Source organism: Streptomyces sp. NPDC085937, assembly GCF_044540535.1.
Classification (GTDB): domain Bacteria; phylum Actinomycetota; class Actinomycetes; order Streptomycetales; family Streptomycetaceae; genus Streptomyces.
The window spans coordinates 224998-282668 of record NZ_JBITSH010000009.1 but is presented as its reverse complement, the minus strand read 5'-3'; the positions used below and the strand labels follow the sequence as shown (position 1 = coordinate 282668).

The following is a 57671-nucleotide window of genomic DNA, read 5'->3' as shown; positions in this document are numbered from 1 at the left end:
CCCCAACGGGGGGTGTGGGGACGCACCTCCGGTCTTGGCGCCCGGCTTCAGGGGCCGGCGTCCGGATCAGGAAGCGGCACTTGCACCGAGCGTGTCGTTCCGTCGCCGAGATGCAGCAAGCCCCTGCCTGGCTGAGGCACTTGGCCCACGACGCCACGGGTGAGCTTTACGCCTATGACCTCGCCGTCGCTCAGCCCCTGTGGTGACAGGAGCATCCCCGTACGGTTGCGCTTCACCTGCCCCATCCAGCCGGCCAGGCTCAGCGACAGCGACTCGGCGTTGCCGGCTGCCATAACGCCCCAGCCGTCGCCTGCGTTACCACGCGCGAGCAACGCGAGGTCCGGATCGATCTCGGCGCCCATGAACAGCTCGGCGTCGTCCACCACGATGACACCGTTCGGCTGCGACACATCGTTCAGAGCTTGACGGAAGGCGTTCACCGAGACTTCTGGATCGGTGAACACAGCAACGACTCCGGGGCGATTCTCCAGGTCCCGCAGCGGAGAGCGACGTGGGGCGAGAACGATCAGTCCAGTGCCGGAGGCCAGGAGCGAGTGCGCCGCAGTGAGCAACGCGGTGCTGCGTCCGGTGCGTGGTGGACCGGCGATGACGAAAGTCGGCACGTCCGAAAGGTCGGGGCCGAGTGAGGTGAGGACGTCCCCGCCAACCGCCACCAAGGGGCGCATGGGACCGCCGGAGGTGTGCAGATTCATGGCATCCGTGTAGGACAGGCGCTCGGGGAGCACATCGAGACGCAGCGCGCGCCGTCCCTCCGGTACCTCGGACTCACGCTCGGTCAACTCCCGGCCGAGGTGCTCGAGGGCCTGCGCCTGAGCCGTACCCGAGAGATCCTGATCCAGAACAGCGATCTGCAGTTCGCAGAGATCCTGGGTCCGCAGTGCCCGGCCCGCCGGCGGGTCCGTCGGCGCGGACTTCGTGGGGATACCGACGGTCGAGTAGTCCTGGCGGTCATTCATGCGGAGCACGACCTTGTCCTCCGTCGTGCCCGAGAACCTGCTGTTCCCGAGGACCCGGTCGCCGGCCAACACGACGTGGATGCCTGCCCCCGGTCCGTCGCGGAGCAGACGCAGCATCCGTTCCATGTAACTGCCGTTGTCGAAGGAGGTGAACTCACGCTCGAAAACCTCAAGCCGGTCGACCATCAGCACGATGTGCGGGGACCTCTCGCCAGGAGGTTGTGACATACGAAGTTCTGCGAGATCCGCAGTACCACGGACGCCCAGCAAGGTCTGCCGCGCGCTGAGTTCGGCGTTGAGCCGGTCCAGCAGGCGCCCCAGACGCTCGGTCTGGTTGCGGTCGACCACCGCACCACAGTGCGGGAGCGAGGTCAGTGCGTTGAGCGCGCCGTTGCCGCAATCGATACCGTACAGGTGTACGTCGTCGGCGCCGTGGGCCTGGGCCAGTGCCGCGGCGAGAGTACGCAGTGCCTGAGACCGACCGCTGCGAGGCGACCCGATGACGTGTAGGTGGCCCGATCTGTCGAGGTCGAAGAACAGCGGCGAACGAGTCTGCGCGGCCGGCAAATCGACCAGTCCGAAGGCGACGGGAGGCAGGGCTGCGTCACGCTCGGCCGCCGGTTTCGGTGCGGCGGGTGGCGTCCAGGGGAGCTTTGTGGGCAGAGGAGGCAGCCACGGACTGGCCTGGAGCGGAATCTCCGCCTGCTTCGCCGCTTGCGCGAGCGTGTTGACAAGGACAGCCAGGTCGGTGACGACTTCCGACTGTGCCGGGGAAGAAGCAGTATCCCGCGAACCGGGTTTCGGCAGTGGGCCGCCGAGAGCGGACCAAGGGATGATCTCGGCCCTGATGGGCGCCTTGCTCCCCTCGTCAGCCTGGCCCGCCGGACGGCGACCGCCGACCCGGCCGGCCTGGAAGGGCAGCAGGGCGGACGGCCCGAGTCTGGCGTAGGCCCGCCCCGGGTTGGACGGCGAGATGTCGCCCGAGTCTGGCGCGTCGATCACATCTCGGCTCTCGCCGCCGTCGGTTGTCCGCAGCGCGATGCGAAGGTTGGTGTTGGCGCGTATGTCAGGGGTGACGGCACCGCCGGGGCGCTGCGTCGCGAGAACGAGGTGGATGCCGAGCGACCGGCCGCGCTGCGCGATGTTGACGAGGCCTGAGATGAAGTCGGGCAGTTCACGTGCCATGGACGCGAATTCGTCGATGACCAGGAGCAGCCGAGGCAGAGGCGGCAGAACGTTGCCCCCACGGGACCGCTTGTCGAGATAGTCCTCGATGTCCTTGGCGGACGCCTGTGCCAACTGTGTCTCGCGACGGCGAAGCTCAGCTCCGAGGGACACCAGCGCCCGTTCGACGAGCTGTGTGTCGAGGTCTGTGACCAGACCGACGGTGTGCGGCAGGTCGGCGCACTCGGCAAACGCGCTGCCGCCCTTGTAGTCGACGAGCACGAACGTCATCTCGTCGGGCCGGTTCACCACAGCCAGCGTTGCGACGAGTGTCTGGAGAAGCTCCGACTTGCCGGCGCCGGTGGTACCCGCGATCAGGGCGTGTGGTCCATCCCGCACGAGATCGATGGCGAACTCTCCGTCGTATCCGACCCCGAGCACGGCGCGGGTGCTGCGGCCGTTCAGTGACCAGCCGGCCACCACCGCGTCGGCGGACGGCGGCTCCAGACCCAGAAGGTCCAGCAGGCGTACGGAGCCGGGCAGAGCGCTCTCGTCGGAGTTGCCCACACCACGCAGCGGAGCGAGAGCACGACCGAAGTGCTCGTACCAATCAGGTTCTGGCGAGTCGGTGCGTACGTCCTTCACGGCCGCAGCGGTGCCGCTGCGGACCTGGGAAGTGGGGGCGTCCGGCTGTGTCAGGACGACTGCGCCGCATTCCTCCGGAAGCAGCCGCTCTTCCCGGTCTATGCAGATGATGTGGACCCCCACCGACGGTCCGTCGCGGAGCAGACCGATCACTCCAGGGAGCGATCGCGCACGGCGAGCCTGCTCCAGGACCACGAGGATGTCGGGGTAGCCGTTCACGCCGCCACGGACCAGATCCGATCCGGCGGCGACGCGGGCGGCGACAATCTGTCCGAGTTCGCCGATGCGCCGCGCCAGGGAGTCGGCGGTACTGCCGACCAGGACGTGTGCGTCCTCCCCCTGGGCCTGGGTGTGCGGCAGCCAACGGGTCCAAGACCAGTTACTTTGGCCCTCTGGACCAGCCAGCACGACCAGGCGCAGGTCGGACGGGCTGTGCAGGGCGGCGGACTGGGCCGCGAGCCACGCGGCCAGTCGGGACGCGCCGGGACCGGCGATCCCCGCCACACCGGCCTTGCGCAGCTCAATGGCGACGGGGACCTGATTCAGCAGTGGCACCGAAGTACGTCGGTGCTCTTCCTCGGACGGGTCCTCGACACTCGACGATGAAGGCAGGTCGGTGGTACCGACTCGGACGGACAGGAAGTCGGGATCCTCCCATCGACGCTCCCACAGCCTCTCCATGGGCTGCGAAGCCATCTGCAGGAGCGTGGCCGGGTCCGGCAGCGCCAGTCGCAGCTTGTGCTGCTCCTCGAGCACAGCGGTGTCGATGTCCTCCGCAATGCGTGCCAAGGCGCGCTCGTGTTCCTCCTTCTGCTCCAGGTACTTGAGCATCGCTTGCTTGCGCCCACCGAACTGGGTGAGCAGCGCCGCGATCGGTGACAGGAGAGCGATGAACACGAAGGTCCAGCGCTGGGTGACAAAGATGGCCACGGCCGCGCTGCCGGCGGGCAGCAACAGGATCGGCAGGAGCGGAATGGGCCGCTTCTCCGGTTTGACCGGGGCGTTGGGCAGCCGAAACCTCGTTCCGGAAGGGGATGGCAGGAACCGCGGGGGGCGGTTGAACTCCAGTCCCAACCCGTCCTCGGCCGGAGTCAGTGGGGCTTTCGCCACCTGACGCGAGGACAGCTCCAGAAGGATGTCGCCAACGGCCAGCTGACTGCCTTCACGCCAGGGGGCCGGCGGCTGAGCCTTCTTGCCGTCGAGCAGCGCCATGTCAGCCGTCAGGAGTTCGGCACTCGCGTCCACCCGGACGCGGACGCGGGCCGCAACGGACGGAGATCCGTCGGCGAGGCGGATACGACACGACGGAGCGCTGCCGATGTCGTAGTCACCCGGAACGAGTCGAAAGACTGTCCCGGCGCCAGGGCCGGATACGACACGAATCTCGGTACGGCCGTCGGGCTCGGGGGTCTCGGGTACCGGGGTCCCCAGGCCGATGTCCATGCCGTCCCGTATTCCGGCCGCTTGCAGGGTTGCCTGAGGGTCGACGGGGCGTGCACCCACATAGAGAGTCAGGCCCAGTGCCTCGGCGTCACTCGAGGTGTTTCCTACGGCGCGTTGAAGCTCCGCCGCAAACGGGCCCGCCAGAGCCGTCGGCTCCGTTTCGACGACAACGGTGGTCTGCACCCCCTCGACCTCTGGGTCATGAACGCTGACGGTCAATCGCACTGTTCATCGTCCTTCTGCTCTGGAGGTAGGGGTGACACTGGTCGCCGAAACGGCGGCGGGCCGGGCGGCGAATCAGCCGAGATTGGCGCCGAGCTGGTTGTCGGTCTGGTCGAAGGCCTCACCCACGGCCCGGACGTACTGGCTGATCCCCTGAAGGCCCTGGTTCACCTGCTCGAACCCCCTTGCGAACTCGTCGAAGAAGGGGGAGAACTTCTGCTGGGCAGCGGGAGTGCTGTATCCGTTGGCGAGCAGCGTTGTGATCTTGCCCCGGACCTCGTTCAGCTTGTCCTGGAGCTGGGAGAAGTCGGCGAGCAGAGCCTGGGAGGTGCTTGCCGTTTCGTCCGAGTTTACGTTGAACGTAGGCATGGTGATTGTCCTTGGTGAGAGTTGTTTGTTGATCCGTCCACCCGACCTTGGGTGGAAGCCTGTGAGGGAGCCGCGACGGGCTCATCCGGGGTTGTTGAGTTCGCCCTTCCGCGGAATGGGAGGAAGGGGGGTCGCCGCATCCCGCGTGCCGGTCAACGTCCACTGCGACGCATTCCCGGAAGCCTGATGCCCGTCCCCCGGAGGGGCATCGTCGGCAAGTGCAGCCCGCAGCTCCGCGCTCGACACGTCCATGGACAAGGAACTGCCGTGGTTGATCCGCACCTCTGTGTCCTCGGACAACAGGGCGTCGAGCAGATCTGTCAGCGCGATGGGCAACAGTCGTGGCGCGCTCGGTGGCCCGTAACCCGGGTCGGTGAGCACGACGACGAACGTCTTGCCGCTGTCGTCCCGGTACGCCGTGGGGAGTCCTTCCGAACCCGAAGGAAGATAGACGGTCGCCTCCCGCAGTGCGTCAACGAGCGCAGTGGGCGATCCCTGACCGGTCACTGCACCGAGCATGGCGGTGCTCACCAGGTCCGACGGTGCGACGACGCCCGGTTCGGCGTCGTGAGACGCAGTGGGGGGCGGCCGGTGTCCGGGGTTGGACACGAACTGTCCCAGGGCGCCCTCCCGGCCTACTGGCCATGCACCGATCACCGCATGTGCCGGCACGGGGCCGTACTGGTCGTAGCCCGGGTCCAGCGCATAGCGCCAGCCCTCGTTCTCCGCAGGCTGTTGCGGCGCTGGCCCTTCGACGTGACCGTTACGGGGAGCATCAGCGGGTCCGTCGGTCTGGGGGACGTCGTCACTCATGTCGACTTTCATGTGCTCGGTACGACTATCTGGGCGGTGGTGGCGGTGGCAGCGGGGCACCGGGTTCGGGTCCGGCAGGCGGTGGGGCGAAGGTCCGGAACGGCCGACGCGTTGGTGCCGGCGGTGGTGGCAGGGGGGCCCCGGGTTCGGGTGCCGGGGGCGGTGGCACGTGAGTGCGGACGGGCCTGCCTGACGGCCGCGGGGGAGCATCGGAAACGGGCGCGGAGGACGATGACGCGTCCCCAGGGGCGGCCGGCGCCGGGACGGCGGCCGTGGTCGGAGCGTCAGGGCCGGGACGGAAGTTGGGGTTGGGTATGAAATCCCCGACGGTCACCGGCGAGAAGGGCAGCAGGCCGGCCGTCACTGGTTGAGCGCCCTCGATGAACCGGGGATTGATCCCTCCGGGGAAGGCCACCTCCGCCTGGAACGGGAGAGGGGACGCGTCTCCCAGAGTCTCGTTGACATCGACGCCTCCAGGAGCGCGAATGCGGAAACGGAAGACCACACCGCCCTGGTTTCCGAGGAAGTTCAGTTCCTCTCTCCGGGTGGTCGACACGAAGGCGGAGGGAGTGTTCGTCTCGACGAAGTCGAGTAGGTCGGTGTTGGCGGGGTTCCTCGGCACGAAACCCGTCTGGAAGATGATGCGGGGGTCTCGAGTGTCGTCTCGGAACAAGGGATTGCTGTCGCTGCGGAATTGTGGAACGCCATCCGGGTTCGTGCGGGTGGCCGGAATGCCGGTGATCGTGAGTGGGTTCACGGACGGCGCCAACGACACCGGGGGAGTGCCGGTAGGCAGTACTGGTGGGTTGGGCGACGTTCTGGGTTCCTCGAACCGCGGGACTCCCCGGCGGGGCGGAGTGGGTAGAGGACGGGAGGCGCCCGGTCCGGTGGACGGATTCGGCAGGCTACGGGAGATTCCTGGTCCGTTGGTCTGCGCCGGTCCCGGTCCCCGGGACGCACCGCCCCTGACTGCCCCGCGCCGGGGGATACCTGCGGCAGCGCCGCCCACGACCGCACCGCCGACTCCAGCCAGTGCGATGAGCCCGAGGTCCAACTCCTCACCGTCAAGCACCGAGCTCGCCACTTGGCTGCCGGCGCCCTCGACGAACTGCGCCGCGGCCTCGGTGCCGATCCTGCCCCCAGTGGTAGTGAAGACAGCGCCGACAGTCCTGCTGCTCCTGATCGTTGCCGCGACGCCGGTCACGCTCTCGTCCACCGCTCTGACCACGCCCGGTGCCAGCTTGCCGATCGCTCCGGCGCCGGTGCTCACCGCCACGCCTCCCGCTCTCAGCAGGGACCCGCCAGGGATCACTCCCAGGAGGCCGGTAACGAACTCCCCCAGGCTGAAGTTGCCGCTGGCGATGGCGGACACCTGTGTGATGGTGAACAGAGCCCCGCCCAGAAGGGCGCCGACCACGGGGAAGAACACGGCTACAGCCGCGATCAACAGACCGAGAACGATTTGAACGAACGGGAAGTCCTTGAAGAAGTCCGTGATCTTCTGGAAGATGTTCCGTTCCGGAATGGCCTCGCTTGCTGCCTGGTCCAACACATCGGCGCATGCGCGCTGGGCGGACTCCCGCATGCTCTTGGCTTGTTCGGCCAGGCTCTTCGCGGCGTTCAGTCCGGCAGTGCCCTCCTCGATGGCGCTCTGGGTTCTCCGTGCCTCTCCCAGTTCTTCGTCCGTCGGGTTCTCACCCAGGCGACTGGGCGTGAGAGCGGCCTGTGGCGCCGCATCGCGTGCCCGGTCCACCGCACGATCGAAGGTCTCCTGCGCCTCTTGCAGACGCGGTACGTACTCCTTGTATGCCCGTGCCGCGTCCTGGTAGGAGTCCCGTGTCTTCGCCAGCTTGTCAGGCAAAGTGTCGCCGATCATCTCCTTCAGCTTGTCCATCGCGGACCCGCGCCCCTGGGAGACCGCGCCGTCCCTCCTCAGCACGTTCAGTGCCCGTTCCGCCGCGTCCCCGACCTCCTGGTACCGCTGAGCGACGCTGAGTATCTGGTCAGGGTCACCGGGCGTCGGATCCGAGTCCATCCCGACGATCTGGAAGTCATCACGACTCGAGTGCCGACGTGCCATGCCGATCCCCCCGGTGCAGTGCTGATCATGTGCGGACGACTGGTACACGGGGTGGCACGGCGCAAAGGTTCAACTCGGTCGAACGCTTTCGCCCGGCAGTTCCGTGTAGACGGTGAGCACGCGGACGAGAGGACGCCAGAGCCGTGGACCTGGCTGTAGCACCGACCGCGTCGAGCGACGGGCCGAGCGCAGGAGACTTGAGTGGTTGGTGTGAAGAGGGATACGGATCCCGGGCTTGAACACAGACGAACAGCAAGGCCGGCGCCACCTGGTGCCCTGAGCGTGCTGCGCGTACTGGCGGTCCTGCTGCTGGCGTGCTTCGCGATGCTTGGCACGGATTCCGTCGGACACGCGGCGGAAGGTGATCTCGTCAAGGTTTTCGTAGTACCTGATCCTGGGCTGGTCTCCGGGCAGACCGTTACGTTGAGCACGATCGCCGCACGCACGCTGGGTGACGCATCGAGAGCCGCGGATATCTTCGATCTGAACCGTGGACTGAGGCAGCCGGACGGGGCGTCTCTCAACGGTCCGGAGGACCGGTTGCTTCCGGGCTGGATCCTGCGTCTGCCGCCCGACGCCTCGGGACCCGATGTACGCCAGGCTCGTGACACGGGTCAGGCGGGCAGTGAACCGGATCCATCGGCTGGGGGGACGACGCACAGCATCCCCCTCGCCACAGCCGTCGCCGCGAGCGTAGCCATCCTGCTCGCACTGACCACTGCCGCAATCGTTGGCAGGCGGAAGGTGCGCGCCGTGTCCTTCGCGGTGGGGAGATGGATGTGGGGACTGGGGGCTCCGGCCAGGCGAAGGCGCCGTCTGAAGTTGCGGCGAGGAGTCGGGCGGCACTTCGCCGAGGACGCTGACACCCCTCGTCGTGCGTACGACACCGTGGGCCAACTGGCCGGTGACGGAAAGGAGAGAGCCGTACACGCGCTTCGGATCGACCGCAAGAACGTGACGGTGTGGTTGGAAGACTCCGAGTCTCCCGGATCTCCTTGGTCGAAGGCAGAGGGCTCCCGATGGCGGCGTCCCGCGGACACTCGTGTGCCCTCCGGGTGGCGCCCTGACGACACCACTGCGGACGTCGCATCTGGTGCTGCCTGCCTGGTTCGCGCGGGTACGGATGAGGATGGTGAGCCTGTCTTCGTGGACCTCAGCCGCCTGGACGGAATCCTCAGCCTGACCGGAGATGCCGACGTAGCGCGTGACACGGTTCAGAACCTGCTGGCGGAGGTGGCCCGCACACGTCCGAACACTCCTGTGACAGTTCTCTCCAGTGAGGCGAGCAGAACGGCCCGACTCACGGTGCCTGCCGGACTGATGCAGTTGCCCAGCGCTGAACTGCGGGTGACCAACACGCGCACTGTGAGTCAGGGAACGTTGCGAGCCGCGGCATTGCGACGCCCCGTGCAGGGGCTGGTAGTGGCGACCGGCGCCCCGACCGATCGGCAGTTGGCCGAACTGGCCGCTCTGTGCGGACCGGGCGGGGCAGGCTGGACCGGCCTTGTGTGTGGAGATGTAGCGGGCGCCCACTGGCGCTGGCACGCTCATGCAGACGGACGAGTCGACCTGCCGGTGCTGGACATCAGCCTTACCGTGCCGGCGTGATGCGAGTCAATTGACGTCGGCAGCGGAGCGTGTTCCGGAGACCGAGCGAAGGGCGTTGAGTGCGTAGTGGCGGCGCGACTTGACGGTGCCTACGGGTATGCCGAGAAGTCGAGCCGTCTCTTGCACGGTTCTGCCGCACAGGTAGGTGTGTACGAGCACCTCTCGGTGTTCATGTGAGAGCCGACGCAGCAGCGAAATCGTCTCTATGGAAGACAGCACAGCATCGGAATGGTCGGGAAGCGTCACGTCCCAGTCGTCTGCACCGACTGTCTCGTGCCGTATGACCGCGCTGCGCATCCGATCAACGATGAGGTTCCTGGTGACGGTGAGAAGCCATCCCCGCACTGACCCGTTGGTGCCGTAGAGCCTCTCGGCGTGCGGCCATGCGCGGATGAGGGTCTCTTGCACGATGTCCTCCGCGGTGTGCCGGTCATGGAGGAGCTTCTCCGCATAAGACACCAGCGCGTTCGCGTGATCGCGCATCAGGGTGTGGAGATGAGTGAGCTGTACGGGCGTCGGGACGCCCGAAGCGATGGTCGTGTTCATGATCCGTTCCGAAAGGGTCCATCTGAGCGCGTCGTGCCCGTCTGATGAGAGGGGCTTTCGCCGAACGGGCCGGGACCATCAGCCTTGAAAACGACGTGGCTGTGCCGAGGCGACGGACCTGAGTGTCCGGCCGCTGCACGATCCCCCCGGGACGACGTGACGCGTAGCGAGCGTAGGCAGACGTCTCTGCCGAAATGCTGACGATGCGCTGACGAGCGACGATGGGGAGCGCAAGCGGGAGCTGCCCCGCCATGACAGTCGGCAGCATGCAGACCCGCGCCCGGTCTGCGTACCCCGTTGTCTTTTTCGCGGTCCTGCAAGAGGGCCGCTGGCCTCCGGGCCCGGCATGACTGTTGCCCCCTGTCGATGGGATGACCTGGGGGGTGTCACCGGTCCAAGGGGTGCCGTCGGAGACGCTGATCAGAGGTCCGACCGCCCAGGCGGGCGCAATGCCCGGCCGTGTCCGGGCGGCAGGTCTGCATAACGTGGATGCGCGCGAACGGCTCCCGACCTTGGGGCCGGCACGCATCGACGCATGGGGGCACGATGGTCGATATCGACGGGGTGGGCGTCTTCCTGGGCCTGGACGTCGGCAAGCAGACGCATCACGGCCACGGCCTGACTCCGGCCGGGAAGAAAGTCTTCGACAAGCAGCTGCCGAACAGCGAACCGAAGCTGCGGGCGGTCCTCGACAAGCTCACGGCGACAAGCTCACGGCCAAGTTCGGCACGGTTCTGCTGGTCGTGGACCAGCCCGCCTCCATCGGCGCCCTCCCGCTGACCGTCGCCCGGGACGCCGGCTGCCAGGTCGCCTACCTGCCCGGACTGGCGATGCGGCGGATCGCCGATCTCTATCCCGGCGAGGCCAAGACCGACGCGAAGGACGCCGTGGTCGTCGCGGACGCCGCCCGCACCATGCCCCACACCCTGCGCACCCTCGACCTGACCGACGAGGTCACCGCGGAGCTGACCATGCTGGTCGGCTTCGACCAGGACCTCGCCGGCGAGACTGCCCCGACGACCCGCCAGTCCGGCACCTCGATCCACAGCGAACACGCCCCCAGAAGCGGCAACCGGCAGCTGAAACGGGCGATGTTCCTCTCGGCGTTCGCGGCCCTCCACGCCCCCGCCTCCTGCTGCTACTACGACCGCTGCAGAGCCCGCGGCAAAACCCACACCCAGGCCCTCGTCCGCCTCGCCCGCCACCGCATCAGCGTCCTGTTCGCCATGCTCCGCGACGGAACCTTCCACCAGCCGAGAAGCCCCCGGCCTGCTTGACGAAAGACTTAGAGGCACCCTGCACCTCGGAGGCTCCCGAATGGGCGAGCGAACGCCAATGCTGCTGTCGGTCGGCGCCGCTTCGTCGACTGCTCCGATCGAGGTCCAGTTCCACCGTCAGCTGCGCTGCCTACTTGGAGTGTGCTTGCTGTTGACTTCCCGCGCCCTGGGCGAGCGTCGAGAGCAGGGCAGATCGATTGGTGTTCAGCCACTCCGCAGCCGACGCTTGATCAGCGAACCGCGCGACGGTCACACCCGGCGCCGGCGCGTGCACCTGTACGTCGTGACGGGGTCCGAGCGTTGTGTTCGCCGCGTGCGCGCTGAACAAATAGTGATCGAGCAGCCTCTGTCTGGCGGACTGCGTTTCGTCGTTGTCCTGTTCCTGGTTGAGCTCGGTACCGTAGCTGCGCAGCAGTTCGTGGCAACTGAACTGTCCGGGAACGGCTTCCACGACCAAGTGAGCCTGCGCCAACTCCGACAGTGAGTTGCGAGCATGCGCGATGTCCTCACCCGCAAGGCTTGCTGCGGCCTCGATCGAACAGTGGGGTCCAGGATGCAGGGCCAGCAGGCGGAACATGCGCAAGGCCCCGCTGCTGAGGGCTTCCAGGGACCAGGAGAAGGCGCTTCGCGCGTCGGCCAGGGGTGGGTCCACGGCGAATCCGTCGAGACTGCCCTGGACGCTCCGCAATTCTGACGCGATTGATGCGAGTGAGTGCGTTGGGTGCAACATGGCACGGGCGCTCACGATGGCTAGCGCCAACGGAAGGCGCCCGCATGCTCGGACGATCTCGGTTGCCGCTCGCTGCGCACCCGCGACCCGGTCTGTCCCCAGGCGTCGAGCGAGGAACTGGAGCGCGTCTTGCTCACTGAGCGGTTCAAGAGTCAGTACGAGGGCGCCCTCGCTGGCCACCAGTCCGTAAAGCTGCATGCGGCTGGTGACGATGACGAGGCTCCCTGGACCCCCCGGCAGCAGACGAACGATCTGCTCGGCGTCACGGGCATTGTCAAGGATGATCAGAACTCGCTTCCCGGCGAGCAGACTCCGGTACAAGGCCGCTTGGCTGTCGATGTCGGCCGGAACGCTGCGGGCAGGCACCCCGAGGCCCTCCAACAGGAAGGACATGGCCTCGGACGCGCTCATCGGGCGGCCCGCGGAATGGAAGCCTCGCAGATCGACGAAGAGCTGCCCGTCGGGGAACCGATGTGCCACCTGGTGGGCCCAGTGCACGGCCAGCGTCGTCTTCCCGATGCCTGCCATGCCGCCGAACACTGTGACCACCGGCGGTGACGCGTGCTTGTCTGCCATGTGAAGAACAGAGTGAAGGTGACTGAGCTCCTCGACACGGCCGGCGAAAGCGCATACATCAGGAGGCAGTTGAGCCGGACGCACCGGCATCGCGTACCGGCTGGGCAGGCTGTTTGGGCGAGTCTGTTCGCCCCTCGGAACCCGGGCAGGGGCGCCCATGCGGCCAGGGCGAACGTAGCTGCGGTCCAGCACGGCCATGTGAGCGGCCCGGAGTTCAGGGCCCGGGTCCACACCTAGTTCATCGGCGAGCCGTGAACGGACGGTCCTGTACAGCGTGAGAGCACCTGCTTGTTGCCCTGTCGCCGCCAGCAATTCGATCATGGCTGCGTGGAGCCCTTCATCAAGCGGATGGAGCGCAGCCGTTCGACGTAGTGGGTCGAGGACCCGCGCTTGCACCTCCGCGTTCAGGCCCAATGCGTAATGCGCCGTCTCCTTGACTGCAGCCAGATGTTCCTGGTCTGCAGCTGCGAACAGCGGATGGGTCCGTATGTCCGACGCGATACCTGCTGCGGCCGGCCCGCGCCAGATGGCGAGGGCCTCGAGCATCGCCTCTGTGGCCTCCAGTCGTTCACCACGGTCAGCCAACTGCCGGGCGTGATGGCGCTGCCTCCGGAATCGGAGTAGGTCCAGTGACTCGGGTTCCACCTCCAGGCGGTAGCCGCCCGAGCTGCGCAGGAGGCGACGCGAGTCACTTCCCGCGCGTAGGTCGGGCTCAAGGAGCCGACGTAGTGAACCAACGTGGCGTTGCACCACGTTCACGGCACTGTGAGGCGGTGCCTGACTCCACAAGGCATCCACGATGTCTTGCATGGCCAACGGATTGCCGGCATGCAGCAGGAGCAGAGCCAGCAGGCCACGCTGCTTCGGAGGGCCGAGCTCCAGTTCAATACCCTCCCGACAGGCCCGTAGCGGACCCAGAACCGAGAAATGTGTTTGCAACGGAACCCCCGGCATCGGCGAGTACGAGGTGACTACTTCACTTGGCGGGCCCGGTAGGTGAGAGCTCCCGGGATAGTGCCGATGGCTGGAACTCTGTCAGCTCCGCCAGGAAGCCTCGGAGCACGAAGTGAGATGTAGGCTGTGAACAGACGGTCGGGACCGGGACTGCTTCTTGCATGACGACCGTGAGCGCCCGGCTGACTCACCTTTCAACAGCCCGCGCAGCCAGGGACAGTAGTGCGTCGTCCGAGACCAGGGACCCGTCCCAAAGGGCAGTCAATCGGCTGATCCTCTGCAAGGAGTCCAGTTCCAGCCCCACTATTCCGCGTGGAACCGGCCCGTCGGCGGCCATGAACTCGTACCCACCGCCGACGTCGTTACCGAGCACATGGCGCACCGCTGTTCGCGCCCCCGCATAGGGCAGAAGTCCCGAAGCGGCCTTCAGGTACTTCTCGATGCTCGCGCGGCCCGTGATGGAGATGTGTGACGGAACGTCTTCAAAGACGGCGTCAGGCGCGAACAGTTTCGCAGCGGCAGCACCGTCAGCCTGGCGCAGGGCGCCGGCGAGGTGGCGTACCACGCGACGCATGACGGCAGACGCGGATCCGCCGACTGTGGACTCGCGGAAGTCATGCGGGAACTGGTCGGCCGGCAGCTGCAGGCTTGCCAGATTGTCCAAACCGAAGTGGCGACCGTCCCAGTAGTCGACCTGACGAGTAATCAACCCCCGCTCGAAGTCGACAGCTCCGGCCAGACGCAGTTCGGACGGTCCGAAAAGTCCTGCTGTATCAGTGAAAAATACCAAGGCGCTACGTGTGTCTCCGAGTATCCGCACAGGGTAAGACGCGCTGTCTTCGGGCCAGGTCGGCATATACGTGGCGAAGAAGTCGTACAGCTCGTCCCACGAGGCCAATTGCCAGCCCAACGTCGCGTCGATGTACGTGGATGACCGCTGCGCAAAGAAGGCCATGGTGCCCTCCAGATCTCGCGCGCTCTTGCGCCGGAAGTACCGGACCAGTTGTTTGGCGACGGCAGGCGTGGCATGAGAGGTGTCGACGGTGGGCTGCATGACAGGGTCTTGTTTCGAGGACTGCGCGATCCCTGGTTCGCTTTCTGTGGCGGCTGAGGTGACGCCGGCGGGGAGTATCGCCCATAGAGCCAAGGTGCTCCCGCCGAGAGCTGCATCACGCAGCAGTCGCCGCCGGGTGGCAGTGCCACGCATTGATGTGTCGTTCTTCATGAGAACTCCGAAATCGGGTTCGTCTTATACCGTGCAGAGGCGTTCGGGTAAACCGGAGGCACGCTCGTCCCTCGCAAGGTACGGGAGCAGGACCGGCCGCGTCGCTGTCCCCTCACGGAGGAGGTTGGGTGCAGGACTCCGGACGGGTTCGTCTGGATGTCGCTGATCACCGTAACCCAAGAATTGAGGCGTCGACGCGCCTGAGTCAGGCACTGCGTGCCCGTCCCGGATGAGCCCTTGATGACGCATCCGGATCGACTACGGCCGATTCATCGGCTGAGACCGAACTGCGATCTCGTCGACCGGCTTTCCCGGACACCGCCTGAGGTTGGATGATCACTCAAGAGCTTCGGACGAATAAACAAGGACGGTCTGCCCGTGGCATCCGTAAACTGATTCAGTGACCGACCGCGGAACAGCCCAAAGGCCCTTTACTATGTCCAGCAAAGGCGGTTTGGTCATGTGACTGGCAGCTTTGTCATCGATGATGTGGGCAGGGGGAAGCATCAGTTGTGCGTGGATCGTGCCGGTCGAACTGTGATCGTCCGTCCGTCGTTGCCCGAGCCGCCACCCAATCAAGTCGCGGGACGGCCGCGGGTGTCTGACCGGCAGGCCACCGAGGGTCCCCACGCACGCAGTCTGCTTCCGCCCGCCACGAGGACTCTTCCTCGGCCCACATCGGCCAACGGATGGGAGCGGGCCGTGGCGAGATACCCTGCCAGAGTCGTTGAACGTGTCCAACTCTTCGGCTGGAGAGGTGGCGCGGTACCGCCCCCGGCCCGTGCATCCGGCGCTGCCCGCAGTCACCGACGAGCACCGCGAACAGCGTTCTCGATGCACGGCCCGGTCGTGGTACGCGTCACCCTGACGGCGGAAGTCGTCAGCGCACCGCCGACTTCCGGGCGCGCGGCTCCGGCCGGTGGCGCACGCCGGTCACCAGCAGCGCGGCGGTCAGGACAAGGGCGGCCGACAGGATGGCCAACTCCCCGGCAGCGGACGGACGATACTGCACGGGCTGCCGCTCCGGACACCTGTCTGCGTGAGCGCGAGTAGCGCCGCCGGGTGTCCCGTCAGTCCTTCACACCCAGCGCGCCCGGCAGCATCGGCAGCGAGGCGTGCAGTTCGCGTTCCCAGTAGCGCCAGGTGTGGGTGCCGGGGCCGTGGAAGTTCGTGGTCAGGTGCTTGGCGCCGACCCGCTTGAACTCGGCTTCCAGGGCGTGGTTCTGGCGGTTGAAGTCCGCTTCGAGGGCGCTGGAGGCACCCTGCGCGTCCAGCGGGCCCGCGGTGCCGTCACCTCAGGACAGGTAGACGGGTAGGGACTTGAGCCACTTCGCGAGCTTGTGTCGAGGCATCAGCGCTTGCGGGGAAGAAGCAGCAGGGCGTCCCCCACCGGTCGTTCGCCCGCCGCGTCGGACGGGACGTTGACGACCTGGCCCTTCGCCACCATCGTCGTCGATCCGCCACCGTCGAGGTTGACGGCGTCCCGCAGGCCCAGGGAGCGGGCCACCTGCGCGCTCTCGGTGATGCTCAGCCCGAGCGAGTCCGTGCTGCGGCCGTCGGCGGTGACCAGGACCGTGCGGCCGGACGCGTCGGTGCCGGCGAGGGTGCGCGGATTGCGCTTGTGGACCCAGCCGTAGTACCAGCTGGGGTCGCCCGGGTGCACCATCCCGTCGGTTGCCGGGGTGACGTGGAGGCGTCCGTCGCGGACCAGTTCGGGGCCCGCGTTGACGATGTCCGTGCCCGGCGACGGCGTCACAGGGCGGCCTCGGTCGTCGCGGAGGATCGTCTCGACGCGCAGGCGCTCGCCGGGGCGGGCCAAGGCCGTCAGCGTGGCCACGTGCCGGCCGGTCGCCTGGATGGAGCTGCCGCCGGGCGGGAGGGAGCCGCCGCGGACGGGGCGCAGCTCCAGCACACGGCCCCGGCTGTCCAGTACGGCTTCCACGCCCTCACCCTGCGGGGTGCTCGCGCCGTACTCCGGTGTGAACGCCACCAGTTGGTCGGGGTTGGTGCATGTCACGTCGTGCAGGGGCAGCGCGGTCGGGCTGTCGCCCTCGCCGCCGCCGCAGTTGCGGATCAGGCCGGGGACCCGGTTGATGCCGTTGAGGCTCAGGGAGGTGCCGCGCGCCGAGGCTTTCCCCTCCCAGGTGAGACGGGTGATCCGCGTACGCCGGCCGTTGTCCTGGACGACGAATCCGGGCCGTCCGCTCACCGGTTCGCTCAGCAGACGCCCGTCGTACACGCCGACGCCCGCCGGGTCCCCCGGTGCGCCCGATCGGGGGTCGAGGACGAAGAAGCCCGCGTTGACCGCCGCCACGGCGCCGGCGTCGTCCGCCAGGGCGCTGACGGTCTCGCGGTTCTCGATGTCGGGGCCGTGGGTGGCGTCGAGGGTGCCCCGGAACGTGCGCGGGTTGATGGTGAGGACGTCCAGGCGCCACGGGCCGCGGTCCGTGGCCGCGCCGTCCCAGCCCGTGTAGGTGACCGAACCCGTGTAGCCGGCCCGGATCATCCGGGTGCGTTCCGCTGTCGCCGCGGACTGGGAGGGGAAGCTGCCGATGCGGACGCGCCAGCCGAGCGTGCCGCCCGCGTAGTCGGTCGTGCTCGGCGTCGTCACCTGCTCGGACCGCGCGTCGAAGCCGTCGCCGCGCAGGTCGGCGGCGAGCTCGTCGGCGCTGGCCCGGTCCTTGAGGGTGGTCGGCGGGGCGTCCGGGTCGGGCGAGGTGTCGCCGCCGGGGATCGTCGCCTCGACGGTCCAGTGGTGCGCCGGGTCCACGGCGCCGCGCACGATGCGGGTGAGGGTCAGGCCGGGCTGCAAGGTCCGCGTGGTGCGGGTCTCGGTGAGGTCGGACGAGCCCAGTGGCAGGGTGGCGCGGGTGCCGCCGGGGCGGGTGTCGGCGGACGCCTGGCCGGGCAGCCCGGTCATGGCCAGGGTGATGCCGAGGGCGGCGGCCGCCCCGCACAGTCTTCTCTTCATCCTTGACCGACCTCTCGCGCGTCGAGCCTGCCCGCGTCGCTCGTCGAGTGACGCCCCGGTGGGAACATGCGTCACTTTCTCGCCTTGTGCTGACGGCGTCACGAACAGTCACTTAACGCACGCTGGACAAGTATCGACCTGTGGGAACGCACGTCAAGAAGGCGTGTCGGACGAGCAGTTGGTCGGACACTCGGCCGATCGGCCTACGCCGGGAAGGGCGGCCTCGGGTGGTTCCTCCCACTTGTCCACAGCCCCGGGCCGTTGTCAGTGACCGCCGATAGATTTCTTCGCGTCCCGCCGATCGGGCGAGGACATCCCCTTTCGCATGCATGGGAGATGGTGCGTTGTCGCTCCGGGAGAGGTCGAGCACAGTGCGGGTGGTGCCGTCCGCACGGCCGCGGAAGCTGGCCAAGGTGCCGTTCGTCGAGCTGGCGGACGAGCGGTTGCAGGGGGTGGTGTCCAGCGGCTCCGACATCGGACGGGTGTACGTGTCGTCGGTGGAGGCGGGGACGTACGCGTTCTCGTGCAGCACCAACAACAACCGGCCCTGTGGCGGCGCGCGCGGAGCGTTCTGCAACCACATACGGGCGCTGATCGGCGAGGCCGTGCTGCAGTACGGCGCGGAGCGCGTCGCCCGGTACCTGAAGGTGGAGGTCTCCGGTGAGGAGGCCGAGGCGCACACCCTCACCGTCGCCATGACGTCCACGCGTCCCGCCCAGGGCGACAAGTCGGCCGCGGCTCAGGTGTTCAGCCGCTTCCTGCGCCATCTGGCGTATCTGGAGTTCACGCCGACGACCGCCCCCTTGCCCGAGATGCACTGGTTCCCGACGACCGGGGCGGTGGCGTGATGCGGGTGGACCTGCTGACCGACGTGGTCGACGGGCTGGACGAGGCCCTGGCCGCCGTGGACGGATTCGACCGGGTGCTCGTCGGCGGGCTGCTCCGTCCGCAGCCGGCCCAGGCCGCCGGCCTGGCCGGACTCGCGGACGCAGTCGCCGGGTCTCCGCTGGCCGGGCGGGTCGCCGAGGCGGCCGAGAAGTCCGCTGCGGGCGCCGCGGACGAGGACCACTTCATGGTGCTCGCCGCCGCCCGCACCGCGCTGCTGGGCTCCGTGCACGACGCGCTCGTCGAGCGGGTCGAGGAGGCGGTCGGGCGTGCGCGCGCCGAAGAGGCCTCCGCCCCGGCCGCGGGCGCGGAGCAGCCGGTGAACCTGTTGACGGCGGCGCGCGGCTGGCTGTGCGACCTGGCGCGGGCCGGCTGGCAGGGCATCGAGCACGAACTGGTCGGTGGTGCCGCTCCGGTCGTGACCGCGATGCTGCCCGAGCCGGCGCTGCGGCGGCTCGCCACGCTGCTCGACGGCTTCGCCGCGGAACTCGCGGCCTCCTGCCCCGGCGCCACTCTGGAGCGGGTGCCGGTGCGTCGGTGGGCCGACCTGTGGTCGCGGGCGATGCTGCTGACGCTGCCGGGTGCGGACCGGGCGACCGCCGTCACGGAGGTCACCGGTCGCCTGCTGCCGCTCGGTGTCGACCTGCACGAACACGCCACCGCCGTGCAGGCGCAGGTGCACGCGGTGTTCGAGCCGGCGGACGGCACGGCACCGACGCTGGTGCGGGCCGGCGTGTCAGCGCCCAAGCCGGACACCGTCGTCGGGGCCGGCCTGTGGCAGCTGCTGCGGCCGCACATGTCCCTGCTGGCCGCCGTGAGCGAGGGACGGGCCATGGAGCTGGACGCCATGCCCGTCACCGCGGAGGGCGACCTGATCTGGGACGACGCCCGCGCCACCCCGGGCGAGCCCGCCGACGTCTTCGCCACCGCGCGGGTGGCGCTGCCCACCGCGACCGCCGCCCCCGTGACGCCGGTGGACCGGCATCCGGCGCGGATCGCCGTGCCCGTGCTGCTCGAGGGGTACGCCGTCGAGCAGGAGGACGGCGGGGTCGTCTTCCGGGTCGCCGGGGAGCGACTCACCGTCGACGCCGGACGGGTGCCTGCCGCCGGTCCGCTGACCCCGGAGGCCGTGGCCGCCTCCGGGGCGTGCCTCGGCCTGCTGCGCTGGGACGCCGGGGAGTTCCAGCTCCAGCCGCTGGCCGTGGAGCGGACGGTGCGCAGGAAGCCCGTCGCCGTGCACGCGGGGGCCTGGGCCGGAGGTACGGCCGACAAGGCGGGCGTACGGGCCGAGAAGGCGGCCACCGACGCCGTGAACGTGCTGCGCGAGCGCGCGGGAAGGCTGCTGCGGAAATGAGCGAGGTGACCATCGACGGCGACGGGACCGAGGCAGCCCCGGGCCACGGCCCCGACCCCGCTCCCGCCCCCGACCCGGACGAGAACCGGCGGCAGGTCCTGTACTGGCGGCTGCTGGCCCGCCTCTTCGACCCGGAGGAGCAGGCGTCCCTGGAGTCGGCGAGTGTCGCGGTGGTGGAGGACGTCGGTCTGCCGACGGCGCTGCTCGACCCGGCCGCGTCCGTCGACTCGGTCGTGCAGCGGCACCCGGATCTGGCCGCCGAGTTCGACGGGCTGATGACGCCCGAGCCGGACGCGGACGGTGCCGGTGACCGGGCCGCCGAGGTGCGGCGGGCGGCGCTGGCGTCGAAGGTGCTGCTCAACGTCTTCGCGACCGGCAGCGGCACGGTCACCGCCGAACAGCTGGCCCGCTGGCAGTCCGACGCCGGCTGGCTGGAGCGGGCGCTGGGCTGCCGGCCCGGTGACCTGCGTGGTGGCGGCCGGGGCAACGGCGGGGGCGTCAGCCCGACGGGCACCGGTGCCGGCATGCCCGCGCCCGACCTGAGCAGGCTGATCCCGGAGATCGGTCCGGAGCTGGGCTCGATCGAGGCCGGACTCGTGCGGCGGATGCATCTGCGGGAGGTGCTGGCCGACCCCGCGCTCGCCTCACGGCTGACGCCGAGCATGTCGCTCATCGAGCAGCTGCTGCGGGACAAGAACAGCCTCTCCGGGGTCGCCCTCGCCAACGCCAAGGCGCTGATCAAGCGCTACGTGGACGAGGTCACCGAGGTGCTGCGCACGCAGGTGGAGAAGGCCACGGTCGGTGAGCTGGACCGGTCCGTGCCGCCCAAGCGGGTCTTCCGCAACCTCGACATGGACCGAACCATCTGGAAGAACCTCACCAACTGGGACCCGGAGGAGCAGCGGCTCTACGTCGACCGCCTCTACTACCGGCACACCAGCCGAAAGACGACCCCGCAGCGGCTCATCGTCGTGGTGGACCAGTCGGGGTCCATGGTCGACTCGATGGTCAACTGCACCATCCTGGCGTCGATCTTCGCCGGCCTGCCGAAGGTCGACGTGCACCTGATCGCGTACGACACGCAGGCGCTGGACCTGACGCCCTGGGCGCACGACCCGTTCGAGACGCTGCTGCGGACCCAGCTCGGCGGCGGCACCGACGGCACCGTCGCCATGACGCTCGCCCAGCCGAAGATCGCCGAGCCGCGCAACACCGTGGTGGTGTGGATCTCCGACTTCTACGAATGGCGCACGGAGGAGCTGTTCGAGAGCATGGCCGCCATCCACCGTTCCGGGGCGAAGTTCATCCCGGTGGGGTCGGTGACCAGCTCCGGCCGCGGCAGCGTCAACCCCTGGTTCCGGGAGAAGTTCAAGGACCTCGGTACGCCGGTGATATCCGGGCACATCAAGAAGCTCGTGCACGAGCTGCAGACGTTCCTCACCTGACCGTCGACCTCTCGGCGTCGCAACTTCTCGACTTCTCACCGTCTCGACTTCTCGACTCCCCCTCACCCCTCGAAAGGCTCATTCCTCATGTCCGAACTGCTGCGCGCCCCCGCCGAGATCAAGTACGCCGAGGAGCTCGACTGGCTGGAGTCGATCGACGACAACCCCAAGCCGTTCTCGTGGCGTCTGTCGCCGAAGATGGTGCGGCTTTTCATCCTCGGCTCCGAGCGGGCCGACGGGCTGGACCGCGAGATCTCGCAGAAGTGGTTCGGCGACCGCAGTTTCGTGGAGCGGTCGATCGTCACCCTCGCCTCCGACCGCGGCCTGCTGCTCATCGGCGACCCCGGCACCGGCAAGAGCTGGCTCGCCGAGCTGCTGTCCGCGGCGATCTGCCGCAACTCCACGCTGGTGGTGCAGGGCACGGCGGGGACGACCGAGGACCACATCAAGTACTCGTGGAACGTGTCGATGGTGATCGCCAAGGGGCAGTCGCGTCAGTCGATGATTCCCTCCCCGATCATGACCGCGATGGAGGCCGGCGCGATCGGCCGCTTCGAGGAGCTGACCCGGTCCACCAGTGACGTGCAGGACGCGCTGATCTCGATCCTCTCCGAGAAGTACATCTCCGTTCCCGAGCTGGAGAGCGGTGGCGGCGACGACAACATCGTGTTCGCCAAGCCCGGCTTCTCGATCATCGCCACCGCCAACAGCCGCGACCGGGGCGTCAACGACCTGTCGTCCGCGCTGAAGCGCCGTTTCAACTTCGTCCGCATCCCGGTGGTGACGAACAAGAAGAGCGAGGCGGAGATCGTCCGCTTCCGCACCGAGGAACTGCTGCGCCGCCATTCGATCGACCTGGACGTGCCGCCGACGCTGCTCGACGTGCTGCTGCAGAGCTTCGCCGACCTGCGGGCCTCCGCCGCGTCGGCCGGCAGTGACGACGAGAAGCTGGAGTCCGCGCTGTCCACGGCCGAGCAGATCGGTGTGCTGGAGGACGCGGTGCTGCACAGCAACTTCTTCGGCGAGCGCGCCCTCACCGCCCGCACCCTGGCATCCTCGCTGGTCGGGTCGCTGACCCGGCGCGAGCCGGAGGACCTGGCCATACTCAACAAGTACCTGCACGGGGTCGTCGAGCCCCGCAGCAAGGACGAGGGCGGGGCCTGGCCCGAGTTCCTCGAGGGTGGCCGCGACGCGATCGCCACCCTGTCGTGAGCGGGCCCCAGGAGAGCGGCGTGTTCACCGCGCTGCGTACGCAACTGCAGGAGGCGGCGACCGAGTTCGCGGGTGGGCCCGACGCCCTGGAGGGCATCCTCCTGGGTCTGGTGGACGACGTCGACCGGGCGGTGCGTGAGCCGCTGGAGATCTTCCCGGTCTGCCACCACTCCCCCGCCTCCGCCCTCGCCATGGCCCGCCGGCTGCGGGAGAAGCAGCCCAAGGTCGTGTATCTGGAGCTGTGCGAGGACATGGCTCCGCTGCTGTCCGAACTGCGCAACTGCCGGCTGCCGGTGGCGGTCCAGGCGTTCGCGGGCGAGATCGACGGCTTCCCCCCGGAGTGGGCCCCGCTGTCGGTCGTCGCGCCGATCACCGAGGCGTCCGCCGAGTACCAGGCCATCGCCTACGCCCTGGACACCCCGGGCGTGGAACTGGTCCTGGTCGACCGTTCCTCCGACCACGTCTTCCAGTGGGACCGCGCCGACACCGCCGGCACCGGGGACGCTTCGGCGGAGGAGGACACGCCCAAGGCCGAAGAGGCCGCGCTGCACGGTGAGGCGGTCGGCGTCGAGATCGGCGACCTGCGCCCGCGCTTCGCGGAGCTGGAGGAGCACTTGCTCCGCCACGGCAAGGTGCGGCACTGGTCGGAGTGGTGGCACCAGTACGTCGAGGTGCCGCTCGGGGACAGCGACCACCACACCTACCGGCAGGTGATGTTCCTCATCGGCAGCCTGTTCCGGCGGCTCGCGCCGGGCGACGGCGACCGGGTCCGGGTGGACGAGGACCGCGAGCGGTACATGTGGACGCGGATGCGCGAGCACCTGGCGGCGACGGGCGCGGACCCGGAGGACTGCCTGTACGTGTGCGGAGCGTTCCATGCGGCCAGCCGGGTGGAGGAGTTCGGCGTGCACGGACTCTCGGGCGCGTTCACGATCTCCCCGCGCACGGCGACCACCTGGCAGTACGGCCTGATCCCGTCGAGTCACGCGGCGATCGAGGCGCAGTTCGGCCTGGCGGCCGGCTCGGTGTCGATAGCGGCGACGCAGTGGCAGAAGAGCCTCACGCGGACGAAGGTGCGGCCGTACCGGCTGGAGGGCCAGGCGGGGGCACGGAAGTCCCGCGCGAAGAAGGCGCTGCCCGCCGCCACGTCCGTCGCCGAGGCGCCGGCCACGGACCGGCTGTCCGGATTCCTTCACCAGCCCCCTGTCCTGGACGGCCTGGACGAGGCGGAGCTGCTCGGCTGGTCCGTGGACATCGTGCGGGCGGCCCGGCGCAACGGGTACCTCGCGTCCACCGCCGACGCCATCGCCGTCTTCGAGACGTCGATCCTGCTCGCGGGGATGCGGGACCGGGCGAAGCCGACGCCGTACGACTTCCAGGACGCGGCGGTCACCTGCATCGAGAAGGACAGGGTGCCCGGGCGGCGGGACGTGCGCCGGCTCGTCGAGATCATGATGGGCGGCGACCGGATCGGGCAGGTGGGCTACGAGGCGCTGCCGCCGCTCGCCCGGGACGTGTACGACCGGCTGGAGCCGCTGGGGCTGAAGTTGCAACAACGCGGAGTGCAGAGGGCTTTGCTGGACATCGCGGGCCGGCCGGAGCTCGAGGCGTGTTCCGACGTGCTGTGGATGCTGCGGCGGCTGATGCCGCAGGGCGCGGCGCGGCCGATCATGGGTGAGCGGCGGCTCGGTGAGCGGCCGATCCAGGAGTCCTGGGACCTGGCCCTCGGTACCCATCAGCGGGCGCTCATCGAACTCGGCTACGAGGGCGTCAGCCTCGAACAGGTGCTGGAGCAGCGGCTGCGGCGCGAGGCGTACGGGCCGCGGGCGACGACGGCGGGGGTGCTGGCGGCCGTCGAGGACACACTGCTGTACCTGCGCAGCGGGCGCCTGGCGGACGAGCTGGGCACGCACGCGTTGAAAGTGCTGGCGGCGGAGCGCAGTGTCGACGGGGCGCCGGAGGTGCTGCGCCGGGCGCGGGCGCTGCTGGCGTACTACCGGACGAGCAGGCCGGCACTGCCTGCCTGGATCGAGTCGTTCGTCAAGACGGGCTACGCGCACTACTGCACGCTGCTGCCGACCGCGTTCCGGGACGAGGACGCGACGGTGGGGCAGGTCGCGGCGATGCTGGGCTTCCTGTTCAGCATGGAGAGCCTCGCGCTGTCGCTGGGCTGCGACCGTACGCAACTGGAGCTGGCGGTCGCCCAGTCGCACCCGGACGACCCGTCGAAGACGGCACTGCTGTGGGCGGCGCAGGTGCAGCTCGGCACCCTGTCGCGTACCGAACTGCGGTCCCGTTCCGACGCGTTGCTGGACAACCCGCTGGTGGTGCCCGCCTACCCGCGCTACCTCAACGGCTTCGTGCACGCGCTGGAGCCGGTGCCAGGGCTGGCGGACGTGGTGGTGGAGGCGGTGTCGAACGCCTTCGGGCGTCTGCCGGACACGGTCCTGCTGCCGTGGCTGCCGCTGCTGATCACCACCCTGCGCAAGGGGGCCGCCGATCTGGCGCCCCTGCTGATCCGCGAGGCGGGACGGATCTTCCCGGCCCGGCTGCCGGCCCTGGACGCGTGGGTGCCGCCGTGGCGGACACCGCAGGAGGACCCGTTCGCGGCCTCCCGGGCCCGGCGCGCGACCACGGCACCCCGGGGCGCCGCGCTGCTCGCCGCGCATCCGACGACGTGCGACGCGGTGGCGGGGCTGCTGGGGTGCGACGAGGGCTGGGCGCCGACCGGCAACGCCGGTGCGCCGGGCGCGGTGTTGACGGTCACGTATCCCGTCACGGCCGAGGCCATCGAGGCACTACTGGCCAGCGGCTGACATCGGAGGCTGGACACCTGCAAAACGGTGTCCAGCCTCGGGTGCAGGGCTGATGTCTTCGGGCGCCTGCTGCCGCCCGCCGACGGGCAGTCGGTCGCCGCGGTCTTGCCCATCGTCGGAGTTGGTGGGCTGAGACAGGTCGGAAGGGCGGCTTGTTGGCGGGGCGCTCATGCATCGCGCATGAGCGCCGCGTTGACGGCGTCGACACGCGCGTAGAGAAAGCTCTCGGTAACGACGCCCTCTCTTATTCCCCGGTCTCCGTGTGTGCCTCGGCCGACACCAGCTCCCAGGTTCCCGGGTCGAAGTGGGGCACCGTGCCCAAGGGCGCCCCACGTTGCTCCAGCGAGAACTTCCCCCAGGCAGCATGGAGCGACTCGTGCGGGTGGGGGCGTGTCCTTCAAGACTCCACCGGGGTGGAGCGGAAGCCCGTCGGGCCGCGTTGACGATGTGGACGATGTGGACGATGTGGACGAGGTTACCCGGCAACGGGAGAAGGGTGAGGCGGGCCGGCACAGGTCACGACGCCCGGACGTGCCGGAGGACCCCCGGTCGACCGGCCCCCTCACGCACCGGACTCGACCACGTCCTGTGTGCCGAGGACCGCGAGCAGATCGAGGAGGTCCGCGCTGTCGGTGCCCAGGGCCGGGGTGAACCACAGCAGGCGCTGTCGGCCGTCCTCGCTGAACAGGTTCAGGCAGTTGACCTCCACGACCCCGAGGGCGGGGTGCCGGATCCGCTTGCGGTCGTCGCGGCGGAACGCCACGTCGTGCTCGGCCCAGAGGGCGGCGAACTCCGGCGAGGCGTGCAGCAGGGTGCGGATCATCGAGGCGGCCTCGGTGTCCTTGGCGTCCCTGCGGGCGGCGGCCGCGCGGAGGTCGGCGACGAACGCCCGCGACTGGGTCGCATGGTCGGCCTCCGGGTAGAGCAGGCGTGCGTCGGGCTCGGTGAACCAACGGTGGACGAAGCTCACGCGCGGTCCGCGGAAGCCCGACTGGTCGCCGAGCAGTGCCACCGCGAGCCGGTTCTGCACGAGGGTGACGTGGAGGTCGGTGATGACCTGCGCGGGAGTGGACGGCATCCGCTGGAGCAGGTCGAGCATGCCGGGGTGGACGTGCGCGGTCACGCCGCCCGAGGCGGGCACGGGACGGTCCGCCAGCCGGTAGAGGTAATCACGCTCGTCGGCGGTCAGCCGCAGCGCCCGGGCCAGGGCGGCGATCATCTGTTCCGAAGGCTGGGAGCCGGCTCCGCGCTCGAGTTCGTTGTAGTAGTCCACCGATGCCCCGGCCAGCTGGGCGACCTCCTCCCGGCGCAGACCGGGCACCCGGCGCCGCGGGCCGGCGGGGAGACCCACGTCGGCCGGGCGGATGCGGTCCCGGCGCGACCGCAGGAATGCCCCGAGCTCGGTGTACTTCGCAGAACCCATGTGCACCATTCTGTGCCCGGCCGGGGCGCCGACCCAGGGGATGGCATCCCCTGGTTGCGCGGGCCGGGACCGCGCACCGTGGAGGCATGACTACGAATGACAGCCTTCGCGCACCGGACCCCGGGCGGGTCGCCGTCGTCACCGGCGGTTCGCGCGGCATCGGCCGCGCGGTGTCGCTCCAGCTCGCCCGCGAGGGTCTCGCGCTGGTGGTGAACTACGCCAGGGACACGACCTCGGCCGAGGAGACCGTGAAGGCGATCACGGCGGACGGCGGGAAGGCGATCGCCGTGCGGGCGGATGTGGCGGACGAGCACGCGGTCGCCGCGCTGTTCGACCGGGCGGAGCGGGAGTTCGGCCGCGTGGACGTGGTGGTCAACGCCGCCGGCCGCCTCGTCCTGTCGCCCGTCGCCGACCTCGATCTGGCCGCCCTTGACGCGATGCACCGCACCAACATCCGCGGCGCCTTCGTGGTGGCCCAGCAGGCCGCGCGGCGGCTGCGGCCCGGCGGCTCCTTCCTGGGCGTGTCGACCTCCGTGGTCGGAGCGCAGTTCCCCGCTTACGGCGCGTACGTGGCGAGCAAGGCCGCCGTCGAGTCGATGACCCTGATCCTCGCCCGCGAGCTGCGCGGCCGGGACATCACGGTGAACACCGTAGCCCCCGGCCCCACGGCCACCGACCTGTTCCTCGACGGCAAGACGCCGGAGGAGATCGACCGGCTCGCGAAGACCCCGCCGCTGGAGCGGCTGGGCACCCCGGAGGACATCGCCCGGGTCGCCGCCTTCCTCACCGGCCCGGCGGGGCACTGGGTGAACGGGCAGGTCGTGCGGGCCAACGGCGGAATGGTGTGAGCACCCGGCCGGCCGCCGTGCCGGCCGTCCAAGACCCGCAGGCCACCTGTGGCCGACCGGCCACCCCAGCCCCGTCGCTGTCCAGGACCCCCCGGCGGCCCCTGAGAACGTCCGTGCGGCGCCCGTACCGCGTTCGCAGCCTCTTCCAGAGCTACCAAGGAGTACCACTCATGCCTTTCGCCCACTTCAAGGTCCCCGCCGACACCCTCAGCCCCGACGACAAGAGGAAGATCGTCGAGCGCACCACCGACCTGTACGCCGAGATCTACGGTGAACGCGCCCGCGCCACCACTGTGGTGCTCGTCGACGAGGTCGCCGACGGAGGCTGGGGCGTAGGCGGTCACGTCCTCACGGCCGCCCTGCTCAACGGCGACGCCTGACCCGTGGCCGCCGGCGGGCACGGACCCTACCCGCGCCCGCCGGCGCCACAGGCTCACGCCGCCTTCCGCACCCGCTCCGCGTGCCCCCGGACGATGTCCGCGTACCGGTGTCCCGAGCCCTTGATCGTGCGGGCCTGGGTGGCGTAGTCGACGTGGACCAGGCCGAAGCGCTTGTCGTAGCCGTACGCCCACTCGAAGTTGTCCAGCAGGGACCAGGCGAAGTAGCCGGCCAGCGGGGCGCCCTTGCGGGCGGCGGAGGCGCAGGCGGCCACGTGCCGGGTGAGGTAGTCCTGGCGCTCCGGGTCGTCGACGGTGCCGTCGGGGCGGACGACGTCGGGGAAGGCGGAGCCGTTCTCGGTGACGTAGAGCTTGCGGGCGCCGTACTCCTCGGTGAGCCGCAGGAGCAGGGCCTCGATGCCGCCCGCGTCGATCTCCCAGTCCATGCCGGTGCGGGGGACGCCGTCGCGGCGCACGAAGGCGGCGCGGGGGGCCGGGCCCTCGGGGTCGTCGGCGACCACCTGCGGGAAGTAGTAGTTCAGGCCGAGCCAGTCGAGCGGGGCCGCGATGGTCTCCAGGTCGCCGGGGCGTTCGGGGAGGTCGACGCCGTAGACCTCGCGCATGTCCTCGGGGAAGCCGCGGCCGTGGACCGGGTCGAGCCACCAGCGGTTGGTGTGGCCGTCCATGCGGACGGCGGCGGCGTGGTCCTCGGGGCTGTCGCTCGCCGCGTGGATGGTGGAGAGGTTGTTGACGATGCCGACCTGGGCGCCGGGGGCGGCGGCGCGGATGGCGCGGGCGGCGAGGCCGTGGCCGAGCAGCAGGTGGTAGGAGGCGCGGACGGCCGCGGTGAGGTCGGTCCAGCCGGGGGCCATCTTGCCCTCGAGGTGGCCGATCCAGGCGGAGCACAGCGGCTCGTTGAGGGTGGCCCAGTGGTGGACGCGGTCGCCGAGGCGTTCGGCGACGGCGGAGGCGTACGCGGCGAAGTGCTCGGCGGTGTCGCGCTCGGGCCAACCGCCGCGGTCCTGGAGGGTCTGGGGCAGGTCCCAGTGGTAGAGGGTGACCGACGGGGTGATGCCGGCGTCGAGCAGGCCGTCGACCAGCCGGTCGTAGAAGGCCAGGCCCTTGGCGTTGACCGGGCCGTCGCCGCCGGGCACCACGCGCGGCCAGGCGACGGACAGCCGGTAGGCGTTGGTGCCGAGGCGGCGCATCAGGCCGATGTCCTCGCGCCAGCGGTGGTAGTGGTCGCAGGCGGTGTCGCCGTGGTGGTCGTTGTCGATCCGGCCGGGGGTGTGCGAGAAGGTGTCCCAGATCGACGGAGAACGGCCGTCCTCCGCCACGGCGCCCTCGATCTGGTAGGCCGAGGTGGCCGTGCCCCACAGGAAGTCGTCGGGGAGGGCGGCGTAGTCGATGGTCACGAAGGTCCTTTCGGGGTCGGTCACTTGACGGCTCCTGCCGTCAGGCCGGCGACGAGGTAGCGCTGCAGGAGCAGGAATCCGGCGACCACGGGGACGCTGACTACGAGGGAGGCGGCCATGATCTGGTTCCAGTACACGTCGTTGAGGGTGGAGTAGCCCTGGAGGCCGACCGCCAGGGTGCGGGTGGTGTCGTTGGTCATCACCGACGCGAAGAGGACCTCGCCCCAGGCGGTCATGAAGGCGTAGACGGCGACCGCGACGATGCCGGGTACGGCCGCCGGGACGACGACGCGGAACAGCGCGCCGAGCGGGCCGCAGCCGTCCACGAGCGCCGCCTCGTCCAGGTCGCGGGGGACCGAGTCGAAGTAGCCGATCAGCATCCAGATGGAGAACGGCAGGGAGAAGGTCAGGTACGTCAGGATCAGGCCGCCGCGGGAGCCGAACAGGGCGATGCCGGTGGCGTTGCCGATGTTGACGTAGATGAGGAACAGCGGGAGCAGGAACAGGATGCCGGGGAACATCTGCGTCGACAGCACCGTCACCGTGAAGACGCGTTTGCCGCGGAAGGAGTAGCGGCTGACGGCGTATGCGGAGAACACCGCGATCACCACCGAGCAGACGGTGGCCGCGCCCGCCACGATCAGCGAGTTCACGAAGTAGCGGCCGAGCGGGACGGTGGACCAGATGTCGATGTACGGGCGGATCGTCAGCTCGGTCGGCAGCCAGCGGAACGCGCCGGTGACGTCGGCGAGCGGCTTCAGCGAGCTGGACACCATGACGTAGACCGGGACCAGGACGAAGCCGGTGAGCAGGGTGAGGAAGATCCGCCGGGTCCAGAGGAACGAGCGGGGCGGGGCCATCGGGGACCGGGGCAGGCTCATGAGGCGGTCCTCCGTCCGCGTGAGGTGAGGGCGAGGTAGGCGCCCGTGACGACGAGCAGGAACAGCAGGAGCAGCACGGACATCGCGGACCCGGTGCCGAAGTTCCAGGTGACGAAGGACGCCTGGTAGATGTGCACGGAGATGAGGTCGGCGGCCTCGGGCGCGCTCTTGCCGAAGAGGACATAGGGGGTGTTGAAGTCGTTGAACGTCCACAGGAACAGGACGAGGACCAGCACCTGGTTGACGGGGCGGAGCGACGGCAGGGTGATGCGGCGGATCTGCTGGATCATGCCGGCGCCGTCGAGGGCGGCGGCCTCGTACAGTTCGCGCGGGATGTTCTGCAGTCCGGCCATGACGATGAGGAAGGCGAACGGCCAGCCCTTCCACACCGACACGGTCAGCAGCGCGACGAAGCTGTTGTCACCGATCAGCCAGAAGGAGGGCTTGTCGGTGATGCCGAGCTGGTCGTGCAGGACGTGGTTCACCAGGCCGTTGTCGTGCTGGAACATGAACACCCAGGTGATGACGGCCGCGTAGACCGGCAGGGCGTACGGCACCAGGAACAGGGCGCGCAGGAGGCCGCGGCCGCGGAAGGTGTCCTGCATGTAGACGGCTGCGGCCGTGCCGATCAGCCAGCACAGGCCGACGGACAGCAGGGTGAAGGCGATCGTGACGAGGAACGAGTGGAGCAGGGCCTTGCCGACGGGGGCGTCGAAGTCGACCGACACCGCGTAGTTGTCGAGACCGGCCCAGGGGGCGGTGCCCCAGTCGCGGATGTAGAACTGGGTGAGTTCCTTGAAGCTCATCACGATGCCGATGACCATCGGCACCAGATGCACGAGGAGTTCGAGGAGCAGGGCGGGCAGGAGCAGCAGGTAGGGCAGTCCGATGCGGCGCAGCCGCCCGGTGCGGCGGCGGGGGCCGCGCGCCGCACCGGGGGGACTCTTGCGCACGGCGGCCTCAGCTGCGGGGGCAGTGGCAGTCATGGCGGTGTCGGGGCTCACTTCGTGGGCATCTGCTGCTGCGCCTTGGTGAGCGCGGCCTTCACCGAGTCGGTGGTCACGGGCCGGCCGGCGGCGGCGTCGGCGAACAGGTCCTTGACGGCGGTGCCGACGGCGGTCTCGAACTGGGACTCGTCGGGCACCTGTGGCAGGGCGACGGCGCTCTTGGCGAGGGTGTCCTTGAGGACGGCGTTGGACGGGGAGTTGAAGGCGGGGTCCTCCTGGGCGGCCTTCACCGGCGGGATGGAGCTGTAGGCGGTGTTGAGGATCTTCTGCTCGGCGTCGCTGGTCATGAACTTCACGAACTCACCGGCGCCGTCGAGGTTGTCGGTGTTCTTGAAGACGGCCAGGTTGATGCCGGCGACCATGGAGTTGACCTGCTTGCCGGCGCCGGGGGTGCCGGACTGCACGGGCACCGGGGCGATGCCGTAGGCGTCCTCGCTCATGCCCTGGGACTTCAGGTTGGCGGACGCGGACTGCCACAGCAGCATGCCCGTCTTGCCCTTGGCGAAGTCGCTGACCGACTGGTTCTGCGCGTACTCCGCGTTGCCCGGGGCGATGATCTTGTCCTTCGCCATGAGGTCGACGTACTGCTTGACCGCGGCGACGGCGCCGTCGCTCGTGAAGTCGGGCTTGCCGTCGGCGGTGAAGAAGTCGGCGCCGTGCTGCTTGGCGAACACGAAGGCGTGGTGGATGTTCTCGGAGGGGTTGGAGCCCTCCATGCCTATGCCCCACGTGCCGTCCTTGGACAGCTTCTTGCCGGCGGCGACCAGTTCGTCCCAGGTGGCGGGCGGGGCGTCGATGCCCGCGTCGGCGAACATCTGCTTGTTGTAGTAGAGGGCGTAGGCCATGGAGTAGAGCGGGACGGCGGCCGGGTCCTGGCCCTCGACTCCGGTGGAGCCGAGCGCGGAGTCGACGAAGCGGTCCTTGCCGCCGATCTTCTCGAACTGCGCCTCGTCCCACGGCAGGAGGGCGCCGGTCGCCTGGAGCGAGGCGGACCAGGTGTTGCCGATGTTCAGCACGTCCGGGCCCTGGCCGGAGGTGGTGGCGGTGAGGATGCGGTTCAGCAGGTCGGACCAGGGCACGACCTCCAGCTTGACCTTGATGCCGGTCTGCTTCTCGAACTTGTCGAGCTCGGGCTGGAGGACCTTCTTGTCGACCTCGATGCTGGCGCCCTGGTTGGAGGCCCAGTAGGTCAGTTCCTTCGGCGAGTCGTTGGACCCGCCGCCCGTGCTCGAGCCGCCTCCGCAGGCCGAGGCGGCGAGTGCGAGAGACAGCATGACGGCGCCTGTGGCCGCGGCTCGGATACTGCGCATGGCTCCAGTTGTCCCTTTCCGGGGGCGTGAGGCGGCGCGTCCCTGGACGCGCACGGCACCGCCTCACGGCTTAATTTAGGACGTGAGTTAAACCCTCCGCGGGCGCTGCGTCAAGGGTTTGGACAGCGCGCGGTACGGGCCGGCCCTCGTTCCCCGCCGTCCGCCGCAGGCGGCCCTGACGCTCGGAAGCCACGGGCGGCCCCTCCCCGCCGGGACGACGAGGAGGAACCGCCGCACACGCGCTCTACCGAGCGCTACCGCGCGGTGGCGGGCGCCGGCGCGTAGCCGGTGGGCCGGCTGGTGAAGGTGCCGCGGCCCTGGGTGCGGCTGCGCAACCGGGTCGCGTAGCCGAAGAGTTCGGCCAGCGGCACGGTCGCGGTGACGACCGCCGCGCCCGCCCGGGTGGCCGAGCCGCCGACCCGGCCGCGGCGCGCGGCCAGGTCACCGAGCACGGAGCCCACCGCGTCCCGCGGCACGGTGACCGTGACCTCGGCGACCGGCTCAAGGAGCACCATCGCGCACGCCCGCAGGGCGTCCCGCAGCCCGAGCCGGCCCGCGGTGCGGAAGGCGGTGTCCGAGGAGTCCTTGACGTGCGTCGACCCGTCGGTGAGCGTCACCCGCAGACCCGTCACCGGGTGACCGCCCAGCGGGCCCTCGGTGAGCGCGTCCCGGCAGCCGGCCTCGACAGCACGGACGTACTCCTGCGGCACCCGGCCCCCGACGACCGTCGAACGGAACTCCAAGCCCCGCTCCGCGTCGTCCAGCGGCTCGACGTCGAGCACGACGTGCGCGAACTGGCCCGCGCCTCCGTCCTGTTTGACGTGCCGGTACACGACCCCGGACACACCACGGCCCACGGTCTCCCGGTGACTGACGCGCGGCCGGCCGACGGCGACACCCAGTCCGTGGTCGCTCCGGACGCGCTCCACCGCGACCTCCAGGTGCAGTTCGCCCATGCCGGACAGCACCGTCTGCCCCGTCTCGGCGTCGGTGCGCACGACCAGCGAGGGGTCCTCCTCGGCGAGCCGGGCCAGCGCCTGCGCCAGACGGCCGGTGTCGGTGCTCCGCAGCGCCTCGACCGCGACCGAGACGACGGGTTCGGCGACACCGGGCGGCTCCAGCACCAGCGGCACGTCCGGCGCGCACAGCGTGGTACCGGCGCGGGCGGACTTCAGCCCGACCACGGCGACGATGTCACCGGCGACGGCACGGTCCAGCCGCGCGTGCCGGTCGGCCCGGACGCGCAGGATGCGCCCGACGCGCTCGGTGCGGCCGGTGGTGGCGTCCCGCACGGTGTCCCCCTGTTCGACGGTGCCGGAATAGACGCGCAGGTAGGTGAGCCGTCCGGTGGCGGTGGCGTTCACCTTGAACGCGAGCGCGACCAGCGGCGCCTCCGGGTCGGCGGCCCGCTCCTGTTCGGTGCCGTCGTACGTGCCGCGCACCGCCGGCACGTCCAGCGGTGACGGCAGGTAGGCGAGCACGGCGTCCAGCAGCGGTTCGATCCCGCGGTTGCGGTAGGCCGAGCCGCACAGGACGACCACGGCCTCACCGCGGGCCGTCAGGTCCCGCAGGGCCGCCGTGAGCGTCCCGGTGCCGAGCGCGCCCGTGTCGCAGAACTCCTCCAGCGCGGCCGGGTGCAGTTCCGCCACGGCCTCCTCCAGCAGCCGCCGCCTGCGCGGCGCCTCCTCGCGCAGCGCGTCCGGCACCGGCGCCGGGTCACGGGCCTCACCGTCGTCGGTCCAGGTCAGGGTGCGCATGCCGATCAGGTCGACGACCCCGGTGAAGGCGCCCTCGGCCCCGACCGGCAGTTGCACGGCCAGCGGCACCGGGTGCAGCCGGTCCCGGATGGAGGCGACGGCGGCGTCGAGGTCGGCGCCGGCCCGGTCCATCTTGTTGACGAACGCGATGCGCGGGACGCCGTGCCGGTCCGCCTGCCGCCACACCGACTCACTCTGCGGCTCCACCCCGGCGACCGCGTCGAACACGGCGACGGCGCCGTCGAGGACGCGCAGGGAGCGCTCGACCTCGTCGGCGAAGTCGACGTGGCCCGGGGTGTCGATGAGGTTGATCCGGTGACCGTTCCAGGAGCAGCTCACGGCGGCGGAGAAGATGGTGATGCCGCGGTCGCGTTCCTGCGGGTCGAAGTCGGTGACGGTGGTGCCGTCGTGCACCTCGCCGCGCTTGTGGGTGGTGCCGGTGGCGTAGAGGATCCGCTCGGTGACGGTGGTCTTGCCGGCGTCGACGTGGGCGAGGATGCCGAGGTTGCGGACGACGGCGAGAAGGTCGGTGGTGCGCATGGCCCGTGGCCTTTCGGAGGGAACCGGAGAAGGGCAGCGCGATCTCCCCCGGACGCACGGCGCCGAGCACCCCTCGTCGGAGGGGTCGGGCCGGACGTGCGTCAGGGCATCCGGTACCGGCCGCGCAGCGGGCACCGGGCGGCCGGAGACACCAGGATCACCACGGTCCGGCGGGACCGGGAACGGGGAGCGGCAGCAGCGGTGTGGTCACGCACGGCCCTGACTCCCCTCCCTGGTCGGTGCGCGCGGCCCGGAAGCGGGCGGCGCCTGCCCGCTGAGTGTAGGGAGACGGGTCCCCACGAGGCCACATATTTTCCGCGCCCAGGTCAGACCGAATTCGTCTCATATCTTGGTACGCCGTTCCTGAGGCATGAGACTTCTGACAGTGTGGAGCGATCGTTCCCCGTGGAAAGACCGTGAAATGCCCGCACCAACCACCAGTCCGGCCCCGGCTCCCGTCAACTCGCGTTCGCGCGTCCTCATCGCCAGCCTCATCGGCACGACGATCGAGTTCTACGACTTCTACATCTACGCGACCGCCGCCGTACTGGTCTTCCCCACGCTCTTCTTCCCCAGCAGCGACCCCACCACGGCACTGCTCTCGTCCTTCGCGGTGTTCGGCGCCGCGATGGTCGCCCGGCCGATCGGCGCGGTGGTCTTCGGCCACCTCGGCGACCGCCTCGGCCGCAAGGGAACGCTCGTGGCGTCCCTGCTCACCATGGGCATCGCCACCTTCCTCATCGGCGTCCTGCCCACCTACGCGCAGGCCGGCTGGGTCGCGACCGCGCTGCTGGTGCTGATGCGGCTGGCGCAGGGCTTCGCGCTCGGCGGCGAGTGGAGCGGCGCGGCCCTTGTCGCCACCGAGAACGCCCCGAAGGGCAAGCGCGCCCTCTACGGCACCTTCCCGCAACTGGGCGCCCCGCTGGGCTTCATCATCGGCAACGGTCTGTTCCTGGCCATCGGCGCGCTGCTGCCGTCCGCGGCCGGCGCCGACCCCTCCAAGCCGTCCGAGGCCTTCCTGAACTGGGGCTGGCGCATCCCGTTCCTGTTCTCGGCGGTGATGGTCGCGATCGGCCTGTGGGTGCGGATGCGCCTGGTCGAGGCGCCGGTGTTCGCCAAGACGCGCGAGGCGGGGCTGGTCCGCAAGCTGCCGCTGGCGACGGTCTTCCGCAACCACTGGAAGCAACTGGTCCTCGGCACGTTCTTCATGCTGGCGACGTACGTGCTCTTCTATCTGATGACGACGTTCTCACTGAGCTACGGCCGTACGGCCGAGGACGCCGACGTGCCGGGACTGGGCTACGACTACACGACGTTCGTACTGATGATGATCTTCGGTGTGCTGTTCTTCGCGGCGTTCACCCTGATCTCCGGCCCGCTCGCGGACCGTTACGGCCGGCGTGCCACGCTGATCGCGGTCACCGCCGGGATCCTGGTGTTCGGTCTCGTCTGGGTGCCGCTGATCGGCCTGGGCACGGTCGGCGTGGTGCTGTGGCTGGTGTTCGGCTTCACGCTGATGGGCATGACGTTCGGCCCGATGGGCGCGCTGCTGCCGGAACTCTTCCCGACGAGCGTGCGCTACACGGGCTCCGGCATCTCCTACAACGTCAGCTCGATCCTCGGCGCGGCCGTCGCCCCCTTCATAGCGGTGGCCCTGTGGGAGGCCGGCGACGGCTCCCCATGGCTGGTCGGCGTCTACCTGTCCTCGATGGCCCTGCTGACGCTGGTGGCGCTGCTGCTGGGGCGGGAGACGAAGGATGTGGGGCTGGAGGAGGGCGAGGCCGCCGAGGCGACGGCCCGCGAGAAGGCTGCTGTCAGCGCGGCGACTTCCTGAGCTTTCCCCGCACCACTGAGGCCCTCCGCGTCCGATACCCGGACGCGGAGGGCCTCTGCGTACCGTTCCCGTGCGGCGCGTCGGCACCAGAAACGTCAGCCGTGGCCGGACCGGCCGGAGTCGCCTGGTCGCCACTCTCTACGGAATAACCAGCCGGCGTCGGCCATCACCTGACGTGGAAACCGAAGACGTGGTGGGCGCCGGCCCCGGCGAAGGGGGCCAGGGTGTGGGGCGGGAGTACTGCGACGTCCCATCCCAGGTTCGTCTGCCAGAAGACGACCACCTCGTGGGCACCCGAGGAGAAGGAGGTGACCCCGCCCTGTCCGAGCGAAACGTCACCGCGTCCTGTCCAGCACCGGCTGAGCTCCGTGCCGTTCTCCAGGTACGTCACCCGCACGGCATCCGTGCCCGCGCCACAGTCGATCTCCTCGGTCGCCAAGGCCGGGGCTGCCGGGAGCGCGAGGCTCATGGCGACGGCCGCCACGGCACCCAGCGCCAGCTTCCTGGGCAGGCTCTTCATAGTCGTGGTTCCTTCCGGTCGGAGCTCCGATGAGCACAGCTTTAGATGAACCATCAACCATCAAAGGCGTTCACTCAACGGTGCGGGAGGAACTCCCCGCAAGCTGGCCGACAATGGTGCATGCGAGTCTCACGGACCGGAGCACCGGACATCGTGATGATCGGCCGGCCTCTGAGCGCACCACGCCCATCGGCGCGGCGCACTGCCCGTGCCTCACACCGGCAGTGCGTGCAGGGCGGTGCCGTGCAGGGCGAAGAGGCGTTCGCCGTCGGTGGCCGCCAGCCAGGCGTGGTGGTCACCGCTGCCGTCGTTGAACGTCCAGCGCACGTCACCGGTCTTCGCGTCCATGGCGATGATGCCGCCCTTCGCGTCCAGGTCCGTGCCACCGAAGAGGGTGTCCCCCACCTTGACGTACTGGCGCGGCACCTGGAGTCCCGCGTCGGCGAGGGCCGTCGACTGCCAGAGGATCTTGCCCGTTCGAGGGTCGACCGCCCGCAACGTCCGTGCGCTGTCGGCGATGTACAGCACGTCCTCCAGCACGGCCGGTTCCTTGAAGAGGTCCAACTCCGACGACTTCAGGGTCCATTTCTCGGTGCCGTCGGAGAGGTCGAAGGCCTGAAGGACACTCCCCTGCGGGACGATGACCAGGTCCTCGTGCACGGCGAAGAAGCCGCAGTTCGTCTTCGTGGTCTTCCGTGTCCACACCTGTCCGCCGGTGGCGGTGTCGCGGACGGTGAGGTTCTTCCTGAAGTCGGTGTAGACGAGGTGGCGGCCGCGGACGGCGGCGTGAATGCCGTTCTGCATGGTGCCCAGGTCGCGCTGTTCCTTCCAGGCGATCCTGCCGGTGCCGCTGTCGAGGGCCGCGATGACGTTGGTCTTCGACGACCCGTCGTCCTCGAGGATTTCGGCGACGACGTACACCTGCGTCTCGTCCACCGCGACGGGCCGGGGCTGCCGGTAGCCCGTGCCCAGGCGGCTGCGCCAGGTCTCCTTGCCCGAGGCCGGGTCGTATCCGGTGACGGTGCCGTCGTACCGACTGCCGGCCAGGTACAGCGTGTCCTTGCCGAGCAGCAGGGGCGCGCCGGGGATCACGCCGCCCGGCAGGGACCACTTCTGCTTACCGGTCGCGGTGTCGAGGGCTGCCAGCGGGCTGCCGCTGGCGAGCACGACACCGGCGGCGACCACGAGTTCGTCGTTGTCCCCGTACGTCTCCGCGGAGGTCGTCTTCGTCCACAGCGGCTTCGGGGCCTTGCCGCCCCCGCCCGTAGCGCTGTCGCCGGGCTTCTCGTCCTCACCCTTCGGCTTCTCGCCGCCGGCGCTTGCCGGGTCCTCGGCCTCCACCGCGCCGTCGTCGCAGCCGACCGCGCCGGCGGTCAGGGTGGCCAGCGTGAGACCCCCGGCGGCCAACCGCAGCAGACGCCGACGGGAGGAGAACCCCGGCTCCCCCGGCGTTCTGTCGTCCGACGTGCTGTTTCGCTCGGCCATTTCGCCGTACCCCCGTGAGCGTCAGGAACATGAACGTGCGGGCCACGCCGTACCGAACATACAGGCGGGTGCCCCTGTGACCTGGAACGTTAGCCGGGCTCCTGCGATGTCCCCACGACGGGATCGCGACCGGGACAGCACCGTGAAGCATTCGAGACGTGCCAGGCACACCCTCGGAACCACGGAGTCCTCAGCTCAGTCCTGTTGTCAGTCCCCCGTCCTAAGGTGAAGCCGTCATCTGGACGGACCAGAGTCCATCCCGGCGTTCACGCTGTGGGTGGACACGTCCGCCTGCGGAAAAGGGCGTTGGGGAGCTCCCCGGCGGCTGAGGGGGAAAGGGATGGACGCGATGAGCGCCACGGTGAAGGACCGGCTCAAGAAGCACTTCGTGAACCACGTCGCTCTCGTCATCGACAAGTCCGGTTCGATGCGAGGCCACTCCGAGCAACTCGTGCGTGTGGTGGACGAGTTCGTGAAGGGGTTGGCGGAGGAGTCGGACCGGCTCGGGCACGAGACCCGGATCAGCTTGTACGCCTTCGACCACCTGGTGGAGAACCTGGTGTGGGACATGGACGTCAAGCACCTGCCGTCCATGCGCGGCCTGTACACCGTCGAGAACGGTGCGACGGCACTGATCCAGGCGTCGGTGAAGGCACTCGACGACCTCGGTCACATCTGGGAGGAGTACGGCGAGCACAGCTTTCTCCAGGTCGTCGTCACCGACGGCGAGGAGAACGCCTCCGGCGCCGACACGACCGGCGCGCGCCACGACCTCCTGCCCGACGGCCGCGCCGTCCTGGACGAGTGGCGTGGCCGCATCGCGGACAAGATGAACACCCTGCCGGACCACTGGACCTCCGCCATCATGGTGCCGAACTCCCTGGCCAAGCGCACAGCCCAGCAGTACGGCTTCCCGACGGGCAACATCTCGATCTGGGACGCGGACTCCGACCAGGGCGTCGAGGAGGCGATCGGTGCGGTCAAGACCGCCGCCACGAGGTTCCTGCGCGACCGCGAGCAGGGCGTGCGCGGCACCCGGAACCTCTTCGCGATGGGCGAGGACCTGAGCGCGGCGGACGTGACGTCGAACCTCCAGGCCCTCGACGCCGGCAAGTACGTGCTGATCCCGGTGGACCAGGCCACGTCGATCCGCGACTTCGTCACCAGCGCCGGGCATCCGTACAAGACCGGCTGCGCGTTCTACGAGTTGTCCAAGCGCGAGAAGATCCAGGCCCGCAAGCAGATAGCGGTGGCGGAGAAGGACCCGGCCACCGGCCGCATGACCGGGAAGGTGTTCACCGGTCCCGCCGCCCGTCAGCTCCTCGGCCTGCCGTCGACGGAGGTCACGGTGACGCCGGGGAGCAACGAGGCCTACACGGTGTTCGTCCAGTCGACCTCGGTCAACCGCAAGCTGGTCCCGGGGACCAAGCTGCTCGTCCTGCTGTGACGGTGGTGCCGCGCCCCCTTCATGATCCACAATCAGCCGGCACACCTCAGGAGGTTCTTCCGTGCCCTCGCTCCATGACATCGCCACCTGGCAGCCCCTGCTGCGCCTTTTGCACGCCGCGCACGCGGACACCCTCTGCGCGCCCGGCGGGCACGTCTCAGGGCAGATCGGTCCCGGTGCGTGGAGTGTTCCCCTCCCGTACCGGCCCCCGCAGCCGGGGCGTGCCTCACTGGTCTCGGACAACCAGGACGAGTTCGACGCCGTGGGCCTGGTCGTCGAGGCGCTCAAGGAGGACGGGAGCAGTGGGGTCTCCTTCGTCGTGGAGGCCGCGTCCACGCCCGGTGGTGTCCGGCTGCACCTGATCGAATCGAGCTCCTCCACCGAGCCGGGCATCGCGACCGCGCACCCCGGCGCGCTCCTCCTCGCGGACGGGGCACTGCCCGAGCCGGTGCGCCGCCTGCCCGATCCGGTGCCGGACGCGGTGCCGGCTGCGTCGGCGGACGTGGAACTGCTGCGGCGCACTCTGCGCGAGCGGCTCCCGGACGCGGTGGGGGCCACCGAGGAGGAGATCGCGGCGGCCGAGGCGCGCCTCGGCGTGCCGCTGCCGCCCGAACTGCGGGCCCTGTACCAGGTCGTCCGTGGCCGGTACGAGGACTGGGACGACTCCCGGGACCCGTACGACATCATCGGCTGCGAGCTGTTCCCCCTCGGCGAGGTGTACGTCGCCGACGCCGCGTCCCGGCACGTGCTGTGGCGGTTCGGCGCCATGGAGGCGGTCGAGACGGGTCCCGAGGACTCCGTGCAGCAGCTCGTCGGTTCGCCGGGCTGGATCGTCTTCGGTGACAACGGGGGCGGGGACCGTATCGCCGTCGACGTCACACCGGGGCCGGACGGGCACGTGGGACAGGTGATCATCATCGGCCACGAGGGGAACATCGGTGCCGGGCTGGTCGCCGATTCCCTCACCGACATGGTCGTCCACGGTCACTTCGGCGGCAGGCCGGTGCCGAGGGTCGAACGGCCCCCGCTCGTCGCCCATGTCAATCACGTCTCCGTTCCCAGCGTCGAGGCCGCCGCCCACCCGGGTCTGGAGGTCCTCAGCATCGGAGTGTGGAAGGAGAAGCCCCTCAGCCTCGCCCCGGTCTTCGGCCTGCCACGCCTGCGGACCCTCTGTGCGTACGAGGGGACTCTCGCCGATCCGTGCGAGATATCCCGGCTCACCCACCTCGAGTATCTGAGCCTCCCGCCTGCGGAGTGGCGCGTCCTTCTCGACGCGGGAGCCGTGCCCACCGGCCTCCTCGCCGCGGGGATCGAGGCCCGCCGGCAGCGGGACAACCCCTTGCAGATCATCGCCCTCGCCAACGAGATCCTCGTCCTCCACGGCCGATCGCCGATCACCGAGATCACAGTGCTGGAGGGGACGGCCTCATGAGACGGCCCGCCGGCCGGGGCCCGGAACGCCTCGAGGGCCCCGACCGTCTGGTCGGGGCCCTCGATGGAGCCAAGTGTCCGAGGGGGGACTTGAACCCCCACGCCCGATAAAGGGCACTAGCACCTCAAGCTAGCGCGTCTGCCATTCCGCCACCCGGACAAGGTGTCTGTCGCATGCGGGGTGGTCCCCGCGGCGACATGGACAACCATACCAAGGTTTCGCAGTGCCTTTCACCTGCGTTTCCGTCGCCCGGGAGGCGGTGCGGACGGCAGCGTGCGCGGCCGGGCCGCGACGGGCTCAGGGCATCAGTTGGTGGTCCGGGAAGTTGCCCGGCAGCCTCTCCCCCGCCGGGCCGCGGGTCACCGCCCGCACCAGAAGCTCGCCGCCGACGAAGGCGCCGCGCCAGGACGCCCCGAAGCCGCCGAACAGTTCGTCCCTGTCTCCGCGCGAGCGGGGCACCCCGTGGCCGATCTTGAAGGCGCGGATGTGCGGGGCGAGCCGGTCGAAGGTGGACCGCTCGTCCGTGGAGAGGGTGGCCACCAGGGCGCCGTTGGACGCGTTCATGGCGGCCAGCAACTCGGCCTCCGTGTCGACCAGGACAATCGTGTCGACCGGGCCGAACGGCTCCGCGTGGTGCAGCGGGGAGGAGCGCGGCGGATTGAGCAGCGTGACGGGCTGGACGTACGCCGACGTGTCCTGGCCGTGCAGGAAGCGGGCGCCGGCCGGGGTGCCCCGGTGCAGCGGGACGGCGCCCCGGTCGACGGCCTCGGCGACCTGGTCGTGGAGCTCCTTCGCCTTCGCCGCGTTGATCACCGGACCGAAGTCGAGCGTCGGGTACGGGTCGTCGGGGTGCTCGACGGCGAGGGGGTGGCCGGTCCGCAGGGTGCGGACGGCCGGGAGGTAGGCCGCGAGGAACTCGTCGAAGAGGCTGCGCTGGACGACGAAGCGCGGGTAGGCCGTGCAGCGCTGCTTCCCGTAGTCGAACAGCTTGGGGATCACCGCGCTCAGGGTGTCCCAGCCGGAGTAGTTCCAGATGCCCCAGGTGTTCAGTCCCTCCTGTTCGAGGATGTGGCGTTTGCCCAGGTCGGCGACTGCCGTGGCGATCGCCGCACCGGTGTCGCGTCCGCCGACGAAGGACACGCAGCCGATCTCCGGCGCCCGTACCAGCGCCTCCGACAGCTCGCCCCCGCCGCCGCTGACGAGGGTGACCGGGATCCCCTCGCGGGCGGCGAGTGCCGTGGCCAGGGTGAGGCAGGCGACGCCGCCGTCGGTCGGGGTCTTGGCGACGACCGCGTTGCCGGCCAGTGCCTGCACCAGCAGGGCGTGGACCAGCACGCTCATCGGGTAGTTCCAGCTGGCGATGTTGGAGACGGGTCCGTCGAGCGGGGTGCGGCCGTCGAGCATGGTGTCGATGCCGTCGACGTACCAGCGGACCCCGTCGATGGCCCGGTCGACGTCGGCCCGGGCCAGGCGCCAGGGCTTGCCGATCTCCCAGACGAGCAGCAGGGCGAGCAGGTCGCGGTGCTCGGCGAGCGCGTCCAGGGTGGCGGCGACGCGGGCCCGGCGTTCCGGCAGCGGGACGTGCCGCCAGGCGCGGTGCTGGTCCAGGGCCGCGCGCACGGCCTGCCGGGCGGTGGCCCGGTCCAGGCGGGGCGGGCCCGCGACGGGGGTTCCGTCCACGGGGCTGACGGCGGGCAGCGCCCGTCCGTCCGCCTGCCACGTGGCGTTCCAGAGGTTGAGGACGCGGTCGTCCCGGAAGGCTTCCGGGGCGACGGTCAGGCAGCGCTGCCAGGCGTCGGCCCAGGCGGTGCCGGACTTGAGGGTGAGGGTGGGTGTCATACGGTTCGCTCCGCTCTCGGTGCACGGTCGAGAGATAAGGGGTTGGCCCCGGGGGGCGCGGGCGAGCGACAGGTACGGCTGCCCGGCCCCGCGGGGGCTCAGCTGCCGGCGTCCAGGACGGCCAGCACCTGCCGGGCCGTCTCCGTGGGCGTGTGGCCGACCCGCACGCCGGCCGCCTCCAGTGCCTGTTGCTTCGCCCGCGCCGTGCCGGAGGATCCGGAGACGATCGCGCCGGCGTGGCCCATGGTGCGGCCCTCGGGGGCGGTGAAGCCGGCGATGTAGCCGACGACGGGCTTGGTGACGTGGTCGCGGATGTAGGCCGCCGCGCGTTCCTCCGCGTCGCCGCCGATCTCGCCGATGAGCACGATCAGGTCGGTGTCGGGGTCGTCCTCGAAGGCGGCCAGGCAGTCGATGTGGGTGGTGCCGACGACGGGGTCGCCGCCGATGCCGACGCAGGTGGAGAAGCCGATGTCCCGCAGCTCGTACATGAGCTGGTAGGTGAGGGTGCCGGACTTGGAGACCAGGCCGATGCGGCCGGGCTTGGTGATGTCGGCGGGGATGATGCCCGCGTTGGACTGGCCGGGGCTGATCAGGCCGGGGCAGTTGGGGCCGATGACGCGGGTGCCCCTTCGGCGGGCGTGTGCGAGGAAGGCGACGGAGTCGTGGACGGGGACGCCCTCGGTGATGACGACCGCGAGCCCGATGCCGGCGTCGGCGGCCTCGGTCACCGCCGCCTTGGTGAAGGCGGGCGGCACGAAGACGACGGTGACGTCGGCCCCCGTGGCGTCCATGCCCTCGGCGACGGAGCCGAAGACGGGGACGGAGCGCTCCGTGAAGTCCACGGTGCGGCCCGCCTTGCGGGGGTTGACTCCGCCGACGACGTTCGTGCCGGCGGCGAGCATCCGCCGGGTGTGCTTCATGCCCTCGCCGCCGGTCATGCCCTGGACGAGGATCTTGCTCTCCTTGGTGAGGTGGATCGCCATGTCGTCCGGTCTCCTCAGGGTGTGGTGGCGAGGTGGGCGGCCCGGCTCGCGGCGCCGTCCATGGTGGTGACCTGTTCGACGAGCGGATGCGCGCGCTCCCCGAGAAGGGCCCGTCCGCGTTCCGCGTTGTTGCCGTCCAGGCGCACGACGAGCGGCTTGGTGAGCCGTACGGTGTCCAGCGCGCGGACGATGCCGTCGGCGACCGCGTCGCAGGCGGTGATGCCGCCGAAGACGTTGACGAAGACGGACTTCACCGACGGGTCGGAGAGGACGACGGACAGTCCGTCGGCCATGACCTGGGCGGAGGCGCCGCCCCCGATGTCGAGGAAGTTGGCGGGGCGGGCGCCGCAGCCGGCGACCACGTCGAGGGTGGACATCACGAGTCCGGCGCCGTTGCCGATGACGCCGACCTCACCGTCGAGCTTGACGTAGTTGAGCCCCTTGGCGGCCGCCGCCGCTTCCAGCGGGTCATGGCCCGCGTCGGCTTCGTCGCCCCAACGTATCTGCCGGAAGCGGGCGTTGTCGTCGAGGGTGACCTTGCCGTCGAGCGCCATGATCTGTCCGTCGCGGGTGCGGACGAGCGGGTTGACCTCCACGAGGAGGGCGTCCTCGCCGACCAGGACGTCCCAGAGGCGGACCAGGACGTCGACGGTGCGGGCGGGCAGGCCCGCCGCGTCGGCGATGCGGGCAGCGACCGCCGGGGTGACGCCCTCGGCGGGGTCGACGGGAACGCGTGCGACGGCTTCGGGGCGGGTGGCGGCGACCTCCTCGATGTCCATGCCCCCTTCGGCGGAGGCGATGGCGAGGAAGCGGCCGGTGGCGCGGTCGAGGACGTAGGAGACGTAGAACTCGCAGTCGATGTCGACGGGTTGGGCCAGCATCACGGTGCCGACGGTGTGGCCCTTGATGTCCATGCCGAGGATCTGGCGTGCGGTGAGTTCGGCGGCGGCGGGGTCGGCGGCGAGCTTGACGCCGCCCGCCTTGCCGCGTCCGCCGGTCTTGACCTGGGCCTTGACGACCACGCGGCCGCCGAGCCTGCGGGCGATCTCGCGGGCCTGTTTGGGCGAGCCGGTGACCTCGGCCCGCGGCACCACGATGCCATGGTCTGCGAAGAGTTCCCTTGCCTGGTGTTCGTACAGGTCCATCTCGGCTCCTGTCTGCGAAGTCGCGGAGGGTCCGGTGGGGCCGGGGACCGGCGACCGAAAAGTGCCGCGCACCCCCTGGACACCACCCATCGGATGCGGGATAACAAGCTTCATACAGTATTCGTCGACTGTATGCAATGTACCGCGACAGCGCTCCCCGCCCCCTAGGAAAGGGACAGGACTCTGCCATGCCCGACGACACCCAGGACGTCATCTCCGGCGGTCATCTCGTCGCCAAGGCCCTCAAGGCCGAGGGCGTCGACCGCATCTACACACTGTGCGGCGGCCACATCATCGACATCTACGACGGCTGCGTCGACGAGGGCATCGAGGTCGTCGACGTACGGCACGAGCAGGTCGCCGCGCACGCCGCCGACGGCTACGCGCGCATCACCGGCAAGCCCGGCTGCGCGGTGGTCACGGCGGGACCGGGCACCACCGACGCGGTCACCGGGGTCGCCAACGCCTTCCGCGCGGAGTCGCCGATGCTGCTGATCGGCGGCCAAGGGGCCCTGACCCAGCACAAGATGGGGTCGCTGCAGGACCTGCCGCACGTCGACATGATGAACCCCATCACCAAGTTCGCGGCGACCGTGCCGGACACGGCGCGCGCCGCGGACATGGTGTCGATGGCCTTCCGCGAGTGCTACCACGGCGCGCCCGGGCCCTCCTTCCTGGAGATCCCGCGCGACGTGCTGGACGCGAAGGTGCCCGCCGACAAGGCGCGGGTGCCGCGGGAGGGCGCCTACCGGGCCTCCACCCGCTCCCCCGGCGACCCGGAGGCGGTCGAGAAGCTGGCCGGCCTGCTGGTGCACGCCGAGAAGCCGGCGATCCTGCTGGGCAGCCAGGTGTGGACGACCCGGGGCACCGAGGCCGCCGTCGAGCTGGTGCGCACCCTCAACGTCCCCGCCTACATGAACGGGGCGGGGCGCGGCACCCTGCCGCCCGGGGACCCGCACCACTTCCAGCTGTCGCGCCGCTACGCCTTCTCGAACGCCGACGTCATCGTCATCGTCGGCACGCCCTTCGACTTCCGGATGGGCTACGGCAAGCGGCTCTCCCCGGCCGCGACGGTCGTGCAGATCGACCTCGACTACCGCACGGTGGGCAAGAACCGCGACATCGACCTCGGCATCGTCGGGGACGCTGGGCTGGTGCTCAAGGCGGTGACCGAGGCAGTCTCCGGGCGGGTCAACGGCGGCGCGTCGAAGCGGAAGGAGTGGCTGGACGAGCTGCGCGCGGCCGAGCAGACCGCCCTGGAGAAGCGGCTGCCGCAACTGCGGTCGGACGCCTCCCCCATCCACCCGTACCGCCTGGTGAGCGAGATCAACGACTTCCTCACCGAGGACTCGATCTACATCGGCGACGGCGGTGACATCGTCACCTTCTCCGGGCAGGTCGTGCAGCCCAAGTCGCCCGGTCACTGGATGGACCCGGGGCCGCTCGGGACGCTCGGTGTCGGCGTGCCGTTCGTGCTGGCCGCCAAGCAGGCCCGGCCCGACAAGGAGGTCGTCGCGCTGTTCGGTGACGGCGCGTTCTCCCTCACCGGCTGGGACTTCGAGACGCTGGTCCGCTACGACCTGCCGTTCGTCGGCATCGTCGGCAACAACTCCTCGATGAACCAGATCCGTTACGGCCAGGCCGCCAAGTACGGCAAGGAACGCGAACGGGTCGGCAACACCCTCGGGGACGTCCGCTACGACGAGTTCGCGCGGATGCTCGGCGGGTACGGCGAGGAGGTCCGCGACCCCGCCGACATCGGCCCCGCGCTGCGCCGCGCCCGGGAGTCGGGCAAGCCGTCGCTGATCAACGTCTGGGTGGACCCGGACGCGTACGCCCCCGGGACCATGAACCAGACCATGTACAAGTGAGGTGAACGCCCATGACCCCCAAGGCACTTGAGGGCATCCGCGTCCTCGACATGACCCACGTCCAGTCCGGGCCCTCCGCGACCCAGCTGCTGGCCTGGCTCGGCGCGGACGTCGTCAAACTGGAGGCGCCCACCGGCGACATCACGCGCAAGCAGCTGCGTGATCTGCCGGACGTCGACTCCCTCTACTTCACGATGCTCAACTGCAACAAGCGGAGCATCACCCTCAACACCAAGACCGAGCGCGGCAAGGAGATCCTCACCGAGCTGATCCGGCGCTCGGACGTCATGGTCGAGAACTTCGGGCCGGGCGCGGTCGACCGGATGGGGTTCACCTGGGACCGCATCCGGGAGATCAACCCGCGCATCGTCTACGCCTCCATCAAGGGCTTCGGGGACGGCCCCTACACCGCCTTCAAGGCGTACGAGGTCGTCGCGCAGGCGATGGGCGGGTCGATGTCGACCACGGGTTTCGAGGACGGTCCGCCGCTCGCCACGGGCGCCCAGATCGGTGACTCGGGCACCGGCGTGCACGCGGTGGCCGGCATCCTCGCCGCCCTGTTCCAGCGGGAGCGCACCGGGCGCGGGCAGCGGGTGAACGTGGCCATGCAGCACGCGGTGCTCAACCTGTGCCGGGTGAAGCTGCGCGACCAGCAGCGTCTGGCGCACGGGCCGCTCGCCGAGTACCCGAACGAGGACTTCGGCGACGAGGTGCCGCGCTCCGGCAACGCCTCCGGAGGCGGTCAGCCCGGCTGGGCCGTGAAGTGCGCGCCGGGCGGCCCCAACGACTACGTGTACGTGATCGTGCAGCCCGTCGGGTGGAAGCCGATCAGCGAGCTGATCGGGCGGCCGGAGCTGGCGGACGACCCCGAGTGGGCGACGCCGGAGGCCCGGCTGCCGAAGCTGAACAAGATGTTCCAGCTGATCGAGGAGTGGTCCTCGACGCTGCCCAAGTGGGAGGTGCTGGAGAGGCTGAACGCGCACAACATCCCGTGCGGGCCGATCCTGTCCACCAAGGAGATCATCGAGGACCGCTCGCTGGTCGCCAACGAGATGGTGGTGACCGTCCCGCATCCCGAGCGCGGCGAGTTCGTCACCGTGGGCAGCCCGTTGAAGCTGTCCGACTCCCCCGTGGACGTGGTCGCCTCCCCGCTGCTCGGCGAGCACAACGAAGAGGTCTACGTCGGCGAACTCGGCCTCGGCGACGAGGAAGTGCGCCTGCTCAAGTCGAACGGGGTGATCTGACGTGATGGCCGAGGACCGGGCGTCGAAGGTGCGCGCGCTGCTGGAAGCGGTGCGTGCCGAGGGGCGGACCGCGCTCACCGCGCCCGAGGGCAAGGTGATCGCCGACGCGTACGGCATCGCGGTGCCCGGGGAGGAGCTGGCGCGGGACGTCGACGAGGCCGTGGCGTGCGCGGCGCGGCTGGGCGGGCCCGTGGTGATGAAGATCGTGTCGCCGGACATCCTGCACAAGACCGACGCCGGCGGTGTGGTCGTGGGCGTCGAGGGCGCCGCGGACGTCCGGGCGGCGTTCTGCCGGATCGTGGAGAACGCCCGGGCGTACGACGCCGGGGCGCGCATCGAGGGTGTGCAGGTGCAGGAACTGCTGCCGCAGGGGCAGGAGGTCATCGTCGGCGCGGTCACCGACCCGACGTTCGGGAAGGTGGTGGCGTTCGGGCTCGGCGGGGTGCTCGTCGAGGTGCTGAAGGACGTGACGTTCCGGCTGGCGCCGGTGGACGCCGACGAGGCGCTGTCGATGCTCGACTCGATCCGGTCGGCGGAGATCCTCACCGGCGTGCGCGGTCAGGAGGGTGTGGACCGCTGGGCGGTCGCCGAGCAGATCCGGCGGGTGTCCGAACTGGTCACGGACTTCCCGGAGATCGCCGAGGTGGACCTCAACCCGGTGATCGCCACGCCGGCCGGCGCGGTCGCGGCCGACATCCGGGTGATCCTCGCGGACGGGCTGCCCAAGGAGCGGCGCCGGTACTCCCGGGAGGAGATCCTCACCTCCATGCGGCGGCTGATGCAGCCGCGGTCGGTGGCGGTGATCGGCGCGTCCAGCGAGTCCGGCAAGATCGGCAACTCGGTGATGCGCAACCTCGTCGACGGCGGCTTCGCCGGGGAGATCCATCCGGTGAACCCCAAGGCCGATGACATCTTGGGCCGCAAGGCGTACAAGAGTGTCACCGACGTTCCCGGCGAGGTGGATGTGGCGGTCTTCGCGATTCCCGCCCGGTTCGTGGCCGGGGCGCTGGAGGAGGTGGGGCGCAAGCGGATCCCGAACGCCGTGCTCATCCCGTCCGGCTTCGCCGAGACCGGTGAGCAGGAGCTGCAGGACGAGATCGTGGCGATCGCCGAACGGCTGGGCATCCGGCTGCTCGGGCCCAACATCTACGGCTACTACTCGACGTGGCAGGACCTGTGCGCCACGTTCTGCACGCCGTACGACGTCAAGGGCGGGGTGGCGCTGACCAGTCAGTCGGGCGGCATCGGGATGGCGATCCTGGGCTTCGCGCGGACCACGAAGACGGGTGTCTCGGCGATCGTCGGCCTCGGCAACAAGTCGGACCTCGACGAGGACGACCTGCTGACCTGGTTCGGGGAGGACCCGCACACCGAGTGCATCGCGATGCACCTGGAGGATCTCAAGGACGGGCGCGCGTTCGTCGAGGCCGCGCGGGCGACCGTGCCGAAGAAGCCGGTGGTGGTGCTCAAGGCGGGCCGTACGGCGGCGGGCGCGAAGGCCGCCGGCTCGCACACCGGGGCGCTCGCGGGCGACGACGCCGTGTACGACGACATCCTGCGGCAGGCCGGCGTGATCCGGGCGCCGGGGCTGAACGACATGCTGGAGTACGCGCGGGCGCTGCCCGTGCTGCCCGCTCCGCGGGGCGACAACGTCGTGATCATCACCGGGGCGGGCGGCAGCGGGGTGCTGCTGTCGGACGCGGTGACGGACAACGGGCTGTCGCTGATGGAGATCCCGCCCGATCTGGACGCCGCCTTCCGGGAGTTCATCCCGCCGTTCGGGGCGGCCGGGAACCCGGTGGACATCACCGGCGGCGAGCCGCCGTCGACGTACGAGGCGACGATCCGGCTGGGGCTCGAGGACCCGCGCATCCACGCGCTGGTGCTCGGTTACTGGCACACGATCGTCACGCCGCCCATGGTGTTCGCCGAACTCACCGCGCGTGTGGTGGCGGAGTTCCGGGAGCGGGGCGTCAACAAGCCCGTCGTGGCCTCGCTCGCGGGGGACGTGGAGGTCGAGGAGGCGTGCCAGTACCTCTTCGAGCACGGGGTCGTGGCCTACCCGTACACGACGGAGAAGCCGGTGGCCGTCCTCGGCGCCAAGTACCGCTGGGCGCGGGCGGCCGGACTGCTGGGAGGCGGTTCATGAGGTGAACGCAGCCGGGTGGCCGGCCGGCGGGTGCGCGCCGGCCGGTCCCGGACCCGGGCGCGCACGAAAGGCACGGGACAGGGGGCGCTGGCCAGTTCTTTCGACGCAAGGGGTGCAAACTACATGACAACCACGGATGTCACACGGGTCGTCCCCTATCGGGAGGTGACCGACAGGAACGGGCGGGTCTACCGCGTCGGTGAGACCGACATCGACATCATGGGCCGCAAGCGCAAGTGGATGGTGATCCTGCCCTGGGTCGGCATGATGGGCATCTCTTCCGCCGAGTACGCGTTCGCGTCGGCGGAGGACACGCTCCACGAGGCCCACAGCTGGTCGAGCGGCAGCATCTACTGGATGATGACCGCCTGGGTGTTCTGCCAGGCCGCGGTGGCCTTCCCGGCGGGGCGGCTGCGGGAGAACGGCAAGCTGCCCGCGCGGTGGGCGATGATGCTCGGCTCGGTCGGCACGCTGCTCGGCTATCTCTCGCTGGCGTTCGCGCCGCATGTCGCGCTCGCCTTCATCGGGTTCGGCGTGTTCAGCGGCATGGGCGCCGGCATGGTGTACGCGACCTGCGTCAACATGGTCGGCAAGTGGTACCCGGAGCGCAAGGGCGGCAAGACCGGCTTCGTCAACGGCGGTTTCGCCTACGGGTCGGTGCCCTTCGTCTTCATCTTCCACGGCTACATGGACGGCTCCAACTTCCGCTGGGTGCTGGTCTCCTCCGGTGTCTTCCTCGCCGCGGTGGTGGCCGTCGCCGGCTTCTACTTCCGCGACCCGCCGAAGAACTGGTGGCCGGACTCCATCGACCCGCTGAACCCGCCGGACGACCCGCGGGCCCGGCGTTCGCTCGAGAAGAACCCTCCGGCCGTGAAGCAGTACTCGCCCCTGGAGGCGTGGCGGACCGGCCGGGTGGCGCTGATGTGGTTCTGTCTCGCCTGCACGTCCGGCGTGAACATCTTCGGCATCGCCTTCCAGGTCGACATCGGTGAGGACGCGGGCTTCGCCGCCGGCATCGTGGCCACCGCGATGTCGCTGAAGGCGATCGTCAACGGCACCGGGCGCGGCGTGATCGGCTGGCTCTCCGACCTCTACGGCCGCAAACAGTGTCTGCTGTACGTGTGCGTGATCCTGGGCCTGGCCCAGTTCGGCATCATCTGGTCGGCGGAGATCAAGAACCTGCCGCTGTTCCTGATCTTCTCCGCGATCTCCGGCTTCGGCGGCGGTGCCATCTTCCCGATGTTCGCGGCGCTGACCGCGGACTACTTCGGGGAGAACAACAACGCCACCAACTACGGGATGGTCTACAGCTCCAAGCTGGTCTCGGGTCTCGGCGCGGGCATGGGGTCCGTGGTCGTCGCCGCCTGGGGCTACAACGGCGCCTTCGGACTCGCGGGCGGCATCTCACTGTTCGCCGGCTTCGTCGCGCTGTTCCTGACCCCGCCGGGACGGACGAAGAAGAAGCAGGTGACACCCAACCCCCGCCCCCTCGGGGAGGGCTGACGGGCGGCACCCGCGGCCGGGCGACGGACCGGGCGGCCCCTCCCAGGTGCGGGAGGGGCCGCCCGGTCCGTCGTCACCCGGTCAGTGACGGCGCTTGCGCAGGGCCGCCATGTTGTCGTAGCTGATCTTCGCCTCGCGCAGCGACTGCGCGGGGTCGGTGGCGCTCGGGGAGTTGTCGTCCTCCACCATCGGGTTGCGGTAGCTGGTCAGGCCCACCCGGGAGAAGAACGTCGTGTAGTCGATGTCCCCGGTGCCGAACGGCACCATGTCCCAGCCCATGCCGTTGGTGGTGTCGACGACACCGTCCTTGGCGTGGAACAGCGGGTAACGCTTGTTGTACCGGGTGACCAGGCCCGCCGGGTCGAAGACGTTCCTGCGGGTGGAGCCGTCGGGGGCGGTGTAGGTGTGGAACTTGTACTGGGCGACGTGCGCCCAGAAGATGTCCATCTCCAGCCAGACCGTCTTCGGGTCGGTGACCTTCAGGAAGTACTCCAGCTTCCGGATACCCGAGCTGCGGGTCGGCCGGCCCTGGTCGTCCAGCGGGCCCCGGTCGAGCAGGAAGCCGTACGCGCTGTCGTGGTTGTGGGTGTAGAGCTTGATGCCCGCCCGGCGGGCGATCTCACCGAGGGCGTTCCACTTGTCGGCGGCCACGTCCCAGTCGGCGCGGTAGGAGCTGCCGGTGGGGTCGCCGCCGGTGCCCATGTGGTCCATGCCGAGGATGTTGGCGATCTCCAGGTGCTTCTTGAAGGTGTCCTTGTCGGCGGTGGTCAGCGGCCAGGACGACGGGATGAAGCCGTGGTTGCCCTGGGCCCGCAGGCCGTACTCGTCGAGCCAGGAGCGCAGCAGCCGGGCGCCCTCGACCGACTCCAGGTTCGCGCCGCCGGGGGCGTTCGCGTGCTGGTTGTAGCCGGCGAACTCGACCTGCCGGTAGCCGTGCCGGGCGAGCTGCTTGAAGACCTCACGGAAGCCGGACGGCAGGTCACTGGCGAGCGGGTCGCGGGCGGTGGCGTCCCGGACGGTGTAGAGGATGATGCCGCGCTTGTGGGGCGGGACCAGCACCGGACCGCGGCCGTGGTCGTGCCCGTGGTCATGTCCGTGCCCGTGGCCGTGGTCTCTGCCGTGGGCCAGGGCGGGGGCGGCGGCGAGGACGGGGGCGGCGACGGCGCCGGCCGCCACGGCGGTGCAGGTGCTCAGGAAGCGGCGCCGGCCGACGCCGAGGCTGCGGCGCAGCGCCTCGTCGGGGGTGTCGGTCAGAGGGGCGGCGTCGCTGCGCGAGGGATCGGAGTACGGGGTCACGGGTGCCTGCCTTCTCGGTCGTGGCCGGTCCCGGCGGCTGCGGGAACGGCCGTTGTCAGTGCCGTGTGTTTCACTCTCGGTAGTCGAATCTCGGCGGCCGTGCGTGGTGCGGTGTCAGCCGAGCCCGGCGAGCCGGAGCAGGAGTTGTTTCACGTCGGTGGCCGCGACGCGGTCTCCGACAGCGTGGGGGGTGGAGCAGATGAGGAGCGGACCGTCGTCGTCGCTCGCGGGGAGGCGGCCGTGGCTGCCGCGAACAGGTGAGGCGTCGAGGGGCACGACCGCCATGCGGTAGCGCATGCCGAGCTTCTTGCGGGCCAGCGCGCCGGCCGCCTTGACCTTGACGTAGGGGTCGTGGGGGTCCATGAAGAGCTCGACCGGGTCGTAGCCGGGTTTGCGGTGGATTTCGACGAGCTGCGCGAAGTCGGGCGCGCGGTCGTCGTCGAGCCAGTAGTAGTACGTGAACCAGGCGTCGGGTTCGGCGACGGCGACGAGCTCCCCGGCCCTCGGGTGGTCGAGGTGGTGGGCCTTCTTGCCCTCGTCGTCGAGGAGCTGCTCGATGCCGGGCAGTCCGTCCAGGGCTTCCCTGGCCGCGTCCAGGTCCTCGGGGCGGCGCACGTACACGTGGGCGATCTGGTGGTCGGCGACCGCGAAGGCGCGGGAGGCCATCGGGTCGAGGTACTCCATGCCGTCCTGGGTGTGCACCTCGAGCAGGCCGGCGCGGCGCAGGGCGCGGTTGATGTCCACCGGCCGGTTCACGCGGGTGATGCCGTACTCGGACAGGGCGACGACGGTGCGGCCCTCGGCGCGGGCGTCGTCGAGGAGCGGGGCGAGGGCCGTGTCGAGGTCGGTGGCGGCCTTCAGGGAGCGCGGGTCGTCGGGGCCGAAGCGCTGCAGGTCGTAGTCGAGGTGAGGGAGGTAGCAGAGCGTCAGGTCGGGGTGGCGGGTGTGCATGATGTGGCGGGTGGCGTCGATGATCCACCGGCTGGACACCAGGTCGGCGCCGGGTCCCCAGAAGTGGAACAGGGGGAAGGTGCCGAACTTCTCGGTGAGTTCGTCGTGCAGGGCGGGCGGCCGGGTGTAGCAGTCGGGTTCCTTGCGGCCGTCGGCGTAGTAGACGGGGCGGGGGGTGACGGTGATGTCGGTGTCCGCGCCCATGGCGTACCACCAGCAGATGTTGGCGACGGTGTAGCCGGGGTGGGCGCGGCGGGCGGCGTCCCAGAGCTTGTCGCCGGAGACGAGGCCGTTGTGCTGCCGCCACAGCAGGACGTCGCCGAGCTCGCGGAAGTACCAGCCGTTGCCGACGATGCCGTGCTCGGAGGGCATGGTGCCGGTGAGGAACGTGGACTGGGCGGCGCAGGTGACGGCGGGCAGGACGGTGCCGAGCGAGGCGCGGGAGCCGGACTGACCGAGGGACTTCAGGTGCGGCATGTGGTCGAGCAGGCGCGGGGTGAGGCCCACGACGTCGAGGACGAGCAGGGGGGTGGGGTCGCTCATGGGAGTTCCTTCAGGCCGAGGTCCGTCAGCAGGTCGCGGGCCAGGGTGAGTTCGGCGGCGATGCCGTCGGCGAGCTGGGTGCGGCCGCGGGGGCGCAGCTCGGGCGGGAGGGCCTGCCAGGTGTAGGTCTCCACCTCGAGGTGGTGGGTCAGCGGGTGCGGGCCGCCGACCAGCCGGGTCAGCACGGAAACCATGACCGGGAGCGTGGAGGTGAGGGGCGCGGCGGGGGCCGCGTGCAGCGGGACGTGGAAGTGGGAGCGCCAGGGGCCCGCGTCGGGCAGGGCGTCGCCGGCCAGGGCCTCGTCGAGGTCGTCGGTGCCGCGCAGGCCCGCGGCGACGGGGGTCCCTCCCGGTCGAGCGGAGTCGAGGGTGGGGGGCGTGCGGGTCTGATGCAGGAAGCGGGGTTCGGCGAAGGCGGCCAGGGCCTCGCGGACCTCGGGGAGGTGCGGCTGTTCGGCGTGCAGGGCGGCGGACAGCTGGGACTTGACGACGCGGACGCCGGCGTGGCCGAGGTCGTCCAGGGCGGTGTGCGGGTCTTCGAAGGAGGTGGCGAGGTGGCAGGTGTCGACGCAGATGCCGACGCGGTCGTGGCCGACCGCGGTGAGGGGCGCGACGGCGTCGTGGGTGGTCTCGACGACGCACCCCGGTTCGGGTTCCAGGGCGACGCGGATGGAGCGTCCGGTCAGCTCCTGGAGCGCGTCGAGGCGTTCGGCGAGGGTGCGCAGGGCGGAGAGGGCGGTTTCCGCTCGCTCGTCGTCGTAGGCGGTGCGCCAGGCCAGCGGCAGGGTGGAGATGCTGCCCTCGGTGACGTCGTCGGGCAGCAGTCCGGCCAGCACGCGGGCGAGGGCGGTGGTGTGCTCCAGGCGTTCGGGGTCGGCCCAGTCCGGTGTGTAGACCCGGTACTTGACCTCCTCTGCGCCGAAGCCCTCGTAGGGGAAGCCGTTGAGGGTGACGACCTCCAGGCCGCGCCGCTCCAGTTCGCAGCGCAGTCCGCGCAGGGCGGCGGGGTCGGTGACCAGGGCGCGGGCGGCGTCCTTGGCCAGCCACAGGCCGATGCCGAGCCGGTCCCGGCCGAGGCGCCGGCGGACGGGCTCGCAGTGGTCGCGGAGCTGGGCGAGGACGCCGTCGAGGGTCTCGGCCGGGTGGACGTTGGTGCAGTAGGCGAGGTGGACGGTGGAGCCGTCCGGGTGGCGGAAGCGCATGGCTCACGCCCCCGCGGCGTCGGCGGTGTCCGGTGCCGGGGCGTCTCTGGGCTGCCCCCGCAGGATGGAGTTGCCCTCGTGGGTGGCCTCGGGGGCGGTGACGTCGAGGTTCAGGCGGCCGCTGAGGCCGTAGAAGGCGACCGGATTGCGCCACAGCACGCGGTCGACGTCGTCCTCGGTGAAGCCCTCGGCGAGCATCAGGTCGGCGACCTTGCGGGTCTTGAGGGGGTCGCTCTTCCCCCAGTCGGCGGCGGAGTTCACCAGTACCTGCTCGGGGCCGTGGGCGCGCAGGATGGCGACCATCCGCTCCTCGTCCATCTTGGTGTCGGGATAGACGGAGAAACCGAGCCAGGCGCCGCTGTCCTTGGCCTCCTTGACGGTGGTCTCGTTGAGGTGGTCGATCAGCACCCGCTCCACCGGCAGCGCGGACTCGCGGACCACGTCGAGGGTGCGGCGCAGCCCCGCGAGCTTGTCCCGGTGCGGGGTGTGCACCAGCGCGGGCAGGCCGTGGTCGGCGGCCATCTGCAGCTGGGCGGCGAGGGCGGTGTCCTCGGCGGGGGTCATGGAGTCGTAGCCGATCTCGCCGACGGCGACGACGTTGTCCTTGACCAGATAGCGGGGCAGCGCGTCCAGGACGGGGGTGCAGCGCGGGTCGCCCGCCTCCTTGGGGTTGAGGGCGAGGGTGCAGTGGTGGGCGATGCCGTACTGGGCGGCGCGGAAGGGTTCCCAGCCGAGGAGGGAGTCGAAGTAGTCGAAGAAGGAGGCCGGGGAGGTGCGGGGCTGGCCGAGCCAGAAGGAGGGTTCGACGACGGCGCGGACGCCCGCGGCGTACATGGCCTCGTAGTCGTCGGTGGTGCGCGACGTCATGTGGATGTGGGGGTCGAAGATGCGCATCAGGACTCCTTGCCGTGGGGGACGTCCGGGCCGTGCGGGTGGTCCGTGCCGGGGGCCGGGCCGGCGGACTCGCACCCCGGCTCGGTCAGGGCCAGAACGCGGTGCAGATCCTCCGGGACGGTGCGGCCGGCAGCGGTGCGTTCGGCGGCGTAGTCGCCGAGCATGCGGGCCAGTTCGCCGTCGCCCCGGGCGCGCCGGGCGAGGTCGGCGACCAGGTCGACGGCGACACCGGTGAACAGGCACTTCAGTACGGCGTGCCGCCAGGCGTGGGCGTCGAGGTGGCGGGCGCCGTACGGGCCGAGCGCGGCGGCGACCAGCCGGGTGTCGTTGGTGCGCAGGGCGTCCTCGACGAGCGGGAGCGCCTCCGGCCCGGGCACCAGGTGGGGCAGGGCGTGCAGGACGGCGCGGCGTTCGTCGGCGGTGCCCTGGAAGTACACCCGGGTCAGGGCGTCGGCGTCGGCGC

40 protein-coding genes, 1 tRNA gene and 2 pseudogenes (1 of these 43 running past the window's edge) are annotated in these 57671 nt (G+C 70.1%); 16 read left to right on the top strand and 27 right to left on the bottom strand.

The features are described from left to right. Positions 1–47 precede the first annotated feature (47 nt). The 4 genes from ACIF8S_RS20910 to ACIF8S_RS20895 form a co-directional block, all read right to left on the bottom strand. Positions 48–4454, bottom strand: coding sequence for an FtsK/SpoIIIE domain-containing protein (locus ACIF8S_RS20910; protein WP_400000727.1), 4407 nt, complete (start codon positions 4452–4454; stop codon positions 48–50). A 72-nt stretch (positions 4455–4526) separates the two neighbouring features. Beyond that, on the bottom strand, positions 4527–4820 hold the full coding sequence (locus ACIF8S_RS20905; RefSeq protein ID WP_349800334.1) for a WXG100 family type VII secretion target: 294 nt from the start codon (positions 4818–4820) through the stop codon (positions 4527–4529). A gap of 81 nt (positions 4821–4901) precedes the next feature. Further along, positions 4902–5633, bottom strand: coding sequence for a type VII secretion system-associated protein (locus ACIF8S_RS20900; RefSeq protein ID WP_400000726.1), 732 nt, complete (start codon positions 5631–5633; stop codon positions 4902–4904). 25 nt (positions 5634–5658) lie between these two features. Next, positions 5659–7713, bottom strand: a complete 2055-nt coding sequence (locus tag ACIF8S_RS20895; protein WP_400000724.1) for a hypothetical protein — start codon at positions 7711–7713, stop codon at positions 5659–5661. 282 nt (positions 7714–7995) lie between these two features. On the opposite strand from ACIF8S_RS20895, the gene ACIF8S_RS20890 reads away from it, so the two are divergent. After that, positions 7996–9321, top strand: a complete 1326-nt coding sequence (locus ACIF8S_RS20890) for a hypothetical protein (RefSeq protein WP_400000722.1) — start codon at positions 7996–7998, stop codon at positions 9319–9321. Between the two features lie 6 nt (positions 9322–9327). Here the strand turns inward: ACIF8S_RS20890 and ACIF8S_RS20885 are convergent, their stop codons facing one another. Continuing rightward, positions 9328–9867, bottom strand: a complete 540-nt coding sequence (locus ACIF8S_RS20885) for a sigma-70 family RNA polymerase sigma factor (RefSeq protein ID WP_400000720.1) — start codon at positions 9865–9867, stop codon at positions 9328–9330. A gap of 546 nt (positions 9868–10413) precedes the next feature. On the opposite strand from ACIF8S_RS20885, the pseudogene ACIF8S_RS20880 reads away from it, so the two are divergent. Beyond that, positions 10414–11144, top strand: a pseudogene (locus tag ACIF8S_RS20880) (transposase). Positions 11145–11274: 130 nt separating this feature from the next. Here the strand turns inward: ACIF8S_RS20880 and ACIF8S_RS20875 are convergent. The 5 genes and pseudogenes from ACIF8S_RS20875 to ACIF8S_RS20855 form a co-directional block, all read right to left on the bottom strand. Further along, on the bottom strand, positions 11275–13404 hold the full coding sequence (locus ACIF8S_RS20875) for a BTAD domain-containing putative transcriptional regulator (protein ID WP_400000718.1): 2130 nt from the start codon (positions 13402–13404) through the stop codon (positions 11275–11277). Between the two features lie 187 nt (positions 13405–13591). Continuing rightward, positions 13592–14629 carry a hypothetical protein gene (locus tag ACIF8S_RS20870; RefSeq protein WP_400000716.1) on the bottom strand — a complete coding sequence of 346 codons (1038 nt, stop codon included), beginning with the start codon at positions 14627–14629 and terminating at the stop codon, positions 13592–13594. 880 nt (positions 14630–15509) lie between these two features. Continuing rightward, positions 15510–15641: a hypothetical protein gene (locus tag ACIF8S_RS20865; protein ID WP_400000715.1), complete on the bottom strand. Its 132-nt coding sequence runs from the start codon at positions 15639–15641 to the stop codon at positions 15510–15512. Between the two features lie 58 nt (positions 15642–15699). Then, a pseudogene (locus tag ACIF8S_RS20860) lies at positions 15700–15990 on the bottom strand (esterase family protein); the annotation flags it as partial. Next, the gene (locus ACIF8S_RS20855) at positions 15981–17600 is read right to left on the bottom strand and encodes a phosphodiester glycosidase family protein (RefSeq protein ID WP_400000713.1); all 1620 of its coding nucleotides are present in this window, start codon (positions 17598–17600) and stop codon (positions 15981–15983) included. The pseudogene ACIF8S_RS20860 and the gene ACIF8S_RS20855, both read right to left, overlap by 10 nt. 329 nt (positions 17601–17929) lie before the next feature. Here ACIF8S_RS20855 and ACIF8S_RS20850 point away from each other — a divergent pair, with 329 nt between their 5' ends. From ACIF8S_RS20850 to ACIF8S_RS20830, 5 genes are all read left to right on the top strand, one after another. Beyond that, positions 17930–18448: a hypothetical protein gene (locus ACIF8S_RS20850; protein ID WP_400000711.1), complete on the top strand. Its 519-nt coding sequence runs from the start codon at positions 17930–17932 to the stop codon at positions 18446–18448. After that, positions 18448–19839 (top strand): hypothetical protein, encoded by a 1392-nt coding sequence (locus tag ACIF8S_RS20845; RefSeq protein WP_400000710.1) that lies wholly within the window; start codon positions 18448–18450, stop codon positions 19837–19839. The genes ACIF8S_RS20850 and ACIF8S_RS20845 overlap by 1 nt, the downstream gene beginning before the upstream one ends. After that, on the top strand, positions 19836–21284 hold the full coding sequence (locus ACIF8S_RS20840; RefSeq protein ID WP_400000708.1) for a VWA domain-containing protein: 1449 nt from the start codon (positions 19836–19838) through the stop codon (positions 21282–21284). The genes ACIF8S_RS20845 and ACIF8S_RS20840 overlap by 4 nt, the downstream gene beginning before the upstream one ends. An 87-nt stretch (positions 21285–21371) precedes the next feature. Continuing rightward, positions 21372–22496 (top strand): AAA family ATPase, encoded by a 1125-nt coding sequence (locus ACIF8S_RS20835; protein WP_400000706.1) that lies wholly within the window; start codon positions 21372–21374, stop codon positions 22494–22496. Further along, positions 22493–25312 carry a hypothetical protein gene (locus ACIF8S_RS20830; RefSeq protein WP_400000704.1) on the top strand — a complete coding sequence of 940 codons (2820 nt, stop codon included), beginning with the start codon at positions 22493–22495 and terminating at the stop codon, positions 25310–25312. The genes ACIF8S_RS20835 and ACIF8S_RS20830 overlap by 4 nt, the downstream gene beginning before the upstream one ends. A 562-nt stretch (positions 25313–25874) precedes the next feature. Here ACIF8S_RS20830 and ACIF8S_RS20825 read toward each other — a convergent pair. Next, positions 25875–26735, bottom strand: a complete 861-nt coding sequence (locus tag ACIF8S_RS20825; RefSeq protein ID WP_400000702.1) for a helix-turn-helix transcriptional regulator — start codon at positions 26733–26735, stop codon at positions 25875–25877. 86 nt (positions 26736–26821) lie between these two features. Here ACIF8S_RS20825 and ACIF8S_RS20820 point away from each other — a divergent pair, with 86 nt between their 5' ends. After that, the gene (locus ACIF8S_RS20820; RefSeq protein ID WP_400000700.1) at positions 26822–27583 is read left to right on the top strand and encodes an SDR family oxidoreductase; all 762 of its coding nucleotides are present in this window, start codon (positions 26822–26824) and stop codon (positions 27581–27583) included. A gap of 170 nt (positions 27584–27753) precedes the next feature. Beyond that, entirely contained in the window at positions 27754–27963 is a 210-nt protein-coding gene (locus ACIF8S_RS20815) for a 4-oxalocrotonate tautomerase family protein (RefSeq protein WP_231157778.1), read from the top strand. A gap of 53 nt (positions 27964–28016) precedes the next feature. On the opposite strand, the gene ACIF8S_RS20810 is transcribed toward ACIF8S_RS20815, so the two are convergent. The 5 genes from ACIF8S_RS20810 to fusA all read right to left on the bottom strand — a co-directional run bounded on the left by ACIF8S_RS20810 (position 28017) and on the right by fusA (position 34870). Then, positions 28017–29399, bottom strand: coding sequence for a GH1 family beta-glucosidase (locus tag ACIF8S_RS20810; protein ID WP_400000698.1), 1383 nt, complete (start codon positions 29397–29399; stop codon positions 28017–28019). Further along, a complete protein-coding gene (locus tag ACIF8S_RS20805) occupies positions 29396–30235 on the bottom strand; it encodes a carbohydrate ABC transporter permease (RefSeq protein WP_349800424.1) in 840 nt (279 codons plus the stop codon). The genes ACIF8S_RS20810 and ACIF8S_RS20805 overlap by 4 nt, the downstream gene beginning before the upstream one ends. Before the next feature lie 17 nt (positions 30236–30252). Continuing rightward, positions 30253–31242, bottom strand: coding sequence for a carbohydrate ABC transporter permease (locus ACIF8S_RS20800; RefSeq protein WP_400000696.1), 990 nt, complete (start codon positions 31240–31242; stop codon positions 30253–30255). A 14-nt stretch (positions 31243–31256) separates the two neighbouring features. Further along, complete coding sequence (locus ACIF8S_RS20795) at positions 31257–32573, bottom strand: ABC transporter substrate-binding protein (RefSeq protein WP_400000694.1); 1317 nt, start codon at positions 32571–32573, stop codon at positions 31257–31259. 254 nt (positions 32574–32827) lie between these two features. Then, positions 32828–34870 (bottom strand): elongation factor G, encoded by a 2043-nt coding sequence (fusA, locus tag ACIF8S_RS20790; protein ID WP_400000692.1) that lies wholly within the window; start codon positions 34868–34870, stop codon positions 32828–32830. A gap of 421 nt (positions 34871–35291) precedes the next feature. Here fusA and ACIF8S_RS20785 point away from each other — a divergent pair, with 421 nt between their 5' ends. Further along, positions 35292–36704 (top strand): MFS transporter, encoded by a 1413-nt coding sequence (locus ACIF8S_RS20785; protein ID WP_400000691.1) that lies wholly within the window; start codon positions 35292–35294, stop codon positions 36702–36704. Between the two features lie 166 nt (positions 36705–36870). Here the strand turns inward: ACIF8S_RS20785 and ACIF8S_RS20780 are convergent, their stop codons facing one another. Next, a complete protein-coding gene (locus tag ACIF8S_RS20780) occupies positions 36871–37224 on the bottom strand; it encodes a hypothetical protein (RefSeq protein ID WP_400000690.1) in 354 nt (117 codons plus the stop codon). A 213-nt stretch (positions 37225–37437) separates the two neighbouring features. Next, entirely contained in the window at positions 37438–38709 is a 1272-nt protein-coding gene (locus ACIF8S_RS20775; RefSeq protein ID WP_400000688.1) for a PQQ-binding-like beta-propeller repeat protein, read from the bottom strand. Positions 38710–39049: 340 nt separating this feature from the next. Between ACIF8S_RS20775 and ACIF8S_RS20770 the strand changes: the two genes are divergently transcribed. After that, positions 39050–40156, top strand: a complete 1107-nt coding sequence (locus ACIF8S_RS20770) for a VWA domain-containing protein (RefSeq protein WP_400000686.1) — start codon at positions 39050–39052, stop codon at positions 40154–40156. Positions 40157–40217: 61 nt separating this feature from the next. Next, on the top strand, positions 40218–41588 hold the full coding sequence (locus ACIF8S_RS20765; protein ID WP_400000685.1) for an SMI1/KNR4 family protein: 1371 nt from the start codon (positions 40218–40220) through the stop codon (positions 41586–41588). A 74-nt stretch (positions 41589–41662) separates the two neighbouring features. Here ACIF8S_RS20765 and ACIF8S_RS20760 read toward each other — a convergent pair. The 4 genes from ACIF8S_RS20760 to sucC form a co-directional block, all read right to left on the bottom strand. Next, a tRNA-Leu gene (locus ACIF8S_RS20760) sits at positions 41663–41747 on the bottom strand. A gap of 138 nt (positions 41748–41885) precedes the next feature. Further along, positions 41886–43427: an aldehyde dehydrogenase family protein gene (locus ACIF8S_RS20755; protein ID WP_400000683.1), complete on the bottom strand. Its 1542-nt coding sequence runs from the start codon at positions 43425–43427 to the stop codon at positions 41886–41888. 98 nt (positions 43428–43525) lie between these two features. Next, positions 43526–44410: a succinate--CoA ligase subunit alpha gene (gene sucD, locus ACIF8S_RS20750; protein WP_400000682.1), complete on the bottom strand. Its 885-nt coding sequence runs from the start codon at positions 44408–44410 to the stop codon at positions 43526–43528. A gap of 14 nt (positions 44411–44424) precedes the next feature. Further along, complete coding sequence (gene sucC, locus ACIF8S_RS20745) at positions 44425–45555, bottom strand: ADP-forming succinate--CoA ligase subunit beta (protein WP_400000680.1); 1131 nt, start codon at positions 45553–45555, stop codon at positions 44425–44427. 188 nt (positions 45556–45743) lie between these two features. Between sucC and ACIF8S_RS20740 the strand changes: the two genes are divergently transcribed. From ACIF8S_RS20740 to ACIF8S_RS20725, 4 genes are all read left to right on the top strand, one after another. Continuing rightward, positions 45744–47426 carry a thiamine pyrophosphate-binding protein gene (locus tag ACIF8S_RS20740; protein WP_400000679.1) on the top strand — a complete coding sequence of 561 codons (1683 nt, stop codon included), beginning with the start codon at positions 45744–45746 and terminating at the stop codon, positions 47424–47426. Between the two features lie 11 nt (positions 47427–47437). Then, positions 47438–48670, top strand: coding sequence for a formyl-CoA transferase (frc, locus tag ACIF8S_RS20735; protein ID WP_400000677.1), 1233 nt, complete (start codon positions 47438–47440; stop codon positions 48668–48670). A gap of 4 nt (positions 48671–48674) precedes the next feature. Continuing rightward, positions 48675–50819: an acetate--CoA ligase family protein gene (locus ACIF8S_RS20730; RefSeq protein WP_400000675.1), complete on the top strand. Its 2145-nt coding sequence runs from the start codon at positions 48675–48677 to the stop codon at positions 50817–50819. A 123-nt stretch (positions 50820–50942) separates the two neighbouring features. Continuing rightward, on the top strand, positions 50943–52322 hold the full coding sequence (locus ACIF8S_RS20725) for an OFA family MFS transporter (RefSeq protein WP_400000674.1): 1380 nt from the start codon (positions 50943–50945) through the stop codon (positions 52320–52322). Between the two features lie 81 nt (positions 52323–52403). On the opposite strand, the gene ACIF8S_RS20720 is transcribed toward ACIF8S_RS20725, so the two are convergent. From ACIF8S_RS20720 to ACIF8S_RS20700, 5 genes are all read right to left on the bottom strand, one after another. Then, positions 52404–53618, bottom strand: coding sequence for a sugar phosphate isomerase/epimerase family protein (locus ACIF8S_RS20720; RefSeq protein ID WP_400000672.1), 1215 nt, complete (start codon positions 53616–53618; stop codon positions 52404–52406). A gap of 114 nt (positions 53619–53732) precedes the next feature. Continuing rightward, complete coding sequence (locus ACIF8S_RS20715) at positions 53733–55112, bottom strand: nucleotide pyrophosphatase/phosphodiesterase family protein (protein WP_400000670.1); 1380 nt, start codon at positions 55110–55112, stop codon at positions 53733–53735. Then, complete coding sequence (gene eboE, locus ACIF8S_RS20710; protein ID WP_400000669.1) at positions 55109–56314, bottom strand: metabolite traffic protein EboE; 1206 nt, start codon at positions 56312–56314, stop codon at positions 55109–55111. Before eboE ends, ACIF8S_RS20715 begins: the two co-directional genes overlap by 4 nt. Before the next feature lie 3 nt (positions 56315–56317). Further along, positions 56318–57208 carry a TatD family hydrolase gene (locus ACIF8S_RS20705; RefSeq protein WP_400000667.1) on the bottom strand — a complete coding sequence of 297 codons (891 nt, stop codon included), beginning with the start codon at positions 57206–57208 and terminating at the stop codon, positions 56318–56320. Further along, positions 57208–57671, bottom strand: the 3' portion of a protein-coding gene (locus tag ACIF8S_RS20700; protein ID WP_400000666.1) for an EboA domain-containing protein. 298 nt of this gene lie beyond the right edge of the window; the window shows 464 of its 762 coding nt (coding positions 299–762); its start codon lies off the right edge, out of view; it ends in the stop codon at positions 57208–57210. The genes ACIF8S_RS20705 and ACIF8S_RS20700 overlap by 1 nt, the downstream gene beginning before the upstream one ends.

Coding starts and splice junctions, on each gene's coding strand:
- ACIF8S_RS20905 (WP_349800334.1), bottom strand. CDS start 4,820: ATGCCTACGTTCAACGTAAACTCGGACGAAACGGCAAGCACCTCCCAG.
- ACIF8S_RS20900 (WP_400000726.1), bottom strand. CDS start 5,633: ATGAGTGACGACGTCCCCCAGACCGACGGACCCGCTGATGCTCCCCGT.
- ACIF8S_RS20895 (WP_400000724.1), bottom strand. CDS start 7,713: ATGGCACGTCGGCACTCGAGTCGTGATGACTTCCAGATCGTCGGGATG.
- ACIF8S_RS20885 (WP_400000720.1), bottom strand. CDS start 9,867: ATGAACACGACCATCGCTTCGGGCGTCCCGACGCCCGTACAGCTCACT.
- ACIF8S_RS20875 (WP_400000718.1), bottom strand. CDS start 13,404: ATGCCGGGGGTTCCGTTGCAAACACATTTCTCGGTTCTGGGTCCGCTA.
- ACIF8S_RS20870 (WP_400000716.1), bottom strand. CDS start 14,629: ATGAAGAACGACACATCAATGCGTGGCACTGCCACCCGGCGGCGACTG.
- ACIF8S_RS20855 (WP_400000713.1), bottom strand. CDS start 17,600: ATGAAGAGAAGACTGTGCGGGGCGGCCGCCGCCCTCGGCATCACCCTG.
- ACIF8S_RS20850 (WP_400000711.1), top strand. CDS start 17,930: ATGGGAGATGGTGCGTTGTCGCTCCGGGAGAGGTCGAGCACAGTGCGG.
- ACIF8S_RS20845 (WP_400000710.1), top strand. CDS start 18,448: ATGCGGGTGGACCTGCTGACCGACGTGGTCGACGGGCTGGACGAGGCC.
- ACIF8S_RS20840 (WP_400000708.1), top strand. CDS start 19,836: ATGAGCGAGGTGACCATCGACGGCGACGGGACCGAGGCAGCCCCGGGC.
- ACIF8S_RS20835 (WP_400000706.1), top strand. CDS start 21,372: ATGTCCGAACTGCTGCGCGCCCCCGCCGAGATCAAGTACGCCGAGGAG.
- ACIF8S_RS20825 (WP_400000702.1), bottom strand. CDS start 26,735: ATGGGTTCTGCGAAGTACACCGAGCTCGGGGCATTCCTGCGGTCGCGC.
- ACIF8S_RS20820 (WP_400000700.1), top strand. CDS start 26,822: ATGACTACGAATGACAGCCTTCGCGCACCGGACCCCGGGCGGGTCGCC.
- ACIF8S_RS20815 (WP_231157778.1), top strand. CDS start 27,754: ATGCCTTTCGCCCACTTCAAGGTCCCCGCCGACACCCTCAGCCCCGAC.
- ACIF8S_RS20805 (WP_349800424.1), bottom strand. CDS start 30,235: ATGGCCCCGCCCCGCTCGTTCCTCTGGACCCGGCGGATCTTCCTCACC.
- ACIF8S_RS20800 (WP_400000696.1), bottom strand. CDS start 31,242: ATGACTGCCACTGCCCCCGCAGCTGAGGCCGCCGTGCGCAAGAGTCCC.
- ACIF8S_RS20795 (WP_400000694.1), bottom strand. CDS start 32,573: ATGCGCAGTATCCGAGCCGCGGCCACAGGCGCCGTCATGCTGTCTCTC.
- fusA (WP_400000692.1), bottom strand. CDS start 34,870: ATGCGCACCACCGACCTTCTCGCCGTCGTCCGCAACCTCGGCATCCTC.
- ACIF8S_RS20785 (WP_400000691.1), top strand. CDS start 35,292: ATGCCCGCACCAACCACCAGTCCGGCCCCGGCTCCCGTCAACTCGCGT.
- ACIF8S_RS20780 (WP_400000690.1), bottom strand. CDS start 37,224: ATGAAGAGCCTGCCCAGGAAGCTGGCGCTGGGTGCCGTGGCGGCCGTC.
- ACIF8S_RS20775 (WP_400000688.1), bottom strand. CDS start 38,709: ATGGCCGAGCGAAACAGCACGTCGGACGACAGAACGCCGGGGGAGCCG.
- ACIF8S_RS20770 (WP_400000686.1), top strand. CDS start 39,050: ATGGACGCGATGAGCGCCACGGTGAAGGACCGGCTCAAGAAGCACTTC.
- ACIF8S_RS20755 (WP_400000683.1), bottom strand. CDS start 43,427: ATGACACCCACCCTCACCCTCAAGTCCGGCACCGCCTGGGCCGACGCC.
- sucD (WP_400000682.1), bottom strand. CDS start 44,410: ATGGCGATCCACCTCACCAAGGAGAGCAAGATCCTCGTCCAGGGCATG.
- sucC (WP_400000680.1), bottom strand. CDS start 45,555: ATGGACCTGTACGAACACCAGGCAAGGGAACTCTTCGCAGACCATGGC.
- ACIF8S_RS20740 (WP_400000679.1), top strand. CDS start 45,744: ATGCCCGACGACACCCAGGACGTCATCTCCGGCGGTCATCTCGTCGCC.
- frc (WP_400000677.1), top strand. CDS start 47,438: ATGACCCCCAAGGCACTTGAGGGCATCCGCGTCCTCGACATGACCCAC.
- ACIF8S_RS20730 (WP_400000675.1), top strand. CDS start 48,675: ATGGCCGAGGACCGGGCGTCGAAGGTGCGCGCGCTGCTGGAAGCGGTG.
- ACIF8S_RS20725 (WP_400000674.1), top strand. CDS start 50,943: ATGACAACCACGGATGTCACACGGGTCGTCCCCTATCGGGAGGTGACC.
- ACIF8S_RS20715 (WP_400000670.1), bottom strand. CDS start 55,112: ATGAGCGACCCCACCCCCCTGCTCGTCCTCGACGTCGTGGGCCTCACC.
- eboE (WP_400000669.1), bottom strand. CDS start 56,314: ATGCGCTTCCGCCACCCGGACGGCTCCACCGTCCACCTCGCCTACTGC.
- ACIF8S_RS20705 (WP_400000667.1), bottom strand. CDS start 57,208: ATGCGCATCTTCGACCCCCACATCCACATGACGTCGCGCACCACCGAC.